Genomic DNA, 57,671 nt, shown 5'->3' with positions numbered 1-57,671 from the left:
ACACCACCTCGAGCCCGGCCAGCTGGTGCTGATGACCGTGCGCAGCCATGACCAGTTCAACACCACCATCTACGAGTACAACGACCGGTACCGGGGCATCCAGGGCGAGCGCCGCGTGCTGTTCATGAACCGCGAAGACATGGCTGACCGCGGCATCAAATCCAAGGACCTCATCGACATCACCAGCCACTTCGAAGGCTCGGAGCGCACGGTAGAGAAATTCGTCGCCGTGCCCTATGACATTCCCAAAGGCAACGTGTCGGCCTACTTTCCGGAGGCCAACCCGCTGGTGCCCGTCTCCAGCGTAGCCAAAGTGAGCAATACGCCCACCTCCAAGTACGTGGTGGTAACGGTGGTGCCCACGGCCGTGAACAACGATAAACGGGTGAAATCCCGCGAGGCCATGATGGCCGAGTAAGGCCTCTGGCTGTAGCTGGACGAGCAAAGCAATTTGCCGTCTGGCAACGACTAGTATCGAGAGTGAAAAGCCCCGGCGCTACGCAGCGTCGGGGCTTTTTGTGGTCAATATCATTTCGTAAGTAGCTGAGCAACGGGGCTGATTGCATATTCAGCTCCCTTGCCTAATTTGAATGACCATTTCTCAATAATGTATCAAGCTGTTTGTTGGCAACACGATACCACATGTGCCTTTTCATCACAATCCTTCTATTTCTGGTGTCAGGGTGATTTGCTTCCCCGCTCAGGCGCAGGCCCCGCGCATACGGGTAGAAACCGATTTGGGAGTTGAACTGGTGAATGCGGTCGAGGTGCAGATTTCACCGGAGTTCATCAAAGACTCGGCGGCTGACCCGCAGCTGTTTCGCACTACCCGGTAGGTTAGAGCATAAAAAAGCCCGACCCTGTAATGGGTCGGGCTTTTCTATTGAATAAAGACGGGTTGCATTACGCCGCCGCTTCCTGTTTTTCAAGGTCGAACATCTCGCCCAGCATGGCCACTAATTTATCCGCTTCGTCGCGCTTGCAGGCCGATTTCAGGTGCAGCACGTGCTGCTTTAGAATCTTCTGCATCAGCGAGCGGGTGGCTTCGTCGAGGAGCTTGCTTTCGGCGGGCGTGGCGCGCTTTTGGTAGCGGTCTAGCTCTTCTTGGCGCATGGTTTCCAAGCTGGCCTTCATCTTCTGGATGAGCGGCGAAACCATCATTTCCTTGGCCCAGTCGTTGAGGCCGACAATGCTTTCGGCGATGATGGCGCGCACCTGGGGCACGGCCGCCAAGCGGGTTTGCAGCGCGGCCGAAGCCTTGCTCTGGATGGCGTCGATGTTATAAACCAGTACGCCGGGCACTTGCTCCACATCGGAAGCAATGCTGCGGGGCACGCTCAGGTCCACGAAAAACTTGAAGCTGAGCACATCGAGGTGCGCCACCAGTTCGCGGGTAAAGAACGGTTCGGCGCGGTTGATGGAAGAAATGATAACATCGGCCTCTTTGAGCGCGGGCACCAAATCTTCGAAATCCACGAGGCGCATGCCGCACTCAGCGGCCAGTTCCTCGGCCTTGCCACGGGTGCGGTTGCAGATGGTGATGTCGCCGAAGGCCTTGCTGGCGGCCAGGTGGCGGCACACATCGGCACCAATTTCCCCCAAGCCCACCACCAACACGCGCGGGTTGGCCACGTCGGCCGTCAGCTCTTCTACCAGTTCTAGAGCGGCATAGCTGATGGAGGCCGCGCCGTCGCGGAAGCTGGTTTCGGTCTGAACGCGCTTGTTGGTGAAAAACACCGTGTGCAGCAGGCGGTGCAGAAACGGACCCGCCGCGTCGGCGTCGGCCGACCACTGGTAGGCCGTCTTTACTTGGTTGCTGATTTGCAGGTCGCCCACTACCTGAGCGTCAAGCCCCATGGCTACTTCAAACAGATGCTGCACGGCCGCGTCGGTGTCGGGCAGCAGGTCGAAGTAGGGGAGGAACTGGCCGATGTCGGCGCGGTCCTTGAGGTGGCCCAGGGCGAGGATGATTTCGCGGCTGCGGTCATCGTCGGCCGCGTAATACACTTCGGTACGGTTGCAGGTGCTCAGCACGAGCAGGTCGGAAAGACCCAAATCGTGGTGCAAGGTGTGCAGGAAACGACGACAAGCAGCTTCATCTAAAGAAAGCAACTCGCGGATGGCCAGCGGGGCTTTCTTAAAGGATAGGCTAACGGCCTTGAACGGATGCGACATAGACTGAATCGGCACGAAACCGGACAACAAAATTACGGCAGGAATCGGCAAGAATGAAACAGCCGAAGTAATACTCCGGTTCGGGCCGCCGGGCAACTTAACCGAGAGCCTCCGTTCTGGCCTCCCGTACCTTTGCGCCATGCTTGCTCCAAACCCACCCGTTGCTGATACCCCAATCGTTCCCACTCCCGCCGCAGCCGTCTCGGCCCAAGCCAATAATGGCTTTCAAACGCCCGCTGCCGGGCCGGTGGCGGCCAAGGCGGGTGTAACTGCTCCCGGCGTCACCACGCCCATGGCCTGGATACTGCTCCTGATTTTGGCTACTATTTGGGGCACGTCTTTTATTTTGATGAAAAAAGGCTTGGTTGTGTTTTCGGCCATGGAGCTGGGCGCCACCCGCGTGAGCGTGGCGGCGCTGCTGCTGCTGCCCTTCGCCCTGCGCCACGTGAGCACCGTGGAGCGCAGCCGCTTCAAGTGGTTGGGGCTGAGCGGCGTGGTGGGCACCCTAATTCCCGCCTTCCTCTTTGCCTATGCTGAAACCAAGCTGGCTTCGGGGCTGGCGGGCGTGCTCAATGCCCTTACGGTGGTGTTCACGTTGGTGGTGGGGGCGCTGCTGTTTGGGCAGCGGCTCACGGCGCTGCGGGTGCTGGGCATCGCGCTGGGGCTAGCGGGCACGGTGGTGATGCTGCTACTTGGCGGCAGCGGCGGCACCGACACGCCTACCGGCGAGGGAAACGCTTGGTACGGTATCTACATCCTGATTGCCACCATCGGCTACGGAATCAGTGTGAACGTCATCAAGCACAAGCTGGGCGGCATGACCCCAATGGCCGTCACGGCCGTGTTGCTGCTGCTCATCGGCGGGCCGGCATTGGCCTATTTGCTGGCGGGAACGGAGTTTTTGCACAAGTTATCCACCGTGCCGGGCGCCTGGACGGCTTTTGGCTACATCGCGCTGCTGGCCACCATGAGCACAGCCGTGGCCATGGTGCTATTCAACCGCCTCATTCAGCAATCCACGGCCTTGTTTGCCTCGTCGAGTACGTATTTGATTCCCGTCGTGGCCCTGGCCTGGGGTGCGCTGGATGGCGAGGCCTTCAACCTGTGGCACTTGTTGGGCATGGTGATTATTCTGGCCGGCGTTCTCATCATTCACCGGGCCAGGTAGCGCGTCGCTGGCTAAAAAGCGGCCGTCAGCGCCAGTTTTCCCCAACTGTGGCTTCGCGCACCCGCAAACTCGGGGGAAATCCACGTGGAAGTAACATCGAGGCTGAAGCCCTTGTGGGCCAGCACCAAGCCGGTGGTGTTGCGCAGCACCGTGCGCGTCACGGCACCGGCCGGCAGCACGTAGGGACTCGATTGGTTGAACAGGCCGCCTTGCAGCGTGGCATCGTACCCAACCAATCGGCCTTCCAGCGACGTGTGGGCGTAAACTTGCCAGCGCGAACGGCCCGGCTGACTGGTGCCGCTACCCACGCCAAGGTTGGTGAAATACGGCTGCAGCAGGCCCAGGCGCAACTGGGCGCCGGTACTAGCATAGGTATACAGCGTACCCAACGAAGCTTCGGCGTGGCCGATGACCTCGGCGACGCCGGCCACGGCCAGCAGCTGCCGCTCGTAGCCGACGCGGTAGCCCAGCACGGCATCGGTCCGGATTTGATAGTCCCAGCCGCGGGGTTCGGGGTTGTTGGTGGCGCGGTGAATGGCGGTTTGGAATTCTTTGGCGAAAGTCCCGGGCCCGATAAAGCCCACTTCCAAGGCCGAGGTCAGGCGGCGCCGGCGCGTGGGCTGGTTGCTGACCCGGAAAAACGAGGCGTAGACGTAAGAAGCATACGGCCGGTCGCCGAAGCGAATAAACGGGTCCTGAATGCGCAGGGGCGTGAACCCGTCGTAGCGCAGCAGCACGCCATGGTATTGCGTACTGCCGGGCGCGCCCCGCAGCAGCACGCGCTGGGTGGGCAGGCGGGCCAAGCTAGGCAGCACCAGCGTCAGCGTCATGCCTTGGGTAAAGTAGTAGTCGGTGCGGGCCAGAAAGTCGTTGGCATACGTGTAGCGCAACAGGCGTTCGGGGCTGGTAGGCCGGAGCGTGTCGGACAGCGCGGGCGCGGCTCCGGCGGGCATGGCCCCGGCCAGCAAGGCCACAAGAAGGAAGCAAAAGCGTACGCGCATGGATGAAGCAGCCGGGCAGGAAGTCTTTGGAACTGCACATACGGTGGCGCAATGGCGAGCGGGTTGAACGGCGGCTTCTTTTCCGGCTTCCCGTCGAACTACTTTTGAAAGCCGACCTGTGTAAATCAGGGGCTTGCAACCGATAAGGCCGTGCTATTTACCGCAGAAGCCCAACGAGCGAAGGCGCGAGTTGAATGAGGGGGACTGGCACTGAGGCCACAAAAAAAACGGTTTTTCAGGCGGGGTTGACGACAAAATCGGGCGGTTTTCGTAAACCAAAATGGAAATTTCTATCCCGCAACTGCTCCGGCTCCGGCCCCAGAGCGCCGCCGTTTATGAATGACATTTTTCAATTGAAGGAAAGCGAGCAGCGGTACCGGGCCCTGTTTGAGAATAACCCCGATTTGGTATTGTTCCAGAACCGGGAGGGCGTCATCCGGGATGCTAACCCGGCCTATCTGGCGGTATTGCAGCGGCCCAAGGACGAGGTTGTGGGCCACCACTTCAACGAATTTCTGCCGCCGTCGCTACACGCGTTGTTTGCGCAAAAGCTACGGGAGGCCTTCGAGGGGCACAAAGTTTACTTCGATGCGGAGGTGCATTTTGTCGGCACTTCAAACGCCCTCCGGGTTGCCGTAACCAAGGTCCCGCTGGTGGTGGAAGGCACGATTGCGGGCGTGTACGCGGTGCTGCGCGACGTAACGGAAGTGTACCAAAGCCACCTCGTGATTCGCGAGCAGGCCCACAAGCTCAACACCATTTTTGAGAGCATCACCGATGCATTTTTTGTGCTGGACCACAACTGGCGCTTCGCTTACATCAACGGCGAAGTGGAGCGCCTGCTGAACGTGAACCGGGAGCACCTGCTGGGCCAATACCTACAGGATGTATTTCCGGCCGATGAAAACGAAATTTTTCACCAGCATTTCCGCCGGGCCCTCGATACCAACCAGGCCGTGCATTTTGAGGCGTTCTTCCGGCGCCGGGCGCTTTGGCTGGATATCAAGGCGTTTCCTTCCGAGGAAGGCTTGTCGGTCTACTTCTCGAATGTCACGGACAAAGTGAAGTCGCAAGAGGAGCTATACCGCCAAAACCAGGATTTGCAGCAGTTCACCTACATCGTGTCGCACAACTTGCGCGCCCCGCTCGCCAACGCCATCGGGCTGGTGGACTTGCTCAACAGCCTGGACCGCGACTCGGCCGATTATCAGCCAACGCTAAACAACTTGCGCACCAGCACCCAGCAGCTCGACAACGTGTTGCGGGACATGAACACCATTCTTTCGATTCGGGACAAGCAGGACGTGGACGAGCCGGAGCACGTGCCCCTGGCCGACGTGGTGGAGCAGGCCCGGCGCAACCTCGCCGAACCCATTGCCCAGTGCGGCGGCGAAGTGGTGATGGACCTGCCGGCGGGCCTGAGCGTGCTCGGCAACCGCGCCTACCTCTACAGTATTTTTTTTAACCTCTTGTCCAACTCCATCAAGTACCGCTCCGAGGAGCGGCGCCTGCGGGTCACGGTTAGCGCCACGGCGCAGCCCGGCGCTGGGGTGCGCGTGCTGTTTGCCGACAACGGCTCGGGTTTCGACGTGGACAAAGCCGGGCCCGATGTTTTTCGGCTTTACAAGCGGTTTCATACCAGCCAGCCGGGCCGCGGCATGGGCCTGTATTTGGTGAAAACCCACGTCGAAACCATGGGCGGCCGCATCGAGGTGAGCAGCACCGTGAACGCGGGCACCTGCTTTACTTTGCATTTACGCTGAACCCCGCATGGAAACCTTATTAATAGACGACGATTCCATCGGCGTATTCCTCACCGAACGCCTGTTGAAACGAGAAGGGTTTGCCGAAAATCTGGCATCCTTCGCGTCGGCCCAGCAAGCCCTCGAATTCCTGCAGAATGCGCCGTTGCACGAGTTGCCCCAGGTCATTTTTCTCGACCTGAACATGCCCGTGATGGACGGGTGGGATTTTTTGACTGCCCTCAAACCACAGGAAGAAGCCCTGCTGGGGCGCTGCTACATCTTCATCCTCACGTCTTCCTTGGCCCACTCCGACGCCGAGCGCATCCACGAGTTCCCGCTGGTGGCCGGCCTTATTCGCAAGCCGCTGGACGGGGAGCAGATACAAAACGTGCGCGCGCAACTGGAAGCGGCACTCAACTCGAAATAGGCCGTGGTGCTTCCGTGGGCAACTGAATGAAGAACGTGGTGCCCGCATTTTCCTGGCTTTCGCACCAGATGCCGCCGCCGTGCAGCCGCACCAGCGCCTGAATGATGGACATGCCCAGGCCGGTGGTTTTCTCGCCGCGCAAGCCTGGTCGGCGGGCTTTGGTGAACCGGTCGTATAACACCGGCTGCAGCTTTTCGGGAATGCCGATGCCGTCGTCGGCCACGGTCACCAGCACGTGCTGCGGGTGTTGCACCACCGTCACGGCAATGTGGCCGCCTTCGCCGGTAAACTTGATGGCGTTCGACAACAAGTTGTTCATCACCTGCAAAAACTTGTTGTTGTCCAGCTCAATGTACACCTTGTCTGGCGTGCTGCTAAAACTAAAGCGTTTGTTTACCAGGTGCTCGGACTGCTGGTAGGTATCCATTACCTGGCGGATGCTGGCCGCCAGGTCCACCCGCGCGCGCTTGAGCTGCACGCTGGCCGACTCGGCAAACTCGCTGTCCACGAACTCGCGGATGAGATTGATGCTGTCGCGGCACGTGTCCTGCATCACCTGCACCATTTTTTCCAGCTGCGGGTCGTGCAAGTCCTGGGTTTTTTCCTGGAAAAAACCCGCCATCTGCTGCAGCATGTTGAACGGCCCGGCCAGGTCGTGGGAGAGGATTTCGAGCGTGGTATTCTTCTTGGCCATGAACTTATCGGCGTTGCGCGTGTACTCGTGGTCCACGGTCACGTCCTGCACGCTGCCGCACAGCAGCACTTGGCCGTCGCTGGCCACGGCGCGGTGGGCGCGCACGCACAGCCACCGCAAAGGCACGTTGGGCTCCAGCTGCATGCGCAGCAGCAAGTCGTCCTGCAGTTCGCCGTTGGCGAGGTCTGTCAGGCAACCCAGGGCGTATTGCTGGTCTTCGGGCGGGAGGCAGCGCAGCAGCGCGGGCAGGTCGGCGGTGGCGGTGTCCCGCCGGCTTTGGGGGAAAATCCGCTCGTAGGCTTCGTTCACGAACAGCACTTCTCGGGCACTCACACTGTACGCGAAAAGAAGAATGGGACTGCCCTGCACCACATGGTGCAGAATTTCGGTCTGGTTTAGCATAAATTATTGGCAGGGAGCCAAGCGAAGGTAGCCTGCGGCCGACACGTTTATGCGTTTAAATTACTCCCAATTTTTTGTGGAATAAATTGGGTTCCCCTTTGTTTCTGCTTGCGACCAATCGGTGGAAGGCAGAACGCAAGGCCAACCGAACGGCGACTGCTATTCTACCCCGCCGGCCGCCCAACGCAGCGTGGCTTGGGTTTGGGCGTACTTAGCCTGCAATTCGGCAAGTTTCACGCGGGCCGTGACCAAACTGGCTTCGCGGGTGTTGAGCAGAAAAACCGAGCTTTCGCCGTTTTCAAAGCGAATTTGCTCCCCCTTGCGGAGGCGCTCGGCGTTCAGTACCACTTGCTCCTGTAGAGCCAGTTGGGCGCGTAGGGCCTCCCAATCGTTGGCCACAGCCCGCACCCCGGTCTGAATGGCGCGGGTATCTTGTTGCAGGCCCAGCTCGATGTCGCGCAACTTGAGGCGATTGAGTTGAAGCTTGGCCCGCTCTTGGCGCAGCAACAAAGGATAGGCAAAGCTCACGCCGAGCTTGTAGTTGTTTTGCAAATAGGCCCCGCTGAAGTTGGCGCCGGTTTCGGGGCTGAATGGTTGGCCGGCTTGCAATAGGTTGTAGTCGAGCGTGAGCTTGGGCAGCAGCTTGTTGCCGAGCAGGCGCCGTTCCACGCCCAGCTGCACTAGCTTGGCCCGGCTTTTCTGCAAGTCGGGGTGCTGCTGCTGAGCTAGTTCGCTCAAGGCCGCCAGCGAGTCGGGAGGCAGCGAAAGCCAGTCTGCCGGGCTGGGCAGTCCCTGGGGCCGCACGTCGTTGGGCAGTTCGCGGGGCTGCTGCTGCTCGTCCCAGAGGTAGTTGCTCAACTGCAGCGTAGCGTTTTGCCACTGCACTTGGGCCTGCACCAGCAATGCTTGGCGGTTCTGCAGCTCCGTCAGGGCCTCCACTGAGTCAATAGCGGCCAAATCGCCGAAGCGCACCCGCTCGCGCACGGCCCGGAAGCGCACGGCGGCCAGGTCAGCATTCTGCCGTAACAATTCCTGGCGCTGGTAGCTCAAGGTCCAGTCCCAGTAGTCTTTGGCGGCCTGTAGCAGTAGCTTATTCAGAACCCCGCGCCGCTCGGCTTCGGCTAGGCCCTGCAGGGCCTGGGCCTGGCGCACCGCCGCCCGGCGTTCGTCTATCAACAGGCCCTGGGCCAGCGGCACCGAGATGCCCACGTAGCTCAAGCCCACCGGCGCGGTATAGTTTTCGGGGTTAATGTAGGTGCCCACCCCCCGCTCAAATCCGGCTTTCACGTCGGCTCCGAACCAAAGAGGAACCCGCAATTGGGTGTCCCAGTCGTGGAAGTAATCCTTGCCGCCGAATTGCTTGCCGTAGTATTTGCTGGTGGCCGCGGGGTCGAACTGGCCGCGGGCTAAGCGCACTTCCTGCAAGGCACGCTCGGGCAGCAAGCCCGCCTGCCGGGCCAGGGGGTGGCGCAGCGTAACGTAGGTCAGCAAATCGGTGAGGCCAAATACGCGGCCGCTATCGGCTAGCTCCACCGGGCGAGTTACCAGGGTCGGCGCACCTTGCAAACCAGTTGGCTGTAGCTGGCGCGCTTGCCGCTGCAGCCGCTGTTGGGTGCGGGGCGACTGGCCCGGCAACGGGCTTGCCGGGCGCACTGTTTGCGCGGCCACGTCGCCCAATCCAACCACGAGGACCAGCAAAGTCAGCCCTATCCCACACACGCGCCACTGGTTCATTTCGTTTCTTCTTCGGTCGTAGAGTATTCCTTGGCCGCTTTTTTAGTCTCCTTGCCGCCTTTGTCGGGGCTGGGGGTAGGGCCGCCCACGTAGTTGGGCGGGAAGCCATTCACCTGCCGCCACAGCTCATACCAAATGGGCACGTCATCGAGCAGGGCCCAACCGTACACCCCCGAGCCCACGCGCAGTGGGGGAGGCCAAGCTTCCTGCGTAGAGTCAGGCGTAACAAGCACCCGGTACTGGCCTTGCGAATCAATGTTGTCGATGACCGACACCACCCCGCCGAACGTGCCGAAGCTGGTGCCCGGCCAGCCGCTGAACACCAGCGCCGGCCAGCCGTCGAACTGCAGGCGCACTTTACGGCCCACGCGCAACAGCGGAATATCCATTGGCTTCACGTAGAGCTCGGCGGCCAGGGCCGGCGCGTCGGGCATCACCGTTACTATCGGTTCGCCCTCCTTGATGATTTCGCCAATGCCTTCTTTCAAGGCACGCACCACGTAGCCGTCCTGCGGGGCCGTGATGTGGTAGAAGCCTGACCGGATGCTGAGGTTGGCCAGCTCGTTGCGCATCTTGGCAATCTGCCCTTCGGTGTCGAACTGGTAAGCCGTCACCGAGCGCCGGTCCGATTCTGATTTGGCCAGCTTGTCCTGGTACTCGGCGGCGAGCGAAGCCAATTCTAATTGAGCGTTGGTGAAGGCTTGGCGGCTGGCAGCCAGCTTGTTTTCGGTCGACTGCAACTTGGCCGTCGCCTCCTGAAACTTCAGGCGGCGCTGCTCCAGCTCCGTGAGCGACTTTAGTCCCTGCTTGTACAGTTCTTCCTGGCGCTGCTGCTGGCGCTCGGCAATGGTGTAGTCGTTACGCACGGCCACGAGTTCGGCTTGGTCGGAATTTACTTTCAGTCGGCTTTGCTCCACGTAATTGCGGGCTTTGCTGAGGCTTACCTGCAGCCCGGCGCGCAGAGCGGTCTGCTGGGCGCTGAGGGCCGTGCCCTTCGCTCGGTTTTCGCTCAGCGAACCAATCTTGGCGTCGAGTTGCTCGCCGGTGCGCTGCACGAGCTGCGGGTCGAAATACTTCTCTTTTATCTCGGTAATTTCTACCAGGGTATCGCCGCGGCGCACATGCTGGCCCTCACGCACCCGCCAGCGCTGAATGCGTCCGGCAATGGTGCTGGGCACGGTTTGGGGACGGTCCTGGGGGCGTAGCGTGGTAAGCGTACCGGCAGAGCGGATGTTCTGCGTCCAGGGCAGGAAGCCGGCCAGCAGCACCAGCAAGCCCAGCCCCGCCGCCCAGCGGGCCAGCGTGCGGCCCGCCTTGGGGGTTTGCACCCGCGCAAACGAGCGGAAGCGCCCGGTCAGCGGGTTAGATTCGGCTAGGGGGTGTTCAGCAAAAGGCATCGTTGAAGAGAAATAGAAGAGATAGAAAACAGCGCCCGCTGAGATTACGCTAGCAGTTCCCGCATTTCGGCTTGCTGGGCCACTGCGGCAAATGCGCCGTCTGCTACCAGCACGCCTTCGCGCAGCACCGCCAAGCGCGGGCAGAGGCTGAGCACGCGCAAATCATTGGAAGCCAGGACTACGGTCCAGGGGTGTTCGGATGCCAGCACCCGCCGCAGGATGCGCAGCTGTTCGGCAGGTTCCACCCCCGGCAGGAAATTATCGAGCAGAAGCAGGCGGGGGCGGCGCACCAGGGCCCGGGCCAGCAGCAGTTTCTGGCGGGTGCTGTCGGCGAGTGGCGAGCCGATGCCCAGAGGCGTATTCAGGCCCAAGGGGCGGGCGTATACGTCGTCGCGCAGCCCTACCAATGCCAGCGCCCAGGCCACGTCGTCGGCCCCGATGCGGGCTTGGCCCAGGGTGAGGTTTTCAAGCAGAGTGCCGTCGAAAAGGTGCTGATGGGCAATGTTGTCGCCCACGTGTTCGCCCAGGGAAGCGGGCGTCAAATCCTGTAAGGCCAGCCCATCGTAAGCCACTACGCCAGTGTAGCCGGTGAGCAAGCCGGCCAAGATGCGCAGGAGCGTGGTTTTGCCCGAGCCGTCGTAGCCGGCTAGGCCCAAGTGCTCGCCCGAAGCAATGGTGAGCGTGAGCTGGTCAAGCGGGTGGCGATGGGTGTCGGGGTATTCGTAGCTGAGCTGGCGCAGTTCGGCCCGCAGGCCAGCCTGCACAGCGGGCAGCGGCAACGTAGTGGCGCCCTGGCCGTTCACCACAGGCAAGTCCAGCACGTGGCCAATTTTATCGAGGCTGGTCAGCGCGTCGTACACCACGTCCAGCTTGAGCAGTACTTTTTCCACAGCTGAAATGGTGAGGATGATGACGATTTCGGCTGCTACGAACTGACCGATGTTAATCTGGCGGTCAATGAGCAGCCAGCAGCCGATGATGAGCAGCGCCGCCGTAATCAAAGTTCTGAACGCCACGAACCCCCAGAATTGGATGAGCAGCACCCGGAAATGGCTTTGGCGCGAGCTCAGGTAGCCCTCTACCAGCGTGTCGGTGCGGTCCAAGGCCATTTCCTGCCGGGGTGGGTGGCGGAAGGTATGCACGGTGCGGGCCACGTCTTCGAGCCAGGCTACTACCTTGTACTTGTACTTGGACTCCTGGAGGCTGGTGCTCAATCCCTTGGGGCCCGTCACGCGAATCATCAGGGCCAGCAGCCCCACTAGCAACGCCCCAAAGGCGATGAAGATGGGGTGGTAAAAGGAGAGCAGCAACAGCCCGAACAGGATTTGTAGGGCCGCCGCCGAAAACTCAATCAGAATGGTTGCCAACCCCTTCTGCAGGGTGGGGGCATCAAGCAGCCGGTTCATGAGCTCGGGCAGGTACTGGCCATCCAAGGACTCGGTCCGCACCTGCGGCAGGCGCAGGGCAAAGTCGAGGCTAATGCGGGCGAAGAGCCGCTGCTGAATGAATTCGACCAGGTACACCTGCATCACCTGCAGGCCGCCCATCAGCAGCGTGCCGAGAACAATGAAGCCAATGAGTACCACCAGCGAAGTGCTCACGGCCCCGCTGCTCACGAAGCCAATGACGGATTGCACCCCCAGGGGCAACGACAGGTTGACGAGGCCGGCCAGCGTTGCGTACACATAGAGGTAAGTGATGTCGCGCCGCTCGGATGCCAGCAACCGGAACAGGCGTTGGCCGGGGGTGAGGGAAGATGGGGGCAGGTCCGCCATAAGGAGGAGTGAAGTCGAAGGAACGGGGTGAGTATTCTAGTAGATGTTAGGCGCTTCGGTCGGGGTCCGAGGAGATTTTCAGAGTCAGGGTAGCAAAAGCCAGCTGGGTCAGGAAGGCTTGCACGGCGTTTTCACCGCCGTTGCCGGTTACAGCGTCCGTGAGAGAGGGCAGGTGTTGGGCGAAGAAGAATTGCTTGCGGGCCGATTCCAGCAAGGTGCTCACCAAGGCGTGCGGGTAGATGTAGGCGGGGTTGATTTCCTGTACCACTTCCACTATGCCTGCTGCCAAGCGCTTGTACTCCCGAAACAGCCCGGCCCGGTTGTCGTCGTCCACGTCCTTGGTGAGGTAGGCCTTGGAAGCTTCGCTGACCACAATGCGGTAGAGGGCCGCCTCGTCGAGCTGAACCGTGGCCGGGTCATCTTGGTGGGAACGGGTGAGAATGCCCAGAATGAGTCGCAGCCGTTCGCAAGCGTCGGGCACGTTATGGGTGTGGAATCGAATCTGGTAGCGCAGCCATGCCCAGTGCCAACTCACCAAGTACACCAGTAGTTTGTGCTTGTTCTCAAAATAGCGGTACAGCGAGGCTTCCGTGGATTCGATGCGCTGCGCCAGCTTCTTGAAAGTGAACTGCTCAAAACCAATTTGGTCGATGAGGAGCACACTTTCTGCTACTAGCCGGCGCCCCAGGTCCGTGTCCTGGGGGTCGCGCAGGTATAGTTTCTCGTTTAGCTCAATGCGGAAGGTGGGGTGCATTTGAAAGTAAAGCTAGCATGGGTGAAAGTAAACCCCATTGCAAATAAACGCATTACTTCGCAATTGAATCGTATGCTTGTTCCAGGGTTATGAACTGGTTTTTTTTGGACGCAGCAAAAAATAGTGTTCGGCTGCCTGCTATTTGGCACCGGTTCTCCGCTTTGATGATTTGTATTTGACCGAATGGAGCCAAGTAGAAACCGTATTGCAGGCTTGTGCACAGGCCAATTTTACTAAGAGGGCAACTTGACTTAACTCAGCGTCGGATAGTTTCGCCTCACCCGGCTGAATCTCGTCTGGGATAAGACAAATAGCCGCGCCGATAGTTACAAATGTGTTGCGTTTAGCAAGGTTTTCTGCCTTTGTGCATCCCCGACCGGCGTGTTTGGCTGCTGCGGTTTCATGATTTCAATGGCTTTGAATTGCGGCATTAGAAACCAGGACTGTCTCATCGCCTGGTTATTCAGACTGCGCCGCTCAGCACGTGATTCTGAATTAGAACCGTCTCATTCCTAACCGGAGCTTTTGCCTGACTATTCTCGCGACTAGCACGCCCACAAAATTGCTGTCAAATAAAAAACAGTGCCCGCCCATCCGTCTGCCACTAGGTGGGCACGGATGGACGGGCACTGTTTCTAGAAACACCCATTCAGCTCTCAATCCCACTCCATTCCAAATGGGGTACGGAGGGCTAGGAAGAGCGGTGCAGCAACGCTTAGCAGGTCGTGTTTGGAGACAAAAGATTTGCTGCAACGAGTTTTAAGCCGCCACCTTCACCCGCTGGTTCAGCTTGGAGTTCGAATAGCCGTAGCCGAAATACACCGCCAGGCCAATGAGCAGCCACACGAAAAACAGCGTCCAGTTGCTGATGCCGAGCTGCGTCATCAGGTACAGGTTGATGAGCAGGCCGAGCACGGGCAGGGCCGAGAGGCGCTTGCGGAACGACAGCACGGCCAGCGCAATGCAAAACAAGAAGAACACCAACGTAGGAATCTGGTGGGCAAAGCCGCCGGTGATGCTTCCGCTCACGGCGTCGGTGGCGAGCCAGCCGCGCTGCCCGCTCACGTCCAGCCAAAACTCGTGGTTGTCGGAGGAGTTGTAGCGGAAAATCAGGTAAGTGCCCAGCAGCAGCAACAGCGGCACCAGGAACTTGCCGTTGATGTACGGCACCTTAAATCGGGCCTCCGAGCGGCCGTAAGGGTCGATGATGAGAATGCCGCCGCACACCAACGCAAACGCGAACAGCGTGCCGATGCTGGTGAGGTCCACCACCAAATCCATGTTCAGCACCAACGCTGGCACCGCCACAAAAAAGCCCGTGACAATGGTAGCAAACGACGGCGTGTGGAAGCGCGGGTGAATGCGCGAAAATACCTTCGGCAACAAGCCGTCGCGGCTCATGGTGAGCCAAATACGCGGCTGGCCCAGCTGGAACACCAGCAGCACCGAGGCCATGGCAAACACCGCACTCACCGCCACCAGGCCCGAGAGCTTGGGCAGGCCCACTTCGGCAAACACGAACGAAAGCGGGTCGCCCACGCCGAGCTTGGTGTAGGGCACCATACCGGTGAGTACCAGGGTGATAATAACGTACAGCACCGTGCAGATGACGAGGGCATACATCATGGCCTTGGGCAGGTCGCGCTGAGGGTTTTTGCATTCCTCGGCGGTGGTCGAAATCGCATCGAAGCCGATATAGGCAAAGAACACCGCCGATACGCCTTTGAGCACGCCGCCCACGCCGTTGGGCGCGAAGGGGCTCCAGTTGGCCGGCTCGATGTAGAACGCGCCCACGGCAATAACCACCACTACCACAATCAGTTTCAAGAGCACCAGGATGTTGGAAGCCGTCTTGCTTTCCTTGATGCCCACGTACACCAATGCCGTGATGGCGACGGTGATAAGGAAAGCCGGCAAGTCCGCCACCAGGTGCCAGTTGCCGAACAGAGCCGGGGCCGTAGTCCAGATTTTGTAGCCTTCCATCTGGGCGGGCGTGGCTTGCGAGAGGGGCAAATTGGCCTGCATAAGCGCCATCACGGCTTTGTAGCCTTGGTAGGCACTTTGGGTGCCGGTGCTCAGGTACGCCGGAATGTGCAGCCCGACGCCATCGAGCAGGCCCGTAAAATAATCGGACCAGGAAATGGCCACCACGATGTTGCCCACCGCGTATTCCATGATGAGGGCCCAGCCGATAATCCAGGCCGCGAGTTCGCCAAACGAGGCGTAGGCATAGGTATAAGCCGAGCCGCTGACCGGAATGGTGGCCGCAAACTGCGCGTAGCACAGCGCCGAAAACGCGCAGGCCACGGCCGTGAACACAAACAGCAGCGACACGGCCGGGCCGCCGTCGAGGCTGGCTTTGCCGATGGTGCTGAAAATGCCGGCCCCGATGATGGCCGCAATGCCAAGCGCCGTGAGGTCGCGCACGGTAAGGTGGCGCTCCAAGCCGCCGGGCGCGTGGCCCTCGGCATCGGCAGGTGGGTTTTGGAGGATGGCCGCGATGGTTTTGCGGCGGAAAAGGGACTTATCAGAACGCATGAAAGGTGGATGGGACGAGTTTGAAGCGCAAAAGATAAAGCATAATGGCGGGGGCATGTGGAATTCATGTGCCGTCGGCATCAGACAAGGGCTGCCCTTCGCACCAAATTCAAGCCCATGCGCCCATCTGTTACCCTCTCCATTCCGCAGCCCTGCCACGAAAGCTGGGCCGCCATGATGCCCACCACCGCCGGCCGCCACTGCGCGGCCTGCCAAAAAAACGTGGTGGACTTTACTCTGAAAACCGACGCCGAAATCCTGGCCTATCTCGCCGGGGCCGCAAACGCCCGCATCTGCGGGCGCTTCGCGGCGGGGCAGCTAGAACGGCCGTTGCAGCGCGCCGAACTGGCTGCCCCAACGCGCTGGCGGACTTGGCTGGCGGCGGCCGTAGCCCTGTGGAGCGTGCGCGAAACGGCGGGCACCTCAGCACTTGCCCAAACCCCTGCCGAATGGCGCGCCCAACATTCGGGCGGGCCAGTACCGGCTACGCTTCCTCCAGATGCAGACAATTCCTCCATTACTCAAGGCACCAACTCGGCCTTGAAGCAACAGACTAGCATCCCGGATTCCGCATCGGTCCCTAAGAAGTATTTCCCGGCAGTGACGACGCCGCTGTTGCAGGGCATTGTTATGGATGCTAGCAGCGGCGAGTCGATACCGGGCTGTACCGTGCTCATTGCCGGCACTCGCTTTGGAACAAGTACAAATGCCGATGGCCGTTTTGAGTTGCAAGTGCCGGATTCACTAATTGGAACCCGAGAGCTAACGCTAACCATTCATTTTGTTGGGTTTGTAACACAACAGCGCACGCGCATTGCCACCAATGCGTCCTCGATACAAAATTTTCGGCTTCAAGCCGATGTCAAAGGCATGCTGGGCGAAGTAGACTTTGTTTATGCCCGCAAGATGCCGCCCGCGCCCTGGCATCCGCGCCGCTTTTATTATTGGAGTAAATATTGGTTGACTCAACCATTCCGAGGCCGATAACCGTCAAACAAACTACATTAGCTCCATGGCCACTCTCCCCCGCATCTCCATTCCGCAGCCCTGCGCCCAGCCCTGGGCCGCCATGACGCCCACCGCCGACGGCCGCCACTGCGGCGCCTGTGCCACCGAAGTCGTGGACTTCACCCGCCTGAGCGATGCGGAAATCATGGCGTATCTGGCGCGGCAGGGCGGCCGGACGGTGTGCGCACTGGCCCGCGCCCCGCAGCTGGTCGCCTCGGCGCCGGCCAGCCGCTGGCGGCGTTGGGCCCTGGCTGGCTTGGCGCTGCTGGGCTGGCAGCCCCTGACGTCTTGCGCTACCAAGCCGCCCCAGCAACTGCCAGCCCAAGCCACGGCTGCCCCCACGGACCCCGCCGCCGCGCAGACGCAGCAGCTCATCATTCGCGGCCAGGTATTCGACGGCGAGAGCAAAACCGCCGCGCAAGTCAGCGTTTTCATCAATGGCACGCAGTACGGCACCGTTACGGACGAGCAAGGCCAGTTCGAGCTGCGCATGGCGCGGGATTGGGCGCCCTTGGCCGGCGGCGCGGTCGAGCTGCGATTTGTGGGCAATCCGTTTGATTTCAAGGAGAAAAAGGTGAGCCTGAACACGCGCACCACGCCGCAGCCGGGCCCGCTGGTGGTGCGAATGGAGTCGGTGCCCAACCGCGGGCAGGTGATGGGCAAAATCCGGATGCCCGAGCCTCCCGTAGCGCCGCCCCAGAAGTAGTAGCTGGGTTTTCGGGAGAAGTGGGACAGGTGGCAAAAAGCGCTTCGGAGGCTTTAGGACCCCGCATTGCGCGCGTTAAACTCCACCCTAAACCAAACTTTTAGCCTCGGAAAAGCCTTGTGGCAGGGTATGAAATTCCTGCGATTCGCCCTGCTTCTTGCTGTTGCTTCGGCTTGCTCCATCCTCAAGCCTACTGTTAAAAACGATGTTTTCCCCGGCCAGGCCCAGCTGCCGCTGGAGGAAGCACCCCATGTGAAAAACTCGCTGGAGTGGTGGTACTTCACGGGCCATTTGAAGGACGTGGCCACCGGCGAGGACTTCGGCGTGGAGTACGTTTTCTTCCACTTCAGCCCCGATGGCAAGAAAGATTACCAGATGGTAAACTTCGCCCTGACGGACCCGCAAACGCAGCTTTTCGCCTTCGATTACCAGCTTGATAAGCTGCCCGCGCCGCTCACCGCCGCGCTGCCCATCAGCCTCGCCCAGCCCAAAGACGACCAAACCTGGACCCTCACAGGCCAGGAAGGCCGTTACCAGCTACAGGCCCGCATGACCACCAAAGGTCCGCGCAATAAAACCGGCCAAGCCATCAATCTCCGTACCACGCCCACCAAACCGGTGCTGCTGCACGGCGGCACGGGCTACGAGCAATACGGCCCGGTGGCCCAGGCCGGCTATTACAGCTACCCGCGCCTCGCCACCACCGGCACCATCGAGGTAGGCGGCAAAACCCGCCAGGTGACCGGCGAGCTCTGGTACGACCGGCAGTGGAACTGCGGCGGCGTGAACAAGCGCAACGTGGCCTGGGACTGGCTCAGCATCCAAATGGACGAGTCCAAGGAAGACCTGATGCTGTATGCCGTGCACGATACCAAAACCGGCCAGCAAATTGGCGGCGGCTCGCATTTTGGTGCTCAGGGTGAAAACCTGCACCTTGCCGAAACCGATTTCAAGCTGGAACCCCTCACGTACTGGACCAGCCCAACCTCCAAGAAGAAGTACCCCGCCACGTGGCGCATCACCGTGCCCAGCAAAGGCTACGACCTAGTGGTGACGCCGCTGGTGCCCCACCAAGAATTGAATTTGCTCCTCTTTAAGGTGTTGAAATTGAATTACTGGGAAGGCATGTGCCGCGTCACGGGCACGCAAAACGGCAAGCCCGTGAACGGCAAAGCCTACGTGGAAATCACTAACCGGTGATGTAGCGCGGACTCTGTGAGTCCGCGTATGGAAGAACGTTCTTCTACACGCGGACTCGCAAAGTCCACGCTACAGCTTTTTCTACTGGTTCAGCACTATGCGAAAGGTGGTGCCACGGCCTACTTCGCTCCATTTCACAAAGAGCTTGCCTTCGTGGTAGTTCTCGATGATGCGCTTGGCCAAGGCCAAGCCGAGGCCCCAACCGCGCTTTTTGGTGGTGAAGCCGGGCATAAATACGCTTTCGAGCTTGTGGCTGGGAATGCCTTTGCCGGTGTCGGTAATGTCGACGGCAACTTGGCGGCCGGGAGCGCTGCGGCGGTACCAGCTGCGGCGGGTGCGCACCCGCCGCAGGTGCAGCGTGATGGAGCCGCGCCCGTCCATGGCATCCACCGCATTTTTGCAAATGTTTTCGATGACCCAATCGAACAGCGGCACGTTGATGCGGGCCGGCGTATCGAGCGGCAGGTCCGACTCGATTTTGAAAACGACCTTTTTTGAAACCCGGCTTTGCAGGTACTCGATGGCGTTGCGGGTGGTGTGGTAGAGGTTTTCGTCCTTGAGCACCGGCACCGAGCCGATGTTGCTGAACCGCTCGGTGATGATTTCCAGGCGCCGAATGTCCTTGCCCAGTTCCTCCACAATGGGCTCGTCCTTGAAGCGCTCGGAGTCGCGCAGGTAGTTCTGCCAGCCCACCAGGCTGCTGAGCGGCGTGCCCAACTGGTGCGCGGTTTCTTTGGCCAAACCCACCCAGACGCGGTTTTGCTCGGCCCGGCGCGAGGAGCTGAACGCGAAGTAGGCAATGATGCCCAGGCAGCCAATCACGACCAATTGCACCAGCGGGTAGGTGCGCAGCTGCTGCAATAGCTGCGAGTCGCGGTAGTAGATGTAGTTGACCTGCCCGGCGCCAAATTTCACCACAATGGGCGTGTGCTGTTGCTTCATCAGCAGCAATTCACTTTGTAGCAATGCCACCGAATCCTTGACCGAAATGCGGGCCGGCATGCTGATGTTTTTGGCCGCCAAAATGTCCGTGCCGTCGCTGCTGAGAATAACTGGAATGGTGGCATTGGCATTCACAATCTCATTGAATACAAAGAGCGTATTCGAGTCCGATTCAGAATTGATGATGAACTCCTGGGCCTTGGCGTAGAGTTGAATCTGCTGCTGCTCCCGTTCCGACACGCGCTGCACCAGCAAGTTGGTGTAGACAACGGTGGCTGCGCCAATGAGCAGGGCCAGCACCGCCACCAGGATTTTGACACGGGACTTTTGGTCGTAAATCGGAAGAATCATTCAGTGGGTGTCAAATTCTGATAAATCCCGTCATGCTGAGCGCAGCCGAAGCATCTCTCCCGCAATACTAAAATGAATTAGTTGCGCGGGAGAGATGCTTCGGCTGCGCTCAGCATGACGGGCTATAGTGGCCGGCGTATCGACGTAACAGGTAAACTACCCCACCATCACGGCGTCGCTGGCCGCGATTTCTTGCAGGATGCCGTATACCACGTCTGGAGTTTCGGCGTTCACCAAGCTGGTGCGCCAGGCTTTGGCGCCTTCCAGGCCACGGAAATAGTGCGCGTAGTGGCGGCGCATCTCAAAAATGCCCACTTTCGGGCCTTTCCACTCCACGCTTTTGTCGAAGTGCATCTGGCACATGGCCACCCGCTCCTCCAGCGTGGGCGGAGCCAGGAGCTGGCCCGTGGCCACGTAGTGCTTGATTTCGCGGAAAATCCAGGGGTAACCGATGCTGGCGCGGCCCACCATTACGCCGTCCACGCCGTAGCGGTTTTTGTATTCGAGGGCTTTTTCGGGCGAGGTGATGTCACCGTTGCCGAAGATGGGAATGTGAATGCGCGGGTTATCCTTGATTTTGGCAATCAGGCGCCAGTCGGCTTCGCCTTTGTAGAGCTGCACGCGGGTGCGGCCGTGCACGGTGAGGGCCGCAATGCCGATGTCCTGCAGGCGCTCGGCCACTTCCTCCACGTTTTTGGTGCCGTCGTCCCAGCCCAGGCGGGTTTTCACGGTCACGGGCAGGTGGGTGTTGCGGATGACGGCGGCCGTCATTTCCACCATTTTGGGGATGTCGCGCAGCAGGGCCGCGCCGGCGCCGCGGCAGGCCACTTGCTTCACGGGGCAGCCGTAGTTGATGTCAATCAAATCGGGCCCCACCTCGGTGCTGATGGCCGCGCACTCGCCCATGGTTTCCACATCGGAACCAAACAGCTGGATGCCGATGGGCCGCTCGTAGTCGAAAATGTCCAGCTTTTTCCGGCTTTTGGCCGCCGCCCGAATCAGGCCTTCTGAGGAAATAAATTCGGTGTACATCAAATCGGCCCCGTTGGCCTTGCACACGGCGCGGAATGGCGGGTCGCTCACGTCCTCCATGGGCGCAAGCAGGAGCGGGAAGTCGGGAAGCTGGATGTTGGGGCCTATGTTAACCACGTTTTTATAATTCAATGAGAACCTCGTACCAATTTGCACGTCATGCAGAGCGCCGCGAAGCATCTCGTGCGCAGCCAAGTAACCAACCGATTGGGTTAGTGGTGGCACGCGAGATGCTTCGCGGCGCTCTGCATGACGTTCTTGTGGGGGTGCGTCGGTTAGCCTTAATTTAAATCTGCGGTAAATTTACGCCCTTCCCAACTAGTCTCCTGCTATGAAAGGTTTCCTGCCCCGTACGCTGCACCCCGGCCTCCAGGTATTGATGCTGCTGGTGCTCTTGGTGGCGGGGGCTTGCGTGGGCTATGCCGTCGTTTTTGGAGTGGCCCAGGCTGGGTTCGGGCTCTCGGTGGCCGAAGCCGGCAAGGTGATGACGGCCCCGTCGGCGTACCCGCAGGGCTGGGGGCTGCTGATGATGGCGCAGGGCGTGCTGCTGTTTTCGGCGGGTGCGGGCGGGGCGCTGGCCCTAGCTTCGTTGCTGGGCTACGGCTGGGCCGAGTATTTTAATCCGCGCCGGTTGGGGGCGGGCTGGTGGCTGCTGGGCGCCGGGGCGCTTATCGTCGTCATTGTGCCCTTCATGTCCAGCCTCATTGCCTGGAACGCCGACGCGCATTTTCCCGGCTTTCTGCACGATTTCGAGGTGTGGGCGCGGGCCAGCGAAGACCGGGCACAGGGCCTCACCAAGTTCCTCACGCGGTTCAATTCCACCACCCGGTTTTTGGTGGCGGTGGTGGTCATCGCCGTGGTGCCGGCCGTGAGCGAAGAGCTGGTGTTTCGGGGCGTGATTCAGAAAAACCTGGTGCGGTGGTTTTCGCCGCACGTGGGCGTGTGGCTGGGGGCAGCCATTTTCAGTGCCATTCACATGCAGTTTTTCGGGTTTGTGCCGCGGTTTGTGCTCGGGCTGGTGCTCGGTTATTTGTACTTCTGGAGCGGCAATATCCTGGTGTCGATGGCGGCGCACTTCGTACAGAATGCCTTGCAGCTGCTGATTCTGTTCCTCAGCCAGCGCGGCCTGTTCGGCTGGGGCTTCGACCCCGACGGCAACGAGTCTTTGCCGTGGACGTTGGTAGTGCCGTCGGCGCTGCTCTCGGCCGGCTTGCTCTACTTCCTCTACCAGCAGATGACGGCCCCGCCCAAGCCCACCCAAATGCTCACCCTCAGCCACGACGGCGTGGACTTGCACCGCCCCAAGCCGCTGGCCTAGCCTGCTCACCGCTTACCTTTCCGCCCATCCTCATCCCTCCGCGTTGTCCGACTTTACGCCTCCGATTACCCCCGAATTAGCCGACCCCACCGAGCAGAAAACCGGCCCCAGCAACTTGCGCTTGCGGGTCATTTACGCTTCCATCGGCGCGGCCATGCTGCTGGGCAGTGTGTGGTACAGCGCGTGGACCTTCGCCTTATTTTTCGCGGCCGTGCAGACTAAAATGCTGCTGGAGTTCTACCGCATGATGCGGGCCGATGGATTCAAGCCAGCGAAATGGATAGGAGTAGGAACAAGCTTGATTACCACTGCGGGCCTGGTATTTATGGTTGCGGCCAACGAAGAAGGCACGTTAGGCACTGTGCCAGCGGTTGCCATCGCCTTATTCCTGTGCTTGCCTGTGTTCTTACTGCTGCGGGCAATTGTCCTCTGGCCCACGCACAACAAGCCGTTTTCTGACCTAGCCGCTACCCTCGCTGGCCTGTTTTACGTGAGTTTTCCGATGATTTTGTTGGGTGTAATCGCAAATTTTCACTCTGCTTACGACTACCGGCGCGTCTTTGCCCTCCTGTTCTTGGTATGGGCTTCCGACATAGGCGCCTATGCAGCCGGCAAAACCTTCGGCAAGCACAAGTTGGCTCCCAGCATTTCGCCCGGCAAAACCTGGGAAGGGTGGGCAGGCGGCTTTCTGCTTACGCTGGCCGTGGGTTGGGCTCTGAAGTTTATGCTGCCCGATGTGCCGCTGGAACACCGTCTCGTAGCGGCCGGAGTCGTGGCCATCTTCGGCCCGCTCGGCGACTTGGCCGAGTCCATGCTCAAGCGCAGCGTGGGCGTGAAAGATTCGGGCAGCATCATGCCCGGCCACGGCGGGTTGTTGGATAGGTTCGATGCTTTTTTGTTGGTGCTGCCGGTGCTGGCGCTGCTGCAATTGCTGGCAGGGTAGAAAAGTGGACTTGTTATTGCCGGGGTTGCGCCCGCGGCAATTGCCGCTAAACGGTAGCCGGGGCAATGTTGCTGGTGCTAAACAATCTCGGGGAAACGCCCCAAACGTTTGCACGCAATACGCCTCTGGTCTTGGCAAAACCAATACCTTTGCGGCCCTAAACCGTACGCACACTCCCACCCAACACTTCCCTAATCACAACCCGAATGGCAGCCCACCACACCGTGTATAAAGAACCCGCCCCGCTCCTGGACCGCGAAAACCCCCTGGAATCGATGATGTCGCGCTTCAACATCGCGGCCGATATTCTGGGTCTCGATGATGCCACCTACAACGTCCTGAAAGCTGCCGACAAGCAGGTTATCGTCAACATTCCGGTGACGATGGACGACGGCCACATTCGCGTATTCGAAGGCTACCGCGTTATTCACAACACGATTCTGGGCCCGAGCAAGGGCGGCATTCGCTACGACAAAAATGTGCACCTCGACGAGGTGAAAGCCCTGGCCGCCTGGATGACCTGGAAGTGCGCTGTGGTTGATATTCCCTACGGCGGCGCCAAGGGCGGCATCATCTGCGACCCCACCACCATGAGCGCCGGCGAAATTGAGCGCATGACCCGCGGCTACACCCTCGCCCTGAAAGATATTTTTGGCCCCGACCGCGACATTCCGGCTCCCGACATGGGCACCGGCCCCCGCGAAATGGCGTGGCTGATGGACGAATTCTCCAAAACCAACGGCATGACGTCGCCCGCTGTAGTTACCGGCAAGCCGCTGGTAATGGGCGGCTCGCTGGGTCGCACCGAGGCCACCGGCCGCGGCGTGATGGTGTCGACGCTGGCTGCTTTGAAAAAGCTGGGCCTGAAGCCGACCGAAGTATCGGCCGCTGTGCAGGGCTTTGGCAACGTGGGTTCGTGGGCAGCAATTTTGCTGCACGCCGAAGGCGTAAAAATCAAGGGCGTATCCGACATTTCGGGAGCTTACTGGAACGATAACGGCATCAACATCGACGATGCCATTGCCTATAAAAACGCCCACAACGGCCGCCTCGAAGGCTTCACCGGCGCCACGCCCATGGACCCCAACGACCTGCTAACGTCTGACGTGGACGTGCTGGTGCCCGCTGCCGTGGAAGACGTCATCACCGAGCACAACGCCCACAACATCAAGGCCAAGCTCATCGTGGAAGGCGCCAACGGCCCCACTTCGGCGTCGGCCGACCCGATTATCAACGAAAAAGGCATTATGGTGGTGCCCGACATTCTGGCCAACTCGGGCGGCGTAACCGTTTCCTACTTCGAGTGGGTGCAGAACAAGCAAGGCTTCAAGTGGAGCCTCGACATGGTGACCGACCGCGCCGACCGCATCATGAACGACGCGTTTGAAAAGGTGTACCAAACCAGCCAGAAATACAACGTGCCGATGCGCATTGCCGCCTACGTGGTAGCCATCGACAAAGTAGCCCAGACCTATAAGTTCCGCGGCGGTTTCTAAGCCCTACTGCCCAATCCGAAGGCGTCGGCAACGGCGCCTGCTGGGTTGATGGCGGCGCAATACTCCCGTTTTGCGCGCCACCCGAACATACGGCCCACTTTACCCGTTGCGGTAAAGTGGGCCGTTGTTTAGCTAGAGGGCTTTAACTTGCATCCCAGGCGGCCCGTTTCGCAATTAGCATGAAGATTCATAAAGAAGGAAGACGTATTCTGTTCGTTACGCTGCTGGTTTTGCTGGCGCTTAATTTGCTGGTATTCAATTTGAACAAAGGTGCGGACCTGGTCAACCGGCTGTTTGCCGGGGCCACCGTTATTGTCTTTTTGTTGATTCTGCAATTTTTCCGCAGCCCGTTCCGGCACTTGTTCACCCACGAAGATTTGTTGCTGGCGCCCGCCGATGGCAAGGTGGTGGTCATCGAAAACGTGTTCGAACCCGAATATTTTGAGGATGAGCGCAAGCAAATCAGCATCTTCATGTCGCCCATCAACGTGCACGTCACCCGCAACCCCATTTCGGGTTTGGTGAAGTATTTCAAGTACCACCCCGGCAACTACCTGGTGGCGTGGCACCCCAAAAGCAGCACCCAAAACGAGCGCACCACCGTGGTGGTGGAAAGCGATGCCGGCCCGCTGGTGCTCTTCCGGCAGATTGCCGGCGCCATGGCCCGCCGCATTGTGTGGTACGTGAACGAGGGCGACGAAGTAAGCCAGGGCGAAGAGTTCGGCTTCATCAAATTCGGCTCCCGGGTCGACGTTTTTGTGCCCATAGACACCGAAATAAAAGTGGAGTTGGGCCAGAAAGTGAAAGGCGGTGAAACGGTTATTTGCCAGCTCAAAGTGAAATAAACCCGTCTGATAAAATCAAAAAAAGCCCGGCTTCCCCAATGGAGCCGGGCTTTTTTGTGGATGCAACGCGGTGCGCTACACCAAAACGTGCGGCACGAATTCCGACAAATTGGTAATCAACCCGGCTTCGCGCCGGAAGCCGATGGCGCAGGCCTCCCCAGCCCAGAAAACCCCCGCTTGGTACCGCCGGCCCTGCGCATCGGCGGGCAGCTCGGCCCAACGCTGGTAAAGCTGCGGCTGCTGGGCAAAATCGCCTGGGACTTCGGTACTGGTGCGGCCATCGGGCTGAATTTCGGCCACATTCTGGCCCTCGCGCCCAAACAGGGGCTTGCGGATGTGGTGGCCGGGCAGGGTAGTCAGGCTAGATTCGAGGAGCAGCGGGTGGTGCGGAAACTGGTTCCAAAGGTGCGCGAGCAAGGCTTTGCTCTGGAAAATCAAGCTGTAGGCCGGATTGGCCGTGACCACGTCGCGCGTGAGCTGCAGGTGGGCCAAATCGGCGGTGAGTTCCGGTTCCTCTTCGGCCAGAATTTCCCAGGGCACGAGTTTGAACAGGAAGTCGAATTTCTGCCACTGGTTTGGCGCGGTTTCGGCCCAGATGCCCCGGTCTTCGCCGGCCACCGACACCTTCATGTCGTCGACGGAGCAAATGTGGAAGTCCGCAAAGCCAGCGGCGTGGGCGGCTTCGGCCAGCACCGCGCAATTGGCTTCGTCTTCGGCGCTGTCGGGGAGGTGCACCAGCAGCAGGGTGGCCTGCCGGTCGATATTGAGGGTGCGCCAGTGGCGGAACTGGTCTTCGAGGCACTCGAACAAGCCGTTGGCCTGGCGGTCTTCGTCGGTCTGGCCCGTGGCTACTAGGCTGGCCCATTGCACCACACTGGTTTCGGGAATGCTGGTGGCCGTATCGGCGTTAAACTCCAGCAGCTTGGGGCCCTCGGGCGTCAGGGCCAGGTCGAAACGGCCGTAGAGGTGCCAGTGGCGCTCATCTTTCCAGGAGTGGCGCACAATCTCCCACAAGTTGGCGGGAATGGCCAGTTGCTGCAAAAACGCATCCGAAATAGGGTCCGGAATGGATTCCACCAGCATGTCGTAAAGCGTATCGGCGGCCTGCAGCAACACCTCCGCCTCGTTCTCGCTGAGCTGCACGGCTTCGCGGGCCACGTAGTTCTGGCACGCTTCCTCAATGGCCCAGTCCCAGCCCAAAGTGCGCACGGCGGGCGAAACATCGCCGGTGAGAGGGAGGAGGTTTATCATGGATAAATTAGGGAGAGTTGCTGAAGTAGATAAATTTTTAATAAATAGCAACGTCATGCTGAGCGCAGCCGAAGCATCTCGCGTGCAGTCACTAACTCAATCGTCGAGTTTAGCGGTGGCACGCGAGATGCTTCGGCTGCGCTCAGCATGACGTTCTGTAAACAACGTTTTGTAAACTGAGAAAGGGGCTTACCCGCCAAATCCTCGCGAGCCGCCGCGGCTGCCAAAGCCGCTGCTGCGCCCCGCGGGCGAGCTGCTCCGGAAGCTGGGCCGGGGCGCCGTGCGCACCGTGGAGCGGCTTTCCGAGATGCCCGCATTGGGCGAAGTGCCGGCGCCGCCGAAGCCCCGGCCGAAAAAGCCGCGGCCGGTTTGGCGCTCGCGGGCCACGTTGGCGCGCCAGCCTTGGTTGCGCTGGAGCAGGCCGGGGTTGGCGTAGGCGCCGGTGTTGGGCGTGAGGAAACGCCCGGCCATGTAGCCGATTCCGCTCCACATCAGAATGTCCATCATGCCGGTGCCACCGGAGCGGTTTTCGGGGTTGGCGCGGCTGTATTCCTGCATTTGGCGCTGCAGAGCTTGGCCCTGCAGGGTGTCCACTTTGCCGTCGAAGTGGCGCAGCACGGCGGCTACTTCTTCTTTGCCGGCCGGGCGCTCGGCCGTGATTTTCCATTCGCCGGGCTGGACTTCGGTCATTTCCGTGATGACGCCCTGGCTGTAGGTCTCGCCGCCCCAGCCGGCTTCGGCGCCGTTGGTATCGGCGCGCTGGTTGTCGGAGCAAGCCGGCAGGGCCAGGCCCAGGCTGGTGGCCGCGGCCATCAGCAGCACATTGCGCCGCCAGTCGCCGAGGGGATGAAAGTGCTTTTTCATAGGGAAAACTGGAAAATAGAGGAGTAGCTAAGGTACAATTGGGGCGTTAGAACCAGCGGGCGGCCAGCTGCATAAGCTGTTCCAGCGCAGCTTGGTCGTCGTGGTCGAAGTCGTTGAGCTGGTCGCTGTCCACGTCCAGCACGGCCACCACTTGGCCGTTGCTGATAATGGGCACCACGATTTCTGATTTCGAATCGGAGCTGCAGGCAATATGGCCGGGAAATTCTTCCACGTCGGGCACCAGCAGGGTCTGGGCTTGGGCCCAGCTGGCTCCGCACACGCCCTTGCCGTGCCGAATGCGCGTGCAGGCAATAGGACCCTGAAACGGGCCCAGCACCAGCTCGTCGCCCTTCACCAGATAAAATCCCACCCAGAAAAACCCGAAAGCCTGGCGCAGGGCGGCAGCCGTATTGGCCAAGTTGGCCGTCAGGTCGGGTTCGCCGGTGGTGAGGGCTTCGATTTGAGGCAGCAGCTGGCGGTATTGCTCGGCTTTGGTGAGCGTGGTGTCGAGGGTGAGGTTTTCGGCCATGAGGGAGGAAGCGCGGGCGTCGTCTGTCGCGCGGGGAAATGTCGTAAGTATGATTCGCTGAATTGCGCCGGGCATTACACCCCGCCGCTAGTGCACCGCAGGTTTTTTGTCGTTTACATACCAGAACAACTCATCGGGCCCAACGTTCCGCCGCTCGCGCAGAGCCGTCAGGCCCATGCGCGGCGCGGCAATGCCCTGGCCCAGCCGCAGGGGCGCCCGGAACACCCGGATTTCGTCCCACAGCCCGGCGTTTATCAGCGCGTTGAGCACCGTGGGGCCGCCTTCCACCAGTACCGACTGAATCTGCCGCTCGTACAAGTCGCCCATTACCTGCGGAATCAGGTCGTCGGCTTCGGACAAAGTCACGAGGTCGAGGTTGGTGGCGTGCCGGGGCTGCCGATAGGTGTAGATGAGGGTGGCCTGCGAGCTATCGAGCAGGTGGTGGGTGGGCGGCAGGCTCAGGTTTTTGTCGATAACCAAGCGCGTGGGCTGGGGGCCGGGCCAGTCGCGCACGTTCAGGCGGGGGTTGTCGTGCAGGGCGGTGCGGGTGCCCACTAGAATGGCCTGTTCCTCGGCCCGCCACTGGTGGGTGAGCAAGCCCGCCTGCGGCCCGCTGATTTGCACCGGCTGGAAGTAGCGCCCAGCCAGAAAGCCATCGGCCGTTTCGGCCCATTTGAGTACCAGGTAGGGCCGTTTTTTCTCGTGAAAGGTGAAAAACCGGCGGTTGAGCCAGCGCCCTTCGGCGGCCAGTACGCCGGTTTCCACCTTCACGCCGGCGGCGCGCAGCTTGTCGATGCCCCGGCCCGCCACCAGCGGAAACGGGTCCTCGTTGCAAATGACTACTTCCGGTACACCCTTGGCAATGAGCAGGTCGGCGCAGGGTGGGGTTTTGCCGTGGTGGGCGCAGGGTTCCAGGGTCACGTACACGCGGCTTTCGCGCAGCAACGCTTGGTTGGCCACCGATTCCAGCGCGTTTACTTCGGCGTGGGGGCCGCCGTATTGCTGGTGCCAGCCCTCGCCAATGATGCGGCCCTGGTGCGTTACCACGCAGCCCACCAACGGATTGGGGCGTGCGTAGCCGGTGCCGAGCTGCGCCAAATCGAGGGCGCGGCGCATGAAAATCACATCTTCTGAATTCATGAGGCGAAGGTAGTTCGCCAACCGTAGCTCGGCCTTGGCTTTACCTTTGTCCTGATGACCATCCGCCTATTCACTACCACCCTTGCTCTGGCCTTACAAGCCGCCTACCCCCACCGCGAAGCCGAAGCCATTGCGACCCTGGTGGTGGAATACCTGCTGGATATTGACGCACTGCAGCGCATGATGGACGCCCAGCAGCCGGTGCCCGCCCACGCCCTGGCCGCGCTGCCGCCCTTGCAGGCCCGCCTGCTGGCCCACGAGCCCGTGCAGTACGTGCTGGGGCAGGCATTTTTCGAAGACATGACGCTGGAAGTAACCCCGGCCACGCTCATTCCCCGGCCCGAAACCGAAGAGTTGGTGCGGGTGATAAAGATGGAACAGCTTGGCCGCGCCGGGCTGAAAGTGCTGGACGTGGGCACCGGTTCGGGGTGCCTGGCGCTGGCCCTGGCCACGGCGCTGCCCGACGCAGAGGTACTGGCCGTGGATATTTCGGCCGAGGCCCTGGCCGTAGCGCGCCGCAACGCCGCCCGCTACGCCCCCGCCGTGCGGTTTCAGCAAGTGGATATTTTACAGGAATTGCCCGCTGACCTCGCGCCCGGCAGCCTGGATATCCTGGTGAGCAACCCGCCTTACGTGCGCGAAAGCGAACGGCCGCTGATGCGGGAGAACGTGCTGGCTTGGGAGCCGGCCACCGCTTTGTTTGTGCCGGATGAAGACCCGCTGCTGTTTTACCGGCGCCTGGCTGACATTGGGCTGGAACTGCTTGGCTCTGGAGGCGTGCTGTACCTGGAAATAAACGAAGCGCTGGGCCCCGAAACGGCAGCGCTGCTCCAAGCGCGGGCCTATACCGATGTGCGCGTGTTGCCCGATATGTTTGGCAAGCCGCGCGTGGTGCGCGGCACCCGATTGGCCACTGCAAATACGCTCTAGGTAAGCCCGGCCACTAGCCCATCTAAATAGCTGCAAAAGGCGCGGATAGAAGCCTAGGCCCACTGGGCAGAACGCAGGATTTGCAGCGATAAGAAAGGCCTGAAAATGCCTCAGGCAATTGTTCTTGCGGCTTTTTGTGGGAAAATGAGTTGAACAACAACTTCATTTTTGCCGTTATTCGGGCGGCACACGTGTTTGTTTTCATCCTTTCTTAATCCACTATTCTATGAAGCAAGAGCAAGACTTGACTCCCCGCCAGCAGCCCGGTGAGCACGGCACGGCCGTGAACGGCGCTGGCAGTTCGCTGGATGGCCGCATGGCCGCCGGCGAAGACGCCAACACCCTGACCACGCGCCAGGGCCACCCCGTCTACGACAACCAGAACCTGCGCACCGTGGGCAACCGCGGCCCCGCCACGCTGGAAAACTACCAGTTTCTGGAAAAAATCAGCCACTTCGACCGCGAGCGGGTGCCCGAGCGGGTGGTGCACGCCCGCGGCGCCGGGGCCCACGGCATCTTCGAAGCCTACGGCAAAGTGGGCGACGAGCCCATTGCGAAATACACCCGCGCCAAGCTATTCAACACGGCCGGCAAGGAAACGCCGGTGTTCGTGCGCTTCAGCACGGTGGGCCACGGCGGGCACTCGCCCGAAACCCTGCGCGACCCGCGCGGCTTCGCGGTGAAATTCTACACCGAAGACGGCAACTGGGACCTGGTGGGCAACAACCTGAAGGTGTTCTTTATCCGCGACGCTCTCAAATTCCCGGACCTGATTCACTCCCAGAAACCCGACCCGGTGCACAACCGCCAGACCGGCGAGCGGATTTTTGACTTCATCTCGAACACGCCCGAGGCCATGCACATGGTGTCGTTCCTGTTCTCGCCCTGGGGCATTCCGGCCAACTACCGCCAGATGCAGGGCTCCGGCGTGAACACCTACAAGTGGGTGAACCAGGAAGGCGTGGGCGTGCTCGTGAAATACCACTGGGAGCCGCTGCAAGGCATCAAAAACCTCACGCAAGCCGAAGCCGAAGCCATCCAGGCCAAGAACTTCAACCACGCCACCCAGGACCTGTTCGACAACATCAAGGCCGGCAACTTCCCGCAGTGGGAGCTGCGCGTGCAGATTATGAGCGACGACGAGCACCCCGAACTCGACTTCGACCCGCTTGACGACACCAAAATCTGGCCCGAAGACCAGTTCCCGCACCTGCCCGTGGGCAAGATGACGCTGAACCGCAACCCCGAAAACTACTTCGCCGAAGTGGAGCAAGTGGCCTTCGGTACCGGCGTTTTGGTGGACGGCCTCGACTTCTCGGACGACAAAATGCTGCAAGGCCGCACGTTCTCGTATTCGGATACGCAGCGCTACCGCGTGGGCACCAACTACCTGCAACTGCCCATTAACGCGCCTAAAAAGCACGTGGCCACCAACCAGCGCGACGGCCAGATGGCCTACCACGTAGATGCCGCCCCCGGCCAGAACCTGCACGTGAACTACGAGCCCAGCAGCCTCAAGGGCCTGCGCGAGTCGCCCCGGGCTGGCGCCGACCACATGCCGGCCTACCAGGGCCGCCTGGTGCGCCAGGCCATCGACCGCACCAACAATTTCAAGCAAGCCGGCGAGCGGTATCGCCTGCACGAAGACTGGGAGCGCAACGACCTCATCAGCAATATGACCGGCGCCCTGGCCGATGCTGCAGAGGTAATTCAGAAAAAAATGATTGACCTCTGCACCCAGTGCGACGCCGACTGGGGCCGCCGCCTGGCCGAGGGCCTGCAAAACGCCCGCAGCGGCCAAGCCGGCGCCACCCAGGCCAACGAAAGCAAAGCTTCCGCCGCCGTGCACGAGGCCGAGGCCATCGCCCACGACGCCAAGCCGTATTAATGTAGATTGGCGCAATAAAAAGGGCTCCCAATTGGGAGCCCTTTTTATTGACTGCTTATTTGAACGTCATGCTGAGCTTGTCGAAGCATCTCTACTGCTTTGTTGCAGCGGTGCAGGCGAAGCGGTAGAGATGCTTCGACAAGCTCAGCATGACGTTCTTTCTAGTGTTGTTTGGCTAAAGCTTTTTACAGGTTCTGCTTCACAAAATTCGTCATCTGGCGGTAGAGGTGCAGGCGCGTGTTGCCGCCCGAGATGCCGTGGTTGCGGTTCGGGTAATAGAGCGTCTGGAAGTCCTTGTCGGCTTTGACGAGGGCGTCGACGAAGGCGATGGAGTTCTGGAAATGCACGTTGTCGTCGCCGGTGCCGTGCACGAGCAGGAACTTGCCTTTCAGGTTTTGGGCGAATTGCACGGGCGAATTCTCGTCGTAGCCGGCGGCGTTTTCCTGGGGTGTTTTCAGGTAGCGCTCGGTGTACACGCTGTCGTAGTAGCGCCAGTTCGTGACCGGGGCCACGGCAATGCCCATCTTGAAGAGGTCGGGGTTTTTGGTCATGGCCAGCGAGGTCATATAGCCGCCGTAGCTCCAGCCCCAGATGCCGATGCGCGATTTGTCCACGTAGGGCAGGCTGCCGAGGTACTTAGCGCCTTCGCCCTGGTCAATGGTTTCGAGCTTTCCCAGGTTGGCATACGTGGCCTTGCGGAAGGCCGAGCCGCGGCCCGAAGTGCCCCGGTTTTCCACCGAAACCACGATGTAGCCCTGCTGGGCCAGCATCTGGTGCCAGAGGTAGTTGGTGAAGGCCGTGCCGCCGCCGGCGTTGTCGAGCACGGTTTGGGCGCTGCCGCTGCCGAAGCTGGGGCCGCCGTACACGTGCATCAGCACGGGGTATTTCTTGTTGGGGTCGAAGTTGGCGGGCTTAATCATCCAGCCGTTCAAATCCACGCCTTCGGAGGTTTTGAAGGTGATGAATTCGTGCTTGCCGAGGTCGTATTGCGTCAGGGTCTGGCGCAACTTGGCGTTGTCTTCCAGGGTTTTCACCAGCTTGCCGCTGGCGCCTTCGCGCAGGCTCACCACCGCCGGCACGCCGGCCGAGGAGTGGGTGTTGAGGAAATACTTGGTGTCGGGGCTCATGTTTACCACGTCGGTGCCGTTGCCGGCCTCGCTGATGCGCTTTTTGCCCGAGCCTTTCAGGTTGATGCGGTAGAGGTGGCGCTGCAGGGCCGAGCCTTCGGTGCTGGTGTAGTACACAAAGCCGGTTTTGGGGTCGAAGCCGTTAATTTGGCTGATTTCCCAGTTGCCTTTGGTGAGCTGGCGCACCTGCTTGCCGTTCATGTCGTGCAGGTAGAGGTGCTGGTAGCCGTCTTTCTCGCTGGTGAAAACGAACTGCTTGCCGCCCGCCAGGTACTTCAAGTCGTCGTTGATTTCAACGTAAGCCGGGTTGGTGTCGGTGAGCACCACGCTGGCTTTGCCGGTGTTGGCGTCGGCGTGCAGAATTTCGAGCTTGTTCTGCAGGCGGTTCAAACGCTGAATGCTGAGCGTGTTCGGCACCTGCGTCCACATCACGCGCGGGATGTACTGGTCGGGCTCGGGGCCCACGTCCATTTTGGTGGTGCGGGCGCTGGCCACGTCGTAGGCATTCACGCCTACTACCGAGTTTTTCTCGCCGGCCTTGGGGTATTTGAAGCGGTATTCCTGGGGGTAGAGGTTGCCCCACTTCTGCATGTCGTACTCGGGCACCTGGCTTTCATCGAAGGTGTAGAAAGCAATTTGCTTGCTATCCGGCGACCAGAAGAAACCCTGCGCAAAGCCAAATTCCTCTTCGTACACCCAGTCGGTCGAGCCGTTGATGAGGTTGTTTTTCACCCCGTTGCTGGTCACGGGAGTTTCCTTCATGGTGGCCAATTCCGTCACAAACACGTTGTTGTCGCGGGTAAAGGCCACGCGCTGGCCATCGGGCGAGAACGTGGCGTAGCCCTGTTTGCCGCCGGCGCTCAGCGGCGTCAGCTTCTTGCTGGCCCGGTCAAACACGTAGTACGTGGCCTGGGCGCTGTGCCGGTAAATGGGCTCCGTATCGGTTGTGAACAGGATTTTCTGCTCGTTCGAGTTGAAGGTGTAGCCGTCCACGTTCAGCGGCTTGGCGGCGCCGGGCAACTGCAGTTCGGCGGCGGCCACCAGGGTAGCCAGGGCTTTGCCGGTTGTCACCTCGTACTGCACAAGGCTGCCGCCTTCCAGCGCCGAGTAGTAGCGGCCGTCGTTCATCCAGTTGAACCCCGGCACGCTAGCGGCGCGGAACGTGGGCTTGGCCCAGATGTCTTCCAGGGTCAGCGGCAGCTTTTGCTGGGCCTGCACCAGGGTGAGAGTGAAGCCCGGAACCAATGCCGGGCCGTTGGCGGCCAGTAGCGCGGCCAGCGCAAAAAAGCGAAAACGCATAAATCGGAAAAGCGTGAGCGAAATAAGGGAGGAAACGGAACGTTAAAGGTAACAACCAGCCGCAGCACCGTCGCGGGGCGTGGCTCCCGCTACCTTTGTAACTATGCGTTTTCGCCTCCTGCTGCTTTTGCTGCCCGTCTTGCTGGGCGCCTGTTCCAAAACCAACGGGCCGGTGCGGCTCGACTTCGTGGGCAACACCACGCTCACCTCCAGCAACCGCACGGTGAGTGCCAACGACACGCTCTCGACCCGCGCCTACGCCGTGGGCAACGACAACGCCCTGCGGCGCCTGCGCATCAGCGTCACCTACGAGCCCGGCCCCGAGCCGTTTCTCTACCCGCTGCCGCTTTCCGGCTTCGACCCCAGCGACGCGCCAGCCGCGCAAACCATCGTCTACCTCGATTCGCTCATCACCCCCATTCAGAGCACCAGCACCTACACTTCGCCCTTCCGGGGCGGCGAGTATTTGTTCGAAAACCGGTTTTCGGCGCGCTCCACTTCCGGCACCGAGGTGTGGCAATACACCGTCACCGACGCCACCGGCGAAAGCGCGTCGCGGGCCTTTCGCCTCACCGTGCGCAAGCCCGATTCGGCGGCTGTGTTCCACAATTACAACCTCGTAGTGCGGCCCCGGCCCCGCACCGCGCTGGCGTTCGATACGCTGCGCGAGCGGGCCCGCGTATTCCTGAACTTGAGCTACGGCCTGCTGCTGCCCAAATACGCCGTGCTCAACAACGAAGCCACGGTGCAGCCCAACCAGCAGTTGGTGGACGTAATTGCCACGGTTCGAAACGGCAGCATCACGCTGGAAGCACCGGCCCACGCCGGCCAATTGCCGCTGCTGCCCGTGGCCAAGTGGCCCATCCGGCGCCGCACCGAATTGCGCCGCACCAACCTAAGCAGCGTCGAATTCAACGCGGCCGCCACTACGGCCGCATTTACAACCGCTTTCACCAACGGCGAGCTATTCACGGCTGCCCCCGATGGCTTGAGCACGGGCGCCTTGGCCAAAGACCAGGTTATCGCCTTCCGGACAACCGAGGGAAAAACAGGTCTGCTGCTCGTTTCCGATGTTGTGCTGGGCACCGCGCCGGTTCTTACCTGCGTGGTTCGGGTGCAGAAGTAGCCGAGGGGTTTGCGGGAACAAAAAAGGCGGCTCCGGAATGGAGCCGCCTTTTAGTATTTCAAAAGCATCGGTTAGAATGTGATGCCGGCTGTGACACTGGTCGTAAAACGGTTGTTGTCTACCTTAATGTACGGCTGCAAGTTGTTCGGCAGCGAGTAAGGCGTGTAGGCCTGGTTAAAGGTGGTGTAAACGGCCGCCGCGTCGAGGAAGAAGTTGCCTTGGCGGATGCCTAGCCCGCCGGTGTAATAATTCTGCGCGCGTCCCAGTTCGGCATCTTCATTATACGGGTCGCCGTAGCGGGCAAAGCCCAGCCGCGCCCGGAAAATATCGAAGCGTGCTTCTCCTCCAACCCGCAGGTTGACGGCGCTTTGGTAGCGGGCTTGAATCTCGCTGTTTTCCGCACTGAAGGAATAATCGTCGCCGTTGACATCCTCCGAGTCGTTGCGCAAGCGGGCTTGGCCGTAATTCACGTATTCCACGTCGCCCGTCACAAAGCCATACTTGCCCAACGTAACCGCTACCCCGCCATTGGCCCGAAAAGGAGATGTAAGTGTGTAGGCGTAGTCATTGGACGGGAAATTTACTGTGGTTTCGCCCACGGGTAGGTCCACCGGCACGCGGTCAGTGCCCTGGCCACTAAAATCCGAGGTCAGGTTTTCATTGTAAGTATCGTTCAGCCGCGTAAACGTTGGCGTTTGCACCGATGCCCCCACGCGCACCTTGTCGGTAGCCCTATAAATCAAGCCCAGCCGCGCATTGATGCCCGTGCCCCGCGTCGTCAACTCGGAGCGGCTGCGCAGTCCGTTGAAGTAGGTATTGGGGTCATCATCGGTTTCGGTCAGTACACGAACTTCGGTGTACTTGGAATTGACGATGCCCAAGGCGCCGCCGATGTATAGCCGGTCGCGGTAGCTAGCGCCGTATCCCAGGTCGAATTGGGATACGGAACCCGAATTGGTAACCGTTTCGCCTTGGTTCAGCACGCTGCCCTGCCGCCGCAACACCACTGCCGAATCGAGACCATTTCGTCCGCGCACAATGTCGGCCAGGTACGCGCCATAGGCCAGGCCCAGGTTCGTTTCGTAATCGTTGGCATCGAATTGACCGTCGAGGTCATCGAAGAAGGCCTGTCCTCGCGCCCCGGCTTCCGGCTGCAGGCGCGACAGAAACGATTGATTATTGTTTATCGTCCCCTGGTAGCTGGAGGCGGTATTAAAGTCGGCTAGTCGGGTAAAGCCCAGGGCGAAGGACCCGGCCCGCCAGTTAGTAGTCTGGTCGTCATCGGGGCGCCGGGTGGTGAACACCAAGCCGCCGCTGGCGATGTGAAAGCTGTTTTTAGTAGCCTCCTGTGCTCCCGAAGAACTGCCATCAATGCTGGCATTGCTTTGCCCAAAGCCAATGCCGGGCGTGAAATGCAGCTCCGACTTTTGGTACATGCCCAGGCCCGCGGGGTTGCTGGTGAGGTTGCCAAAGTCGGCACCGAGGGCTACGTTGGCCCCTCCAATGCCCAGCGTGCGGGCGGGCCCCCCAAACTGAAGGCGAGAGTAGCGCAGCGCATCGGCCGGACCTTGGGCAAAGGCGTGGCCGGCCTGCCCTGCTACAAGGGCCAGGCTAAGCCAGATAATCCGTTTTTTCATGGGGGTAGGAAGAAAAGGAGCCGGCCGTGTGGCCGGCTCGCTTGGGTAAATTTTTTGCAGAAACACCGGTGCCGTACCTAGTTCACTCGGCCCCGGCCACCGGAACGGCCACTGCTGCTGCCGCCATTGTTGCCACCGCTATTGGAGGGCGGTGAGTACGATGGCTGGCTTGAGGGCTGCTGGTAGGTTTCCTGACGGGGTTGCTCGTACGTCCGCTGCGGACGGGGCTGCTCATAGGTAGTGCGGCGCTGGCGGGCGGGCTGCTCTGGCGTTTGAGCGCGCGTGTTGGCTGGTGCTGGACTTGCCGCGGGGCTCTGGGAAAAGCCTTCGCGGCGCCGCTGAACTTCCTGCGGCTGCGGGGCCGGGGCTGGTTGTGCCTGGCTGCGCTCGGGCAGTACTTCGGTAGCCCGCTGCCGGCCACCGGTTTCCTCGCGCACCACGCGGCCCGCACCCTCGGGCTGCTGGCTCATGTCGCGGTACACGGGCTCGTTGCGGCGGCGGGTTTGGTTATACTCGGAACGCGTGCGCGTATCGCCCGAAGGATTTGCGGTAACGGTTTCGGACCGTACCCGGCCTTGTTCGTTGGGCGCGGGCTGGGGCGCCCGGGCTTCTTCGGTGCGGGCGCGGCCCGGGGTTGCTCCGCCGCTGGTGTTGCCGCTCGTGCCCGACGGCCTAACTCCCGACGAGTACCGCGCATCCGAAGCGCGGTTGTTGCGGTGGCCGTAGGTGCGGTTGCTGCGCACGTTCTCGTTGCCGTTGTAGCGGTTGCCGTAGCCAAAATTGCTGCCGTAGTAGCCACCACCATAGTAGCCGCCGCCCCGGCCGTAATACCCACCATACATGGGGCCACCGTAGAAATAAGGGTCGTAAAAACCGGCACCGTAGCCGCGGCCAAACGGACGGCCGTAGCCGTAACCACCGTAGCCCCAGGGCCGCCCAAAGCCAAAGCTGATGCTCAGGCCCGAGCCGTACCCGTAAAACGGGCTGTAGAATGAACTGTAGAAGGGGTCGCAGATACCATAAGGCGAAAAACCACAGGCCCCGATGCCCCAGGCGCCAGCGTAGTTAAGGTTGGTATAGGGGCTGTAGGGTGTGTAATAGCTAACACCAGGGCCGTAGTTGGGCAGGCCCTGCATGTAGGTATAGGTATTGTCGTAGTACTCATCCGACCCGCTGTTTTGGCGGGTCGAGGAGCTGGCGGTGTTGCCGTTGTAGTCCGGGTTGGTGGCCTCCTCGGTTGCCTCCTCGGTGCGGGCCGGCGCAGAGGTCGCCGAGGGCTGGGCCTGACGAACAACGGCCGTGGTGCGGTCTTGGGAAGAATAATAAACGCCGTCGTCTTCCGACGTTGCGAGCCCCGAGGTGCTCGCACAACCACCCAGCGCGAGCAAGGCCAAGGCAGGCAGAATGGCGGTGAGTAGGTTTTTCATGGCTGAAAAATGTATAATGGACAGGCTTACGGTAAAGTAACGACGCAAACGACGGAAGCAGGCGAAAGAACTAATACTCAACGGTAGCTTCGTAATCTGCAACCCAAAGGAAAGTTGCAAAAGCCGGGGCAATGCCGCCAAAGTGAGCATGGATGCCTGATACGAGGTCCGCACATTAATAACGTAATTTGACCCCGAAACGGTGCCCCTGGTTCAGTTCAAATCTTATACCAGAATTAGGAACTTTTTCAATTAAATCTTAGATGCCTCCCATGAGCAAAAAGTTGCCTACCCGCCAAGAAGATTATTCGCTTTGGTACAATGAGTTAGTGAAGCGTGCCGGGCTGGCCGAAAACTCGGCCGTGCGCGGCTGCATGGTTATCAAGCCCTATGGCTACGCCATTTGGGAAAAAATGCAGCGCCAACTCGACGATATGTTCAAGCGCACCGGCCACGAAAACGCCTACTTCCCGCTCTTCGTACCCAAAAGCTTGTTCGAAGCCGAGGAAAAAAACGCCGAAGGCTTCGCCAAGGAGTGCGCCGTGGTAACGCACTACCGCCTGCAAACCGACCCCGACAACCCCGGCAAGTTGCGCGTGGACCCCAACGCCAAACTGGAAGAAGAACTCATTGTGCGCCCTACCTCAGAGGCCATCATCTGGAGTACTTACAAAAACTGGGTGCAGAGCTACCGCGACCTGCCGCTGCTCATTAACCAGTGGGCCAACGTGGTGCGCTGGGAAATGCGCACCCGTCTGTTTCTGCGCACCGCCGAGTTTCTGTGGCAGGAGGGCCACACCGCCCACGCCACCGCCGAGGAGGCCGTGGCCGAAACCCGCCAGATGCTCGACGTGTACGCCGAATTTGCCGAAGAGCACATGGCCCTGCCCGTGGTAAAAGGCGTGAAAACGCCCAACGAGCGGTTCGCCGGTGCCGAAGACACCTATTGCATTGAAGCACTGATGCAGGACGGCAAGGCACTGCAAGCCGGCACCAGCCACTTCCTGGGCCAGAACTTCGCCAAGGCGTTCGACGTCACCTTCGCTACCAAAGAAGGTGGCCTGGAGCACGTGTGGGGCACCAGCTGGGGCGTGAGCACCCGCCTGATGGGCGCCCTCGTGATGGCGCATTCCGACGACGAAGGCCTAGTGCTACCGCCCAAATTGGCGCCAATCCAAGTGGTCATCGTGCCGATTTATAAGTCGGGTGAGCTCGACGCGCTGTTGGAGCGCATTCGGCCCATTCAGCAGGGTTTCATTGCCCGCGGCATTGCGGTGAAGGTGGACAGCCGCGACACCGAGCGGCCCGGCTTCAAGTTTGCCGAGTGGGAAATGAAGGGCGTGCCCGTGCGCTTAGCCATCGGCGCCCGCGACCTGGACGCCGGGACCGTGGAGGTAGCCCGCCGCGACACCAAGGAGAAAATGAGCCTGCCGCTAGCCGACATTGTGGCCAGTGTGGACCAACTGCTCAATGATATTCAGGTGAATATTTACCAGAAAGCCAAGAAATTCCGCGAAACCCACACCACCCGCGTCGACAGTTACGACGAGTTCAAGCGGGTACTGGACAACGAAGCTGGTTTCGTGCTGGCGCACTACGACGGCACCTCCGAAACCGAGGAGCGCATCAAGACCGAAACCAAAGCCACCGTGCGCTGCCTAGCCCTGAACGAGCCCGACGAGGACGGTGTTTGCATGGTGACGGGCCAGCCCAGCGTCCGCCGCGCCTACTTCGCCCGAGCGTATTGATAATCGTTTCTGAATGGAGGCAAAACGTCATGCTGCGCGAGTCGAAGCATGACGTTTTGCTTTCTTGCCGTAGTATATTTCCGTACCGTTTCCCCTAAATCCTTCCGACCATGCCCTGGCTTTCTATTGCGATGCTGCTCTTGTTTGGACTGCTGTTTCTGGCAGCGGAGGTGATTTTTATTCCCGGCACCACGGTGGTGGGCCTGGTCGGGTTTGTGCTGCTGGCGGTGGGCATCTGGATGGGCTACCGCGACTTGGGCACGCCCCTGGGCCACTACGCGCTGGTGACCGTGGCGCTGGTGGCCGGGTTGATTGTCTACGTGGGGTTGCGGCCCAAAAACCTGTCGCGGGTGGCCCTGACCAGCGTCAACAACGCCTCCGTGGACGATGTGCGGCGCGCCGACATGCCGCCCGGTACCTTGGGCCGCACGTTATCGGCGCTGCGGCCGGCGGGCACCGTGCTTTTTGGCGCCGAGCGGCGGGAAGTGGTTACGCGGGGCGAGTTTGTGGCCGCGGGCAGCGACGTGCGCGTGCTGGCCATCGAGCAAAACCGCATTGTGGTGGCGGCTGCATAGAGGCGCTGCACCATGGGTTTCTGATTACAAGAAGGGTGGTACAAGTTGGTATGTGCTCGATGCAGTGCAGAATTCCTCATTACCTTACGGCATGAATTTTCCTATATTCCCTGTAGCCGTTGCAGCGGTTGTGCTGCTGGTGTTCCTGTATTTTTTCCCCATTAGCCTGTGGGTCACGGCTATTTTCTCGGGAGTACGGGTAAGCTTGTTTCAGCTGGCTTTCATGCGCGTCCGGAAGGTGCCGCCGTCCCTGATTGTCAATTCGCTGATTACTTCCACCAAAGCCGGCTTACAACTCACGGCCAACGACTTGGAGACCCACTTCTTGGCCGGCGGCAATGTGCCCAGCGTCATCAAAGCGCTGATTTCGGCCGATAAGGCCAACATTCCCCTCACGTTTAAGCAAGCCACCGCCATCGACTTGGCGGGCCGAAACGTGTTCGAGGCCGTCACCACCAGCGTGAACCCCAAGGTGATTAACACGCCCAACGTGGCGGCCGTGTCGCAGGACGGCATTCAACTCATCGTTATTGCCCGCGTTACGGTGCGGGCCAACATTGCCCAACTCGTGGGTGGAGCCGGCGAAGAAACCATCTTGGCCCGGGTGGGCGAGGGCATCGTGACGAGCATCGGCTCCTCGAAGTCGCACAAAGAGGTGCTGGAAAACCCCGATAAGATTTCCAAACTCGTGCTCTCCAAAGGCTTGGATGCGGGCACGGCCTTCGAGATTCTATCCATCGACATCGCCGACGTCGACATCGGAGAGAACATCGGCGCCAAGCTGCAAATGGACCAAGCCGCCGCCGACTTACGCGTGGCTGAAGCCCGTGCCGAAGAGCGCCGCGCCATGGCCGTGGCCGTGGAGCAGGAAAACCGCGCCAAAACCCAGGAAGCTAAGGCCCGCGTGGTAGAAGCCGAAGCCGAAATCCCCAAGGCCATCGCCGACGCCTTCCGCAGCGGCAATCTGGGCGTGATGGATTATTACAAAATGCGCAACGTGCAGGCCGATACCGACATGCGTGATTCCATTGCCAACCCCGGCGGCAGCGGCAACGTGAAGCCCGGCTCCAGCAATATCACGCCCTGATTACTGTCTTTTACTGGCAGGATGCCCCGTCGAGCCAACAACAAAAAAGCCCCTTGCTGCATGCAAGGGGCTTTTTTGTTGAGTGTTAAGGTGGGCCAATCAGCCGCCGCACGGGTTGTGGTGTCGGTTATTTTTTCGTGATGGTGAACTCCACGCGCCGGTTTTTGGAGCGGGTTTCTTCCTGGTCGTTGCTGGCGATGGGCTTGCTGCCGCCGAAGCCTTCGGTGGTGATGCGGCCGCCGTTGATGCCGTGGCTGCTGAGGTATTTCTTCACCTCGTTCACCCGGTCCTGGCTCAGCTTGAGGTTCAGGGCGGGGTCGCCCTGGTTGTCGGTGTGGCCGGAAATTTTAATTTCCAACGAAGGATACTCTTTCATGATGCGGATGAGGCGCGCCAGCTCAGGGTAAGAATTGGTGTTCAGGTAGTACTTGCTCTGCTGGAAGAAGATGTTGTTCAGCTTCACGGTCTGGCCCACGTTGAAGGGCACGAGGAACAGGTCTTCCTTCTGCTCGGAGTATTTCTCCTTGGCCGTCACGTCGAGGTTGGCGTTTTCGGCGATGTAGCCGACGGCTTCGGCGCGGTAGCCGTACTGCACGCCGCTGGGCAGCACAATGGTGTAAGAACCGTCGCGCGGGTCGGTTTCGGTCACGCCGATTTCCTCACCCGTGAGCAGGTTTTCGTAGTGAATAATGGCCCGGATGGGCTTTTTGGTGTTCACATCCAGCACGCGGCCGGTTACCAGCGTCACCACTTCGGGCTGGAAGGCGGGAGCCAACGAGATGCGGAAGATGTCCTTGGAGCCATCCGTGCCATTGCGCGACGACACAAGGTAGGCATCCTGGCCGGCCGCCGATACGGTGTAGTAGGCATCAAAGTCGGGCGAGTTCACCACGGGGCCAAGGTTGCGGGGCGGGCTCCAGTTGGTCCAAGTGTCGTCGAGGCGTTTGCAGTAGAAAATGTCAGACTTGCCGTAGCCCCCGCGGCCTTCGCTAGCAAAGTACAAAGTCTTCTCGTCGGCGGCGAGGAAGGGCGCAAAATCGGCTTTGTCGGTATTTACGTTCCGGCCCAGGTTCAGCGGTTTGGTCCACTCCACCTGTTTTTTGGGGTCGGCCATGGCGCCCGGCAGCTTGTCGGGCTTCGGAAAGCTGACGTAAATGTCCTGACTACCGATGCCGTCGTTGCGCTCCACGGCCATGAGCAGGGCCTTGCCCGAAGTGGCCAGGCAGGCATCAATGTGCTCGGGGTCTTTATTGTAGTAGTCGTCAATCTGCACTTTTTGAGGTTTGCTCCAGCCAATGGCCGAGCGGCGGCTCATGCTGAAACCTTTGGGCTGCATCAGGCCGTCTTCGTACACGCCGATGAGTAGCGCCGACTGGCCGTTGGCCGATACCGACGCCAGACCGTTGGGGTCTTCGGGGGTGTTGCTGGGCTCGGCCATGTTGCGGGCCGGGCCCCAGGTTTTGTTCTTGCCCGAAACGAGGCGGGAAATCCAAATGTCCTGCGGGTCGCGCACGCCGCCCACGTTGCCGGGGTGGTTTTGCCGGGCAAAGTAGAGCGTGCGGCCGTCGGGCGAAATAACCGGGTGCGTGTCCACGTAGCGCGTGTTCACGTTCGGCCCCAAGTTCACCAGCGACGAGTCGAACTGCGTGGACAGCACCGCATCGGCGCCTTTGGGGGCATCAAATGCCTGTTTTACCATGGTGGAAGCCACGTCGGCAACGCCGATGGCGTCAATCTGATTCACGCCTTCCACCTTGCCGGTGTTCATGCGCACTATCACGCCCAGGGTGCGGTATTCGGCCACCGGAAACCGGATTTCAAGCGTGCGAAAAGGCTCCGGGATGGGGCCTGGCGTGGCGTTGGAATACACCTCGTGCTTGGCCCCCTTGGTGTCCACCAGCTCGACCTTGGTAATGGAGCCGGGGTTGAAGTTTTCGACAATGGTTACTTGCTGGGCTGCAATGGACCGGGCAAACCGGACTTCAATGAATTCGTTGGCACCTTCCTTCTTCGGAATCCAAGCGTCGTTGCTGATTTGCCCCAGCGGCAACGCATTGGGCGTGCCCAATACCTGGGAGGGCGCAAACGCGGCCTTGCCTTCGGCTTTTTGCGAGGAAACATCTACCACGCGGGCTGCCCATAGCACCCTTTGGGCCTGAGCAGCTGGTGCGGCGAGTAGCAACATAACCACCGGGCTGAGAGCCAAAAGGCGGAACACAAAAGAATTAATCATAGAACGAATAGCAGAAAAAGCAAAACCTGCAGGGCACGCCCTAACCATTGCAAAAGCACAGTAGCGGGCCCAAGCGGCTTTATTTACAGCTAACCTAACGAAAAACTATTTCCCAATCCACACCGGCTCATGCATTACCTTCCCGGCGTGGCTCTGTGAACTTACAAAAACGGAGCCGTTAGTCCGTGATAATTCAGTGGTTATCGGTGCTTTTGGGCAAAAGGTTGGCACCACGCCCGCTCCACTGCCGGCGCGCAGGCAAGCCGGGAATATTGCTACTGTTGCTGCTGCTGGGCGGGTTGCCGGGGCGGGCCCAGGTGCTGGTAGGGGCCACGCCATTTGGCCCGGTATTCAGTGGCCTGCAGCCGGCTGTGGCCGATACCGCGCTGCTACTGGTGGCGCGGGCCCGGCGCGTGGGCCTGAGCACGTTTGTGCAAACCACGGGCGCGCGCGGCTACCTGCGGTTGGGGCCGCGCCAGCAGCTGCGCTACCGCCTGGGCACCGACATGATTTACGACTCGCGGGGCACGCCGCCTTTTGTACGGGAAGATTACGGGGCCGACGTCGCCCACGTCTTCACGCTGGATGCTGCCAACCACTGGCAGTTGGGCCAGCAGATTCACTACGATCAAAGCCGCGCCAACGGCACCCGCAGCGGCTTGTGGCTGGGCCGGCTGGGCTACCAGCGCCGCCTGCGCCCCGGCCACGCCACCGACTCGCTTTCCCAAATGCGCCTCACCGTGCTCGGCGGTCTGGCCACCGACCGCCGCAACGGCCGCGACGATGCCGGCGTGGCCTATGGCTTCGATGCAGCCGCCATTTACTTTGCCAATGGCCCTGCTGCGCCGCCGCTGGCCGTGCGCGTGCTGGGCACGCGCGCGGTGCTGGGGCCGCGCACCATGCAGCGCCTCGTGGCCGAAGCCATCGGCGAACAGGCCTTTTTGCCCAATGCGCCGCTCACGGTGCAGGGCCGGCTGGGTTACCGCACCAACTGCGCCGAAGACTACCTGCTGGGCTCGGTGCAGCGCATTCAGTCCGATACGGTGGCAGCGCAGGCAGGCGCTTCGTACCGCATCAACGCTTTCACTACCCTGCGCTCCGACAACAGCGTGCTGCTGCCCACCCGCGCTTTCTTATACCGGCGGCAAGCCGATGCGGCCGACACGCTGCAGGACGTGGGCTACCGCCAGCGCGAACTGGATACGCGCCAGGAATTGCGCTATGCGCGCCCGCAGCTGCAAGCCACAGTAGCCTTCAGCTACCGCGAACGAACCCGGGCCTACTACCTCGACAACTCGCGCAACCTGAGCGTGGCCCGCCTGGCCACGGCTCTGGCCCGGGAGCAGGTGAAGGACATCACCGAGCAAACCACGCTCTGGCAAAGCACGCTCACCTGGCTGCCCACGGCCCGCCACGCCCTGGCGCTGCTGGGCTCGGCCCAGTTGCTGCGGGTGGATGCGCCCAGCAAAGACAACCAGCAAACCCGCGACGAAGCCCAGCACATGGCCCGCCTCACCTGGACCGGCCGCTGGGCCGGGGCCTTTCGCACCACGCTGGGCGTGGCCGGGGAGTACCGCCAAACGGTGTTCATCCGGGCGGGCCTGAGCGCGGAAAACTACGCCGACCGGCTGCTGCATTGGGAGCCGGGCTTCACCTGGGCGCCGGGCAAGCTGAGCATCCGTTCCTACTACCACTTGTGGGTGAGCTACCAGGTGCGCGACCGTGCCAGCGAGCAGGCCCGCAACCGCGCCAGCCGGGTGCTGGAACAAACCCAAAGTATCAGCTACCAGCTGCGGCCGCGCCTGCTGCTGCTGGCCGACTACGTGCGCCGCGAAAACCGGGTGGGCCAGCTCAACTGGGCCCAGTTTCGGGAGAGCCCGCTCGATACCAGCGTCACCCACGACTTCACGCTGGGGGCGCGCCAGAGCTGGGCCGGCCTGCGCGGCAGCACCAGCCTGCGCCTGGGCTACCGCCTGCTGGAGCAGCGCAACTACGGCCGGGCAGCCCTGCTGCTGGACGACCCCACGGGCCCGGCCACGACGCTTATTTTCCTGCACAACGTCACCCGCCAGCACGGTCCCGAAGTGGCGGTGGAGCGCCGCGCCACCGCCGGCTTCAACGTTTCGGCGAGCGTGTGGCTGCAATGGCTACGCACGTTTTCAACGTACACCACCGGCTCCGGTACCTTCATCGGCAGCAGCTACACGGCCCTGGATTTGGCCCGCGAAACCAGCCGGGTGCTGCCGTATTTCGAGCTGACGGCCGAATGGCGCGTGGGGCGGCGGTAATGGGCGCCAGCCTGGGCTGGCAAACACATTAATTCAAGCGACGTCCGGCAAATTATGCCGACAATTCCTTTGGTAGCACCGCCAGCAGCTCCTCGAGCCCAGCTGCTAGCTCCAGGGTCGCTTCAGCCCGCTCCGCAGTGGTGGAGGCGTCAGCTTCCAGGATTTCGAGCCAAGGAGCTATCCGTACGGCTCCCAAGAGGCGCAGCGAGGGCCGTAATTTGTGCGCCAACGCGGCCGCAGTCGGCCAGTCAGCGGCCGGGTGCGCCTGGCGCAGCTCGGCCACGCTGCCGGGGGTATTGGTGTGGAACGAGGCCAAAATGCGGTTCATGAAAACCGTGCTGCCGTGGGCAGTTTGGTGTAGCAGGGCCAGGTCGAAAAGGGGCGGGGCTTCGTCGGTGCTGGCCAGTGCCGGTTCGGCGATGGATTCCGGCTGGGGTTCCGGTGTGGCCTCGGGCGCGGCCCGAGGCGTTTCGGGAGCGGCTTCTGTCGGGGGCGCCGTCGCGCCGGCCATCAAGGCGGCCAGCTTGCTGAGCAGCTCGGCTTCGTCGAAGGGCTTGGGCAGGGTGTCGTTCATGCCGGCCGCGGCATATTTCTCGGCATCGGCCCGGAAGGCATTGGCCGTGAGGGCCAGGATGGGCGTGGCGGCCCGCACGGCGTCGTAGTGCGCCCGGATACGCGCAGTGGCTTCCAAGCCGTTCATGCCCGGCATCTGAATGTCCATCAGAATGGTATCGTAGCGGCGCTCTTCAAACAGCTCCAAGGCTTCGATGCCACTGTTGGCTTCGTCGACCAGTACGCCGTGGCCTTCCAGCAGCAGCTTGGCCACTTCGCGGTTCACGGGGTTGTCTTCCACCAGCAGCACGCGCCGGCCGCGCACGGCCGCTTCCTGCATGGGCGCGCTGGGCGCCATGGCGCGCTGGCGCGCTTCGAGGCTGGCTTTGGGCAGCGTGGTCACGAACGAAAACGAACTGCCTTGGCCCTGCTGGCTTTGCACCGTGAGGCGGCCGCCCATTTGGGCCACCAGCGCCCGGCTGATGCTCAGGCCCAAGCCCGTGCCGCCAAACTGCCGCGTGGTGTCGGCGTAGGCTTGGGTAAATTCCTGAAAGATGCTTTCCAGCTTATCGGCCGCAATGCCAATGCCGCTGTCCGTTACGCGGAATTCGGTGGTGAGGGTATCTTCGGTTTCGCTCACGAAATAGCCTCCCACCGCCACCGTGCCGCCCGCGGGCGTGAACTTGATGGCGTTCGAAAGCAGGTTAATCAGAATCTGATTCAGGCGGTAGGAGTCGCCGAGCACCCACGGCAGTGGGCAGGAGTCGCGCAGCAGCGTGCCCACCACCCGAATGCCTTTCTCCTGCGCCTGCATCACCAGGGGCTGGGCCGCGTGGCCCATCGAATCGCAGAGGTTGAAGGCGGCTTGCTCCAAATCCAGCTTGCCGGAAGTGATTTTGGCCATGTCGAGCACGTCGTTCACCACGTTGAGCAAGTGGCGGCCGGAGTGCTGAATGATGGTGGTGTAGTTGAGCTGCTGCTCGCTGAGGCCGGTTTTGGCTAGCAAGCTGGTCATCCCCAGCACCCCGTTGAGCGGCGTGCGAATTTCGTGACTCATGTTGGCCAGGAAGTTTTCGCGAGCTGTGGCCGACGCTTCCGCTTCCTGTTGGGCTTTTTTGAGTTCGGTAATGTCGGTGCTCACGCCCAGCACCTGGGCCGTGCCGTCGGCGAGCACCAACGGGCAGCGCACGCTCTGGAACCAGCGTTCTTCGCCATTGGCCAATACCATGGAAATCTGAATGGTGAGGGCCTGGCCATCTTCGAGCACTTGCTGGTCGGCGCGCGTAGAGGCCTTGAGTTCCTCCTTGCTCATGGCGGCTTCCATGGTCGGGGCACCGGCCACTTCGCTCACCAGGCTCCGGAAAGCCTTCATTTGGGCATTCTCAAACACGGTGCGGCCTTCGGCATCGCGCACCCAGATGAGGTTGGGGTTTAGGTCGAGGACGAGTTGGGTAAAGGTTTGTTGGGCCAGCACCTGCGCGTCGCTTTGGCGGGAGCGCGCCTCGGCCTGCCGCCGCACGGTGTTGTCGAGCCCGTAGCACATTACTTCGCGCAGTACCCCGCTGGCGCCAAATATCGGTTGGTAGTAGCACTGCCAATGGGTGGCCATTTCGCCATTAGCGGCGGGCCATTGCTCTTCCCAACTCACCACTTGGCGCGTGGTAACGGCGCGGTCGAACAAGCGGCGGCGGCGCACGGCCAGCGCGGGCGGCAGCCCAATGGCGGCGCTGTGCTCGGCAAAATTTAGGCCCACGCGGGCTTGGCGTTTCGCCGCATCGGGCTCCGAATAGGGGTTGAGGTAGCGGTAGCGCTGGTCGGGGTCGAGCACCGTCACCACGGCCGGCAGGTGGGCCAGAATGGTTTCGTAAAATGCCCGCTGGTCCAATGTTTCCTGCTCGGCCTGGCGCCGGGCCGTCACGTTGGTGAGGTACAGCATGGCAAAATCCTCTTCCGGCACCGGCACTGCAAATAGTAGGAAATGCTGGCCGTTGGCCTGTAGTTCCCGTTCCAGGGGTTCGCCCGTGCGCAGCGTTTGGGCGGCGGCCTGAATGAGCTGCGGCCGCACGCGCGAAGGACCTGTCGCACGCAATTCGCCGGCCAACATGGCCGCCGACGGGTTGGCGTACAACAATTCGCCGGAGCTACTCACCCGCATGATGGGGTTGGGGTTGAGTTCGGGAATGCGGCTCTTGCTGCGAAACCCTTCTAAATCGGCTTCGGCCTGCTGGCAGCGGGCGCGCTCGGCCAGGACCAAAGCGCGCAGTTCGGTCGGGTCGGTTGGTAGGGTCAGGTTGTTGTCAGCATTCTTCACAGTACAAAGATGCTTGACAATAAGCGGAACCTAAGCAGCCGCTTTGTACTGGCAGCGAAGCCGCTGGTAGCGGCTTGCCGAGGCTACAATTCCTTGCGCAAACGAGCCACCGGAATGTTGAGCTGCTCGCGGTATTTGGCCACCGTGCGGCGGGCAATGTTGTAGCCGCGGGCATTGAGCATTTTCTCCAGTTTGTCGTCGCTCAGCGGCCGTTCCTTGTTCTCGTTGCCAATCAGGTCTTTCAGAATGCTCTTAACCTCGCGGCTGGAAGCGTCCTCGCCCGAGTCGGTGGCAATGCCTTCGGAGAAGAAATACTTGAGCGGATAAATGCCGAATTCGGTCTGGATGGACTTGGAATTGGCCACTCGGCTCACGGTCGAAATGTCCATGCCGATGCGCTGGGCAATGTCCTTCAAAATCATGGGCTTGAGCTTGCCCTCGTCGCCTTCGGCAAAGAAGTCGCGCTGCAGCTCCACAATGGCGTTCATTGTGCGCAGCAGCGTGTTCTGGCGCTGCCGGATGGCGTCGATGAACCACTTGGCCGAGTCCAGCTTCTGTTTCACGAAGGTCACGGCCTCCTTCATTTTCTGGTCCTTCTTGGCCGCCTTGTCGTAGGTCCGGAACATCTCCGTGTAGGCCGGACTCACGCGCAGCTCGGGGGCGTTGCGGGCGTTCAGGGTCAGGTTAAAAATGCCGTTGTCGTTCGTGAGAATGAAGTCGGGCATCAAATACTGCGTTTTGCCCAAGCCGCTGGGGCCGCTGCCGCCGGGCTTGGGGTTCAGCTTCAGAATCACGTTGATGGCCTCTTTCAGCTCATCATCCTCCAAATCCAATTTTTGCTGAATGCGAGGGTAATGTTTCTTGCTGAACTCCTCAAACGTATCCGTCAAGATGCGCTCGGCATTCACCGTGTTTTCGTCTTGGGGCCGGCGCTCCAGCTGCAGGAGCAGGCACTCGGGCAGGTCGCGGGCGGCAATGCCGGGCGGGTCGAAGCCCTGCACCACGCGCAGTACGGCTTCTATTTCGGCCACCGTTACTTCCAGGTTTTGCGAGAAAGCCAAGTCGTTGGCAATGGCCGAAAGGTCGCGCCGGATGTAGCCGTCGCCGTCAATCGAGCCGATAAGCTGCTGGCCAATGGCCTCCTGGCGCTCGTCCAAATCGGCAAAGTGCAGCTGGTCCATGAGCGAATCCATGAGCGAGCCGCTGGTGTCGGCCAGCGGGGTGTCGCGCTCTTCCTCTTCGCCGGGGCCGTCTCCCTGCATCTTGTAGCCCGCTATTTCGTCGTCGTTGAGGTAGTCGCTCAGGTCGAGGTCAGTGTTATCGGCGGCCGTTTCGGAGTCAACCGGGCCGTCGTCTTTGGGCAAAAGGTCCGGCTCGGGCATTTCGTCGGCCATTTCCTGGTCGGCGCCGCGGTCGTCGAAATCTTCGTCCAGCGTGTTTTCGTCGTTGTCGAGGCTTGCATCGGGGTCGTCCGAGTCGTCGCTGTCGTCATCGTCGCGTTCCAACTCCTCGGGTTCGTCGGCTTCGTCTTCTTCCAAAGCCGGATTCACCTCCATCTCTTCTTTGATGCGGGTTTCCAGCTCGGCCGTAGGTATCTGCAGCAGCTTAATAAACTGAATCTGCTGCGGGCTAAGCTTTTGGGAAAGGAGCTGTTTAAGGTCGAGGCGTTGCATAGGAGCGAAAATACGAAAAGGGCGGGCCGACGGTCGTTTTTACTAAAACTTGGCCCGAAAAGTTGAGGTCCTGTACCTCCGGCTTTTGATTGAAACGGCGTCCCCACAGCGGCGACCATTCCTATTCAACGATTCTCCCATTAAAAGGTGGAGTTACGGCTACCTTTGCCCTCTTACAATCCGTTATCCGCAAGTTATGTCCCTCAAACGGTCCACCGTGCAGCAGCTTCTGTCGAGCCAGGAGCTCGACCGCGAAGTCCTCGTCAAAGGCTGGGTTCGCACCCGCCGCGGCAATAAATATGTGCAGTTCATTGCCGTCAACGACGGTTCTATCATCCACAATATCCAAGTGGTGGCTGATGCGGAAAAGTTTCCCGAAGAAGACCTGAAATATGTCACCACGGGCTCGTGCGTGGCCATTCGCGGCAAGCTCGTCGCCTCGCAAGGCAAGGGACAAACCGTGGAAATCCAAGCCGCTGAAATCACGGTGCTGGGCAAGTCGGATGCGGAAGCCTACCCGCTGCAAAAGAAAGCCACCTCGCTGGAGCATTTGCGTGAAATCGCCCACCTGCGCCCCCGCACCAACACGTTTGGGGCAGTGCTGCGTGTGCGGCATGCCCTGGCTTTCGCCATTCACGACTACTTCAACAAAAACGGTTTTTTCTACGTCCACACGCCCATCATCACCGGCTCCGATGCCGAGGGCGCGGGCCAGATGTTCCGCGTGACCACGCTGTCGCCCGAGCACCCGCCCCGCACCGCCGACGGCTCGGTGGACTTCTCGGAGGACTTTTTCGGCAAGCAAACCAACCTCACCGTGTCGGGTCAGCTCGAAGGTGAACTGGCGGCCATGGCCTTGGGCAGCATCTACACCTTCGGCCCCACCTTCCGGGCTGAGAACTCCAACACCGCTCGCCACCTGGCCGAGTTCTGGATGATTGAGCCCGAAGTGGCTTTCAACGAGCTCGAAGAAAACATGGATTTGGCCGAGGATTTCCTCCAAAGCCTGGTGAAATACGCTCTGGAGCACTGCGCCGACGACCTCGCTTTCCTCAACGAGCAGTACGACAAAGAGCTGCTCGGCCGCTTGCATTTCGTGGTGGACAACGCCTTCCAGCGCCTCACCTACACCGAGGCGGTGGAAATCCTGAAGTCGGCGAAGCAGAAGTTTGAATTCCCCGTGGATTGGGGCACCGACTTGCAGTCGGAGCACGAGCGGTACTTGGTGGAGAAGCACTTCAAGAAGCCCGTTATTCTCACCAACTACCCGAAGGAAATCAAGGCTTTCTACATGAAGCTGGACGACGACGGCCGCACCGTGCGCGCCATGGATGTGCTGTTTCCCGGCATCGGCGAAATCATCGGCGGCTCGCAGCGCGAGGAGGATTACACGAAGCTCACCACCCGCATGGCCGAAATGCACGTGCCCACCGACGAGCTGGACTGGTACCTCGACACCCGCCGCTTCGGCACCGCGCCGCACGCTGGCTTCGGCCTGGGCTTCGAGCGCCTCGTGCTGTTCGTGACGGGCATGAGCAACATTCGCGACGTGATTCCCTTCCCGCGCTATCCCAAGAACGCAGCGTTTTAAGCGCCTTAATGATTACAAAAAAAGCGGCCCAACGAAGAGCCGCTTTTTTTGTGGGGTAATGGCAACGATTCAAGCCGGCTAATGCCGAATGGAATCGTACTGAGCTACGGCCTGCCGGTGAATGAGCTGCTGCAGCGAAAGCCCGGTTTCGGCCGATTTGGACCACCATTTGTCAGCCAAATCCGGAATGGCGGCGATGCGGGTTTCAAACGCCTTGATGCGCGCCGAATCGGCGCGGGTGTAGGGCGTGAAAATGTTGTAGGCATCGTCGCTGAACCCGCCGTCGAGGTGAATCATATTGTACTCGGTGAAGAGTATCATGATGATGTCGCGACTCAGGTACTGCTGCTTGCGGTCGAGCGCGCCCACGGCCCGGCCTTCGGGGTGCTCGTCGGGCCAGGAAACCTCGGTGTTGTAGTACCAAAAACGCGACTGTTTGTTGTCAAACGCTTCGTTGATAAATGGATACATAATGGGCCAGCAGAAACTGTCGCCGATGAGCAGCAGGTTAGGTTGGCGTTGGCCGGGCTTCAGGGGCTGCGCCACGGCCGTGGGGTAAGCCATGGGGTAAGCCGCGGCGGGCCACATCAGGTTCATGGCTTTGGCAATGTCGTTGTCGCTTTCGCGCGGCTCGCGGGTGATGTCGCCCGGTACCAGACGGAAGTCGCGCAGCTCGTGTCCATATAGCTTTTCCACGTAGCATAGGAGAGTGTCGCCGGCCAGTTTGGCGCCGTAGCTGCTCCAGTGAATGCCGCCCCGCGGAAAAAGGGGATGGGAGGTGGTGTCCTTCCAGGCTCGAAAGGCTTGGCTTAAATCCAGAAAATTGACCCCTGCCGCCCGCAGGGCCGCCGAGTAAGCTTGGTAGTTCGACTTCCCCGGCTTTTGCTGGCGGTAGTAGCTGGGCAGGTATTCGGGCATGAATGAAGCTTTGCTTGGGGCCACCACGAACACCAGCAGCTTGCCGCGCCGGGCCAAAGTATCCTGCACCGCCCGAAAGCGCCGGACGTGGTGCTGCACCACGGAATCAGCCATTAAATCCTGGCCCAGGTACGTGAGCACGGGCCGTTCTTCGTATAGCACATTGTCGCGGCCTACAAGCACACGGTTGGCGCGCGCCACGTTAAGAAAGGTGTAGGAAAACTGGTTGCGCAGGCGAATAAACCATTCGCGAAAGCCCACCCGCGCTTCCAGGTAATGCTCCAGGTCGGTCTGGTAGCTGTTGTTCTGCAGACCGGCCCAGTCCAGCTCTGGGTGTGGGGCCGTGCTGGCGGTGTAACCGCCGAGAGCATCCATTTTCACTACCTTGAACTTGGCCTGCACCGCGGGCAGCAGCAACATCAGCAGCAGCGCCACCAGCAAGGCATGTTTGCCCTTATAAGGAATATTGGCTGACATATGGCGGGAGTGCTAAAAGCGGAAATACTGAACGAACTGCTGGCTGCCAGAGCCAGTATGGTTCAAAACTACGGTGTTAAGTCAGTCATCGGCAATGTGGCTGTGGTCAGGGCCTCTTGGGGCAACTCAGGGTCTATTGCTCAAGGTAGTAGGTGGCCACGGCTTGCTCGTGCATCCGCTCGGCAAAGCCAGGTTGGGTCTGCGCTTCCCAGCTCTGTTGACTGACAAATTTTCGCTCGATTTCTCGTATCCGTTCTTTGTCCTCGTTACTTTGCGGATGGTAAAGGTCGAACAATCGCGGCGTTAGCTCAAACTCGCGGGAGTAGAGGTTGCCCTCGGATACCAGCACCAGAACAATTTGCCGGCTTTCCACCTGCTGGCGCAGGTCCAACTTTTTGACTTCGCTGCCAGCAGGGTCTTTGTGTTCGAAAGAGTCGGGAAGGTAAACAGTGCTGTTGTAGTACCACAGGCGGGATTCTGGGGCGAAGGAGTGCTGAATGAAAGGAGAGAAGAACATGAGCCCCCAACTGAAACTATCACCAACCAGCAGCAGATTGGGCCGCCGTTCGCCGGGGCGGGCGGGCGCGGGGCCCAGGCGCGGGTACACTGACGGATAAGCCGAAAGGGACTGAAACATATTCAGCGGGCGGCTTAAGTCGGCGTCCATTCCCCGAGCAGTGTCCGTTATCACCGGCAGGCCGATGGCCCGTAGGCGCGGCAGTGGCGTGTGCAGCAGGTGCTCGACCCGCCCGGTGATGGTATCGGCCGAAAGAGCGGCCCCCACGGCATTCCAGTGCGTGCCGCCCCACGAGAACAGGGGGTAGCGGGCGGTGTCTGCCCAAGCCTTAAATAGTGAATTCAGGTCGAGTAAGGCCACGCCCTGCTGCCGCATTTCCGCCGTAAAAACCTCATAGTTCGACTGTCCGAGCCGGGGTGTTGGCAAGTGTGGGGGCAGCAGGTGTGCCAAGTGCCGGGCTTTATTGGGTGCCATAATGAACAGGAGTGGGATACCCCGGGCGGCCAGGTCCTGCTGTACTTGCTTGAATTGCTTCACCCGAAACCGGATTTGTAAAGAGGCGATGGTGTCCAGCCCCAGATAAGCCTTGATGGGGTAATCCTGAAAAATGACGCCCTGTTGCCCAATAACCATGAAGGGCGAGCTAGAAGCTTTAAATAGGGTAAAGCGCAGCTGATTCCGCAGGCGAATTAGCCCTTCACGGAAGCCAAGACGGGTTTCCAGGTAGCGTTCCAGGTCGGTTTGGTAGGTGTTGTCGCGCAGTTTCTGCCAGTTCAGCACCGCGCGAGGCGCCTGTTCGGCAAAGTTGCCTTCGAGTGGAGCCAATTGGATAAGCCTGAACTTGGCCTGCACCGCGGGCAGCAGCAACATCAGCAGCAGCAGCCATAGCAGCACCCGCTTTGCTCGTTCTTGATTGGTGGCCAACATGAATGCGCAGGCTTAGAAACGGAAGTAGATGAACGGATTGAAGGAGCTGCCGGCCACGTAGCTCACGGCCAACAGTAGCAGCACGGCCGTGACGGTGCTCAGGCCTGCGGCTTGGCGGAAGCTGAAGTGTGAGGTAGCCAGCAGGCCCAGCTCGGCCCGTTCGGCGCGGGGCCAGGCCGCCACAAAGGCAATGGCCGCTGCTAGGGCCAGTATGGTCCAGAATTCCGGCGTGAAGTAGGGCACCGGCAAAGTGGCGGCCGTGGGCGCCTGCGGCACCATGGCCCGCAGATAAGCCAGTGCCTGGGCTAGGCTTTCGGCCCGAAACAGCACCCAGCCAATAACGGTGACGATGAAAGTGGGAATGATGCTTAGCGCTCCTAGCCGCTGCGAAATCCTAAGGAGAAAAAGCCGGTCCAGAATCAGAAACAACCCATGATATGCGCCCCAAGCAATGAAATTCCAGGCGGCGCCGTGCCAGAAGCCGGAGAGAATGAACACGGTCCAGAGGTTGATATATAGTCGGCTGGGCTTCACACGGTTGCCGCCCAGCGGAATATAGAGGTAATCGCGCATCCAGCGGCCCAGCGTGATGTGCCAGCGCTGCCAAAACTCGGTGATGGACCGCGAGATGTAGGGGTTGTTGAAGTTTTCGGGAAATTGAAAGCCCATCATCCGGCCCAGGCCAATGGCCATATCGGAGTAGCCCGAGAAGTCGAAATAAATCTGAAATGTGTAGGCCACGGCCCCCAGCCAAGCCGTGGCCGGACCGAGTGAAGCTGGAGTGGTGGCGAAAATTATATCGGCCTGCTCGCCCAACACGTTGGCGATGAGCACCTTCTTTGCCAAGCCGATGACGAACCGGAACAAGCCGGCCAACTTCTGGTCCACGGTGTCGAAGGCGGTGCGGTCGGTGAGCTGCCCGGCAATCTCGTGGAAGCGCACAATCGGCCCGGCTATCATCTTGGGGAACAGCATGATGTAGAGCAGGAAGTCGGCGAAAGACTTCAGTGGCTTGTTCACGCCGCGGTACACATCGATGGTATAGGTGAGCTTTTCGAAGGTGAAAAATGAAATGCCGATGGGCAACACAACTTTTTCCCAAGTGAGCGGCGGCCCGCCAAAGTAGCTGCGTAGGGCGCTGGCATTGTCGAGAAAGAAGTTGGCGTATTTGAAATAGAACAGCATTCCTACGTTGAGTAGGATGCTGATGATTAAGAAAATGCGCTGCTTCCATCGCTCCGACGTGGCATCCATGAAGCGGATGAGTACAAAGTTTATCAACACCGAGCCCAGAAACAGGGCTAGGAAATTCAGCCCGCCCCAAGCATAAAATCCCAGGCTGGCCAACAAGGCCACGGTATTCTTGAAGCGTGTCGGTACTGCATAGTAAAGGAGCAGAAATCCAGGAAGAAAGTAGAAGAGGAAAAGCGTACTGCTAAAAACCATGGAATGTGAGAACTGTGCAAGTGGGCAGTTTCAAAGCTACGCAACCCAGCCTAAACCCATAAAAAAGACCTGCCCCGATGAAGGGGCAGGTCTTGAAAAGTGGTTGGTGGCAGCGGCTTATTTGCTGCTTGTTGGTTTGTCGTACTTGGCCTGGTAGGCGGTGTAGAGCGACCAGGGCTCGGAGCCGAGGTAGTCCATGACCACGGGGTGGAAGGTGGTGGTGTTGGCGCCCTGCAGGCTGGTGGCCCGAATCCAGCGGCCGCTGCGCTTGACCACGTACTCGCGGGCCGGCACGTCGTAGAAGCCGTCGACCTCGGGGATGTAGTAGTAGCGCTTGCCGGCCGGCAGGGCCGGGCCCCAGCTCGGGGCCGTCACCGTGGCCTTGTCGTACTTGGCCTGGTAGGCGGTGTAGAGCGACCAGGGCTCGGAGCCGAGGTAGTCCATGACCACGGGGTGGAA

The 57,671-nt window shown here is 60.5% G+C and carries 44 protein-coding genes (1 of these 44 running past the window's edge); 20 read left to right on the top strand and 24 right to left on the bottom strand.

Annotation, left to right across the window (positions count from 1 at the left end; genetic code table 11):
- Both I2I05_RS16750 and I2I05_RS16745 read left to right on the top strand, forming a co-directional pair.
- Window positions 1-418 carry the end of an FdhF/YdeP family oxidoreductase gene (locus I2I05_RS16750; RefSeq protein WP_196283412.1) on the top strand. 2,138 nt of this gene lie to the left of the window's left edge, so 418 of the gene's 2,556 nt are visible here — the last part of the coding sequence; its start codon lies off the left edge, out of view; its stop codon occupies window positions 416-418.
- A gap of 265 nt (window positions 419-683) precedes the next feature.
- Window positions 684-836, top strand: a complete 153-nt coding sequence (locus tag I2I05_RS16745; protein ID WP_196283411.1) for a hypothetical protein — start codon at window positions 684-686, stop codon at window positions 834-836.
- Window positions 837-903: 67 nt separating this feature from the next.
- Here I2I05_RS16745 and hemA read toward each other — a convergent pair whose 3' ends face one another.
- On the bottom strand, window positions 904-2,175 hold the full coding sequence (gene hemA / locus I2I05_RS16740) for a glutamyl-tRNA reductase (RefSeq protein ID WP_196283410.1): 1,272 nt from the start codon (window positions 2,173-2,175) through the stop codon (window positions 904-906).
- Window positions 2,176-2,314: 139 nt separating this feature from the next.
- On the opposite strand from hemA, the gene I2I05_RS16735 reads away from it, so the two are divergent.
- Entirely contained in the window at window positions 2,315-3,343 is a 1,029-nt protein-coding gene (locus tag I2I05_RS16735; RefSeq protein ID WP_230688381.1) for a DMT family transporter, read from the top strand.
- 11 nt (window positions 3,344-3,354) lie between these two features.
- Here the strand turns inward: I2I05_RS16735 and I2I05_RS16730 are convergent, their stop codons facing one another.
- The gene (locus I2I05_RS16730) at window positions 3,355-4,344 is read right to left on the bottom strand and encodes a lipid A deacylase LpxR family protein (RefSeq protein WP_196283409.1); all 990 of its coding nucleotides are present in this window, start codon (window positions 4,342-4,344) and stop codon (window positions 3,355-3,357) included.
- Between the two features lie 335 nt (window positions 4,345-4,679).
- Between I2I05_RS16730 and I2I05_RS16725 the strand changes: the two genes are divergently transcribed.
- Together I2I05_RS16725 and I2I05_RS16720 are read left to right on the top strand one after the other, a co-directional pair.
- Window positions 4,680-6,107 (top strand): sensor histidine kinase, encoded by a 1,428-nt coding sequence (locus I2I05_RS16725; RefSeq protein WP_196283408.1) that lies wholly within the window; start codon window positions 4,680-4,682, stop codon window positions 6,105-6,107.
- Window positions 6,108-6,114: 7 nt separating this feature from the next.
- Window positions 6,115-6,516, top strand: a complete 402-nt coding sequence (locus tag I2I05_RS16720) for a response regulator (protein WP_196283407.1) — start codon at window positions 6,115-6,117, stop codon at window positions 6,514-6,516.
- On the opposite strand, the gene I2I05_RS16715 is transcribed toward I2I05_RS16720, so the two are convergent.
- From I2I05_RS16715 to I2I05_RS16690, 6 genes are all read right to left on the bottom strand, one after another.
- Window positions 6,503-7,612: a sensor histidine kinase gene (locus I2I05_RS16715; RefSeq protein WP_196283406.1), complete on the bottom strand. Its 1,110-nt coding sequence runs from the start codon at window positions 7,610-7,612 to the stop codon at window positions 6,503-6,505. The two genes, I2I05_RS16720 and I2I05_RS16715, sit on opposite strands and share 14 nt — an antisense overlap.
- 159 nt (window positions 7,613-7,771) lie before the next feature.
- Window positions 7,772-9,346: a TolC family protein gene (locus I2I05_RS16710; RefSeq protein WP_196283405.1), complete on the bottom strand. Its 1,575-nt coding sequence runs from the start codon at window positions 9,344-9,346 to the stop codon at window positions 7,772-7,774.
- Window positions 9,343-10,743, bottom strand: a complete 1,401-nt coding sequence (locus tag I2I05_RS16705; protein WP_196283404.1) for an HlyD family secretion protein — start codon at window positions 10,741-10,743, stop codon at window positions 9,343-9,345. Before I2I05_RS16705 ends, I2I05_RS16710 begins: the two co-directional genes overlap by 4 nt.
- Before the next feature lie 44 nt (window positions 10,744-10,787).
- Complete coding sequence (locus I2I05_RS16700; RefSeq protein WP_196283403.1) at window positions 10,788-12,518, bottom strand: peptidase domain-containing ABC transporter; 1,731 nt, start codon at window positions 12,516-12,518, stop codon at window positions 10,788-10,790.
- Between the two features lie 46 nt (window positions 12,519-12,564).
- The gene (locus I2I05_RS16695) at window positions 12,565-13,272 is read right to left on the bottom strand and encodes a TetR/AcrR family transcriptional regulator (protein ID WP_196283402.1); all 708 of its coding nucleotides are present in this window, start codon (window positions 13,270-13,272) and stop codon (window positions 12,565-12,567) included.
- A gap of 759 nt (window positions 13,273-14,031) precedes the next feature.
- A complete protein-coding gene (locus I2I05_RS16690) occupies window positions 14,032-15,810 on the bottom strand; it encodes an amino acid permease (protein ID WP_196283401.1) in 1,779 nt (592 codons plus the stop codon).
- A gap of 117 nt (window positions 15,811-15,927) precedes the next feature.
- Here I2I05_RS16690 and I2I05_RS16685 point away from each other — a divergent pair, with 117 nt between their 5' ends.
- From I2I05_RS16685 to I2I05_RS16675, 3 genes are all read left to right on the top strand, one after another.
- Window positions 15,928-16,797, top strand: coding sequence for a carboxypeptidase-like regulatory domain-containing protein (locus tag I2I05_RS16685; RefSeq protein ID WP_196283400.1), 870 nt, complete (start codon window positions 15,928-15,930; stop codon window positions 16,795-16,797).
- A gap of 25 nt (window positions 16,798-16,822) precedes the next feature.
- The gene (locus I2I05_RS16680; protein ID WP_196283399.1) at window positions 16,823-17,524 is read left to right on the top strand and encodes a carboxypeptidase-like regulatory domain-containing protein; all 702 of its coding nucleotides are present in this window, start codon (window positions 16,823-16,825) and stop codon (window positions 17,522-17,524) included.
- A 129-nt stretch (window positions 17,525-17,653) separates the two neighbouring features.
- Window positions 17,654-18,724: a lipocalin family protein gene (locus tag I2I05_RS16675; protein ID WP_196283398.1), complete on the top strand. Its 1,071-nt coding sequence runs from the start codon at window positions 17,654-17,656 to the stop codon at window positions 18,722-18,724.
- Window positions 18,725-18,805: 81 nt separating this feature from the next.
- On the opposite strand, the gene I2I05_RS16670 is transcribed toward I2I05_RS16675, so the two are convergent.
- Entirely contained in the window at window positions 18,806-20,017 is a 1,212-nt protein-coding gene (locus tag I2I05_RS16670; protein WP_196283397.1) for an ATP-binding protein, read from the bottom strand.
- A gap of 156 nt (window positions 20,018-20,173) precedes the next feature.
- Window positions 20,174-21,166 (bottom strand): tRNA dihydrouridine synthase DusB, encoded by a 993-nt coding sequence (gene dusB, locus I2I05_RS16665; protein WP_196283396.1) that lies wholly within the window; start codon window positions 21,164-21,166, stop codon window positions 20,174-20,176.
- 214 nt (window positions 21,167-21,380) lie between these two features.
- Between dusB and I2I05_RS16660 the strand changes: the two genes are divergently transcribed.
- The 4 genes from I2I05_RS16660 to I2I05_RS16645 all read left to right on the top strand — a co-directional run bounded on the left by I2I05_RS16660 (window position 21,381) and on the right by I2I05_RS16645 (window position 25,651).
- Complete coding sequence (locus tag I2I05_RS16660) at window positions 21,381-22,367, top strand: CPBP family intramembrane glutamic endopeptidase (protein ID WP_196283395.1); 987 nt, start codon at window positions 21,381-21,383, stop codon at window positions 22,365-22,367.
- A 43-nt stretch (window positions 22,368-22,410) separates the two neighbouring features.
- The gene (locus I2I05_RS16655) at window positions 22,411-23,310 is read left to right on the top strand and encodes a phosphatidate cytidylyltransferase (protein ID WP_196283394.1); all 900 of its coding nucleotides are present in this window, start codon (window positions 22,411-22,413) and stop codon (window positions 23,308-23,310) included.
- 206 nt (window positions 23,311-23,516) lie between these two features.
- Entirely contained in the window at window positions 23,517-24,806 is a 1,290-nt protein-coding gene (locus I2I05_RS16650) for a Glu/Leu/Phe/Val family dehydrogenase (RefSeq protein ID WP_196283393.1), read from the top strand.
- Between the two features lie 179 nt (window positions 24,807-24,985).
- A complete protein-coding gene (locus I2I05_RS16645) occupies window positions 24,986-25,651 on the top strand; it encodes a phosphatidylserine decarboxylase family protein (RefSeq protein WP_196283392.1) in 666 nt (221 codons plus the stop codon).
- Window positions 25,652-25,726: 75 nt separating this feature from the next.
- On the opposite strand, the gene I2I05_RS16640 is transcribed toward I2I05_RS16645, so the two are convergent.
- From I2I05_RS16640 to ribD, 4 genes are all read right to left on the bottom strand, one after another.
- The gene (locus I2I05_RS16640) at window positions 25,727-26,902 is read right to left on the bottom strand and encodes a glutathionylspermidine synthase family protein (protein WP_196283391.1); all 1,176 of its coding nucleotides are present in this window, start codon (window positions 26,900-26,902) and stop codon (window positions 25,727-25,729) included.
- Between the two features lie 189 nt (window positions 26,903-27,091).
- A complete protein-coding gene (locus I2I05_RS16635; RefSeq protein ID WP_196283390.1) occupies window positions 27,092-27,766 on the bottom strand; it encodes a hypothetical protein in 675 nt (224 codons plus the stop codon).
- A gap of 46 nt (window positions 27,767-27,812) precedes the next feature.
- Complete coding sequence (locus I2I05_RS16630) at window positions 27,813-28,295, bottom strand: GAF domain-containing protein (RefSeq protein ID WP_196283389.1); 483 nt, start codon at window positions 28,293-28,295, stop codon at window positions 27,813-27,815.
- An 87-nt stretch (window positions 28,296-28,382) separates the two neighbouring features.
- On the bottom strand, window positions 28,383-29,435 hold the full coding sequence (gene ribD / locus I2I05_RS16625; RefSeq protein ID WP_196283388.1) for a bifunctional diaminohydroxyphosphoribosylaminopyrimidine deaminase/5-amino-6-(5-phosphoribosylamino)uracil reductase RibD: 1,053 nt from the start codon (window positions 29,433-29,435) through the stop codon (window positions 28,383-28,385).
- A 54-nt stretch (window positions 29,436-29,489) separates the two neighbouring features.
- Between ribD and prmC the strand changes: the two genes are divergently transcribed.
- Both prmC and I2I05_RS16615 read left to right on the top strand, forming a co-directional pair.
- Window positions 29,490-30,365 carry a peptide chain release factor N(5)-glutamine methyltransferase gene (gene prmC, locus I2I05_RS16620; protein ID WP_196283387.1) on the top strand — a complete coding sequence of 292 codons (876 nt, stop codon included), beginning with the start codon at window positions 29,490-29,492 and terminating at the stop codon, window positions 30,363-30,365.
- 226 nt (window positions 30,366-30,591) lie between these two features.
- Window positions 30,592-32,253, top strand: coding sequence for a catalase (locus I2I05_RS16615; protein ID WP_196283386.1), 1,662 nt, complete (start codon window positions 30,592-30,594; stop codon window positions 32,251-32,253).
- A 185-nt stretch (window positions 32,254-32,438) separates the two neighbouring features.
- Here I2I05_RS16615 and I2I05_RS16610 read toward each other — a convergent pair whose 3' ends face one another.
- Window positions 32,439-34,679 carry a S9 family peptidase gene (locus I2I05_RS16610; protein ID WP_196283385.1) on the bottom strand — a complete coding sequence of 747 codons (2,241 nt, stop codon included), beginning with the start codon at window positions 34,677-34,679 and terminating at the stop codon, window positions 32,439-32,441.
- Window positions 34,680-34,782: 103 nt separating this feature from the next.
- On the opposite strand from I2I05_RS16610, the gene I2I05_RS16605 reads away from it, so the two are divergent.
- The gene (locus I2I05_RS16605) at window positions 34,783-35,805 is read left to right on the top strand and encodes a hypothetical protein (protein ID WP_196283384.1); all 1,023 of its coding nucleotides are present in this window, start codon (window positions 34,783-34,785) and stop codon (window positions 35,803-35,805) included.
- Between the two features lie 71 nt (window positions 35,806-35,876).
- Here I2I05_RS16605 and I2I05_RS16600 read toward each other — a convergent pair whose 3' ends face one another.
- Window positions 35,877-37,442 (bottom strand): OmpP1/FadL family transporter, encoded by a 1,566-nt coding sequence (locus tag I2I05_RS16600; protein ID WP_196283383.1) that lies wholly within the window; start codon window positions 37,440-37,442, stop codon window positions 35,877-35,879.
- A gap of 77 nt (window positions 37,443-37,519) precedes the next feature.
- The gene (locus I2I05_RS22370) at window positions 37,520-38,869 is read right to left on the bottom strand and encodes a hypothetical protein (RefSeq protein WP_196283382.1); all 1,350 of its coding nucleotides are present in this window, start codon (window positions 38,867-38,869) and stop codon (window positions 37,520-37,522) included.
- 272 nt (window positions 38,870-39,141) lie between these two features.
- Here I2I05_RS22370 and proS point away from each other — a divergent pair, with 272 nt between their 5' ends.
- From proS to floA, 3 genes are all read left to right on the top strand, one after another.
- Window positions 39,142-40,617, top strand: coding sequence for a proline--tRNA ligase (gene proS, locus I2I05_RS16590; protein WP_196283381.1), 1,476 nt, complete (start codon window positions 39,142-39,144; stop codon window positions 40,615-40,617).
- Window positions 40,618-40,727: 110 nt separating this feature from the next.
- Window positions 40,728-41,192 carry an NfeD family protein gene (locus I2I05_RS16585; RefSeq protein WP_196283380.1) on the top strand — a complete coding sequence of 155 codons (465 nt, stop codon included), beginning with the start codon at window positions 40,728-40,730 and terminating at the stop codon, window positions 41,190-41,192.
- A gap of 91 nt (window positions 41,193-41,283) precedes the next feature.
- Window positions 41,284-42,279, top strand: a complete 996-nt coding sequence (gene floA, locus I2I05_RS16580; RefSeq protein WP_196283379.1) for a flotillin-like protein FloA — start codon at window positions 41,284-41,286, stop codon at window positions 42,277-42,279.
- 127 nt (window positions 42,280-42,406) lie between these two features.
- Here the strand turns inward: floA and I2I05_RS16575 are convergent, their stop codons facing one another.
- On the bottom strand, window positions 42,407-44,512 hold the full coding sequence (locus tag I2I05_RS16575) for an OmpA family protein (protein WP_196283378.1): 2,106 nt from the start codon (window positions 44,510-44,512) through the stop codon (window positions 42,407-42,409).
- Window positions 44,513-44,784: 272 nt separating this feature from the next.
- Here I2I05_RS16575 and I2I05_RS16570 point away from each other — a divergent pair, with 272 nt between their 5' ends.
- Entirely contained in the window at window positions 44,785-46,800 is a 2,016-nt protein-coding gene (locus I2I05_RS16570) for a hypothetical protein (protein ID WP_196283377.1), read from the top strand.
- A gap of 52 nt (window positions 46,801-46,852) precedes the next feature.
- On the opposite strand, the gene I2I05_RS16565 is transcribed toward I2I05_RS16570, so the two are convergent.
- A complete protein-coding gene (locus tag I2I05_RS16565; RefSeq protein ID WP_196283376.1) occupies window positions 46,853-49,663 on the bottom strand; it encodes a response regulator in 2,811 nt (936 codons plus the stop codon).
- Between the two features lie 83 nt (window positions 49,664-49,746).
- Window positions 49,747-51,336 (bottom strand): RNA polymerase factor sigma-54, encoded by a 1,590-nt coding sequence (rpoN, locus tag I2I05_RS16560; RefSeq protein ID WP_196283375.1) that lies wholly within the window; start codon window positions 51,334-51,336, stop codon window positions 49,747-49,749.
- 196 nt (window positions 51,337-51,532) lie between these two features.
- Between rpoN and asnS the strand changes: the two genes are divergently transcribed.
- The gene (gene asnS / locus I2I05_RS16555) at window positions 51,533-52,927 is read left to right on the top strand and encodes an asparagine--tRNA ligase (RefSeq protein ID WP_196283374.1); all 1,395 of its coding nucleotides are present in this window, start codon (window positions 51,533-51,535) and stop codon (window positions 52,925-52,927) included.
- A gap of 78 nt (window positions 52,928-53,005) precedes the next feature.
- Here the strand turns inward: asnS and I2I05_RS16550 are convergent, their stop codons facing one another.
- From I2I05_RS16550 to I2I05_RS16535, 4 genes are all read right to left on the bottom strand, one after another.
- On the bottom strand, window positions 53,006-54,322 hold the full coding sequence (locus I2I05_RS16550; protein WP_196283373.1) for an alginate O-acetyltransferase AlgX-related protein: 1,317 nt from the start codon (window positions 54,320-54,322) through the stop codon (window positions 53,006-53,008).
- 133 nt (window positions 54,323-54,455) lie between these two features.
- Window positions 54,456-55,766 carry an alginate O-acetyltransferase AlgX-related protein gene (locus I2I05_RS16545; protein WP_196283372.1) on the bottom strand — a complete coding sequence of 437 codons (1,311 nt, stop codon included), beginning with the start codon at window positions 55,764-55,766 and terminating at the stop codon, window positions 54,456-54,458.
- A 12-nt stretch (window positions 55,767-55,778) separates the two neighbouring features.
- The gene (locus I2I05_RS16540) at window positions 55,779-57,122 is read right to left on the bottom strand and encodes an MBOAT family O-acyltransferase (RefSeq protein ID WP_317192365.1); all 1,344 of its coding nucleotides are present in this window, start codon (window positions 57,120-57,122) and stop codon (window positions 55,779-55,781) included.
- A 207-nt stretch (window positions 57,123-57,329) separates the two neighbouring features.
- Window positions 57,330-57,671, bottom strand: a 342-nt coding sequence (locus tag I2I05_RS16535) for a hypothetical protein (RefSeq protein ID WP_230688380.1), incomplete at its 5' end; no start/stop codon positions are given.

Origin of the sequence: Hymenobacter jeongseonensis, from assembly GCF_015694725.1 — a bacterium.
Lineage (GTDB): Bacteria > Bacteroidota > Bacteroidia > Cytophagales > Hymenobacteraceae > Hymenobacter > Hymenobacter jeongseonensis.
This window is presented reverse-complemented; position numbering and strand designations above follow the sequence as displayed.

Excerpts from the sequence above, each read along its gene's own strand:
- hemA (WP_196283410.1), bottom strand. The coding sequence starts at position 2,175 with ATGTCGCATCCGTTCAAGGCCGTTAGCCTATCCTTTAAGAAAGCCCCG.
- I2I05_RS16735 (WP_230688381.1), top strand. The coding sequence starts at position 2,315 with ATGCTTGCTCCAAACCCACCCGTTGCTGATACCCCAATCGTTCCCACT.
- I2I05_RS16730 (WP_196283409.1), bottom strand. The coding sequence starts at position 4,344 with ATGCGCGTACGCTTTTGCTTCCTTCTTGTGGCCTTGCTGGCCGGGGCC.
- I2I05_RS16725 (WP_196283408.1), top strand. The coding sequence starts at position 4,680 with ATGAATGACATTTTTCAATTGAAGGAAAGCGAGCAGCGGTACCGGGCC.
- I2I05_RS16720 (WP_196283407.1), top strand. The coding sequence starts at position 6,115 with ATGGAAACCTTATTAATAGACGACGATTCCATCGGCGTATTCCTCACC.
- I2I05_RS16715 (WP_196283406.1), bottom strand. The coding sequence starts at position 7,612 with ATGCTAAACCAGACCGAAATTCTGCACCATGTGGTGCAGGGCAGTCCC.
- I2I05_RS16710 (WP_196283405.1), bottom strand. The coding sequence starts at position 9,346 with ATGAACCAGTGGCGCGTGTGTGGGATAGGGCTGACTTTGCTGGTCCTC.
- I2I05_RS16705 (WP_196283404.1), bottom strand. The coding sequence starts at position 10,743 with ATGCCTTTTGCTGAACACCCCCTAGCCGAATCTAACCCGCTGACCGGG.
- I2I05_RS16700 (WP_196283403.1), bottom strand. The coding sequence starts at position 12,518 with ATGGCGGACCTGCCCCCATCTTCCCTCACCCCCGGCCAACGCCTGTTC.
- I2I05_RS16695 (WP_196283402.1), bottom strand. The coding sequence starts at position 13,272 with ATGCACCCCACCTTCCGCATTGAGCTAAACGAGAAACTATACCTGCGC.
- I2I05_RS16690 (WP_196283401.1), bottom strand. The coding sequence starts at position 15,810 with ATGCGTTCTGATAAGTCCCTTTTCCGCCGCAAAACCATCGCGGCCATC.
- I2I05_RS16685 (WP_196283400.1), top strand. The coding sequence starts at position 15,928 with ATGCGCCCATCTGTTACCCTCTCCATTCCGCAGCCCTGCCACGAAAGC.
- I2I05_RS16680 (WP_196283399.1), top strand. The coding sequence starts at position 16,823 with ATGGCCACTCTCCCCCGCATCTCCATTCCGCAGCCCTGCGCCCAGCCC.
- I2I05_RS16675 (WP_196283398.1), top strand. The coding sequence starts at position 17,654 with ATGAAATTCCTGCGATTCGCCCTGCTTCTTGCTGTTGCTTCGGCTTGC.
- I2I05_RS16670 (WP_196283397.1), bottom strand. The coding sequence starts at position 20,017 with ATGATTCTTCCGATTTACGACCAAAAGTCCCGTGTCAAAATCCTGGTG.
- I2I05_RS16660 (WP_196283395.1), top strand. The coding sequence starts at position 21,381 with ATGAAAGGTTTCCTGCCCCGTACGCTGCACCCCGGCCTCCAGGTATTG.
- I2I05_RS16650 (WP_196283393.1), top strand. The coding sequence starts at position 23,517 with ATGGCAGCCCACCACACCGTGTATAAAGAACCCGCCCCGCTCCTGGAC.
- I2I05_RS16645 (WP_196283392.1), top strand. The coding sequence starts at position 24,986 with ATGAAGATTCATAAAGAAGGAAGACGTATTCTGTTCGTTACGCTGCTG.
- I2I05_RS16640 (WP_196283391.1), bottom strand. The coding sequence starts at position 26,902 with ATGATAAACCTCCTCCCTCTCACCGGCGATGTTTCGCCCGCCGTGCGC.
- I2I05_RS16635 (WP_196283390.1), bottom strand. The coding sequence starts at position 27,766 with ATGAAAAAGCACTTTCATCCCCTCGGCGACTGGCGGCGCAATGTGCTG.
- I2I05_RS16630 (WP_196283389.1), bottom strand. The coding sequence starts at position 28,295 with ATGGCCGAAAACCTCACCCTCGACACCACGCTCACCAAAGCCGAGCAA.
- ribD (WP_196283388.1), bottom strand. The coding sequence starts at position 29,435 with ATGAATTCAGAAGATGTGATTTTCATGCGCCGCGCCCTCGATTTGGCG.
- prmC (WP_196283387.1), top strand. The coding sequence starts at position 29,490 with ATGACCATCCGCCTATTCACTACCACCCTTGCTCTGGCCTTACAAGCC.
- I2I05_RS16615 (WP_196283386.1), top strand. The coding sequence starts at position 30,592 with ATGAAGCAAGAGCAAGACTTGACTCCCCGCCAGCAGCCCGGTGAGCAC.
- I2I05_RS16610 (WP_196283385.1), bottom strand. The coding sequence starts at position 34,679 with ATGCGTTTTCGCTTTTTTGCGCTGGCCGCGCTACTGGCCGCCAACGGC.
- I2I05_RS16605 (WP_196283384.1), top strand. The coding sequence starts at position 34,783 with ATGCGTTTTCGCCTCCTGCTGCTTTTGCTGCCCGTCTTGCTGGGCGCC.
- I2I05_RS16600 (WP_196283383.1), bottom strand. The coding sequence starts at position 37,442 with ATGAAAAAACGGATTATCTGGCTTAGCCTGGCCCTTGTAGCAGGGCAG.
- I2I05_RS22370 (WP_196283382.1), bottom strand. The coding sequence starts at position 38,869 with ATGAAAAACCTACTCACCGCCATTCTGCCTGCCTTGGCCTTGCTCGCG.
- proS (WP_196283381.1), top strand. The coding sequence starts at position 39,142 with ATGAGCAAAAAGTTGCCTACCCGCCAAGAAGATTATTCGCTTTGGTAC.
- I2I05_RS16585 (WP_196283380.1), top strand. The coding sequence starts at position 40,728 with ATGCCCTGGCTTTCTATTGCGATGCTGCTCTTGTTTGGACTGCTGTTT.
- floA (WP_196283379.1), top strand. The coding sequence starts at position 41,284 with ATGAATTTTCCTATATTCCCTGTAGCCGTTGCAGCGGTTGTGCTGCTG.
- I2I05_RS16575 (WP_196283378.1), bottom strand. The coding sequence starts at position 44,512 with ATGATTAATTCTTTTGTGTTCCGCCTTTTGGCTCTCAGCCCGGTGGTT.
- rpoN (WP_196283375.1), bottom strand. The coding sequence starts at position 51,336 with ATGCAACGCCTCGACCTTAAACAGCTCCTTTCCCAAAAGCTTAGCCCG.
- asnS (WP_196283374.1), top strand. The coding sequence starts at position 51,533 with ATGTCCCTCAAACGGTCCACCGTGCAGCAGCTTCTGTCGAGCCAGGAG.
- I2I05_RS16550 (WP_196283373.1), bottom strand. The coding sequence starts at position 54,322 with ATGTCAGCCAATATTCCTTATAAGGGCAAACATGCCTTGCTGGTGGCG.
- I2I05_RS16545 (WP_196283372.1), bottom strand. The coding sequence starts at position 55,766 with ATGTTGGCCACCAATCAAGAACGAGCAAAGCGGGTGCTGCTATGGCTG.